This window comes from Xanthomonas nasturtii (assembly GCF_001660815.1).
Taxonomy (GTDB): Bacteria; Pseudomonadota; Gammaproteobacteria; order Xanthomonadales; family Xanthomonadaceae; genus Xanthomonas; species Xanthomonas nasturtii.
The window spans coordinates 57,672-110,416 of sequence record NZ_LYMI01000006.1 but is presented as its reverse complement, the minus strand read 5'-3'; the positions used below and the strand labels follow the sequence as shown (position 1 = coordinate 110,416).

At 62.6% G+C, this 52,745-nt stretch carries 66 protein-coding genes, 2 tRNA genes and 1 pseudogene (1 of these 69 only partly in view); 55 read left to right on the top strand and 14 right to left on the bottom strand.

All coding sequences use genetic code 11. From position 1 onward, the window contains the following. From A7D16_RS03350 to A7D16_RS03340, 3 genes and pseudogenes are all read left to right on the top strand, one after another. A pseudogene (locus A7D16_RS03350) lies at positions 1–194 on the top strand (IS4 family transposase); the annotation flags it as partial. A gap of 114 nt (positions 195–308) precedes the next feature. Further along, positions 309–524 carry a hypothetical protein gene (locus A7D16_RS03345; RefSeq protein ID WP_064629819.1) on the top strand — a complete coding sequence of 72 codons (216 nt, stop codon included), beginning with the start codon at positions 309–311 and terminating at the stop codon, positions 522–524. Beyond that, the gene (locus tag A7D16_RS03340) at positions 521–799 is read left to right on the top strand and encodes a hypothetical protein (RefSeq protein ID WP_064629817.1); all 279 of its coding nucleotides are present in this window, start codon (positions 521–523) and stop codon (positions 797–799) included. The genes A7D16_RS03345 and A7D16_RS03340 overlap by 4 nt, the downstream gene beginning before the upstream one ends. A gap of 153 nt (positions 800–952) precedes the next feature. On the opposite strand, the gene A7D16_RS03335 is transcribed toward A7D16_RS03340, so the two are convergent. Then, positions 953–1,047 (bottom strand) — tRNA-Met (locus tag A7D16_RS03335). Positions 1,048–1,307: 260 nt separating this feature from the next. Here A7D16_RS03335 and A7D16_RS03330 point away from each other — a divergent pair. The 4 genes from A7D16_RS03330 to A7D16_RS21145 all read left to right on the top strand — a co-directional run bounded on the left by A7D16_RS03330 (position 1,308) and on the right by A7D16_RS21145 (position 7,200). Continuing rightward, positions 1,308–2,279 (top strand): hypothetical protein, encoded by a 972-nt coding sequence (locus A7D16_RS03330; protein WP_064629815.1) that lies wholly within the window; start codon positions 1,308–1,310, stop codon positions 2,277–2,279. A gap of 134 nt (positions 2,280–2,413) precedes the next feature. Beyond that, a complete protein-coding gene (locus A7D16_RS03325; RefSeq protein ID WP_064629813.1) occupies positions 2,414–2,893 on the top strand; it encodes a LexA family protein in 480 nt (159 codons plus the stop codon). Next, complete coding sequence (locus A7D16_RS03320) at positions 2,893–4,179, top strand: Y-family DNA polymerase (RefSeq protein ID WP_064629811.1); 1,287 nt, start codon at positions 2,893–2,895, stop codon at positions 4,177–4,179. The genes A7D16_RS03325 and A7D16_RS03320 overlap by 1 nt, the downstream gene beginning before the upstream one ends. 711 nt (positions 4,180–4,890) lie before the next feature. Next, entirely contained in the window at positions 4,891–7,200 is a 2,310-nt protein-coding gene (locus tag A7D16_RS21145; RefSeq protein WP_082925710.1) for an AAA family ATPase, read from the top strand. Between the two features lie 70 nt (positions 7,201–7,270). Here the strand turns inward: A7D16_RS21145 and A7D16_RS03315 are convergent, their stop codons facing one another. The 4 genes from A7D16_RS03315 to A7D16_RS03305 are packed head-to-tail and all read right to left on the bottom strand — an operon-like array spanning position 7,271 to position 10,952. After that, a complete protein-coding gene (locus A7D16_RS03315; protein ID WP_064629809.1) occupies positions 7,271–7,978 on the bottom strand; it encodes a DNA-methyltransferase in 708 nt (235 codons plus the stop codon). Beyond that, entirely contained in the window at positions 7,896–8,141 is a 246-nt protein-coding gene (locus A7D16_RS21140) for a Com family DNA-binding transcriptional regulator (RefSeq protein WP_082925709.1), read from the bottom strand. Before A7D16_RS21140 ends, A7D16_RS03315 begins: the two co-directional genes overlap by 83 nt. Positions 8,142–8,160: 19 nt before the next feature. Next, entirely contained in the window at positions 8,161–9,189 is a 1,029-nt protein-coding gene (locus A7D16_RS03310; RefSeq protein ID WP_064629807.1) for a phage portal protein, read from the bottom strand. Continuing rightward, complete coding sequence (locus A7D16_RS03305; RefSeq protein ID WP_193395430.1) at positions 9,189–10,952, bottom strand: terminase ATPase subunit family protein; 1,764 nt, start codon at positions 10,950–10,952, stop codon at positions 9,189–9,191. Before A7D16_RS03305 ends, A7D16_RS03310 begins: the two co-directional genes overlap by 1 nt. A gap of 142 nt (positions 10,953–11,094) precedes the next feature. Between A7D16_RS03305 and A7D16_RS03300 the strand changes: the two genes are divergently transcribed. The 27 genes from A7D16_RS03300 to A7D16_RS21125 all read left to right on the top strand — a co-directional run bounded on the left by A7D16_RS03300 (position 11,095) and on the right by A7D16_RS21125 (position 30,977). Beyond that, positions 11,095–11,937 (top strand): GPO family capsid scaffolding protein, encoded by an 843-nt coding sequence (locus tag A7D16_RS03300; RefSeq protein ID WP_064629803.1) that lies wholly within the window; start codon positions 11,095–11,097, stop codon positions 11,935–11,937. 46 nt (positions 11,938–11,983) lie between these two features. Then, positions 11,984–12,997 carry a phage major capsid protein, P2 family gene (locus A7D16_RS03295; protein ID WP_064629801.1) on the top strand — a complete coding sequence of 338 codons (1,014 nt, stop codon included), beginning with the start codon at positions 11,984–11,986 and terminating at the stop codon, positions 12,995–12,997. 3 nt (positions 12,998–13,000) lie between these two features. Continuing rightward, complete coding sequence (gene gpM / locus A7D16_RS03290; protein WP_064629799.1) at positions 13,001–13,720, top strand: phage terminase small subunit; 720 nt, start codon at positions 13,001–13,003, stop codon at positions 13,718–13,720. Positions 13,721–13,818: 98 nt separating this feature from the next. Further along, positions 13,819–14,286 (top strand): head completion/stabilization protein, encoded by a 468-nt coding sequence (locus A7D16_RS03285; protein ID WP_064629798.1) that lies wholly within the window; start codon positions 13,819–13,821, stop codon positions 14,284–14,286. Then, positions 14,286–14,495 (top strand): tail protein X, encoded by a 210-nt coding sequence (locus A7D16_RS03280; protein WP_064629796.1) that lies wholly within the window; start codon positions 14,286–14,288, stop codon positions 14,493–14,495. Before A7D16_RS03285 ends, A7D16_RS03280 begins: the two co-directional genes overlap by 1 nt. Before the next feature lie 4 nt (positions 14,496–14,499). Then, entirely contained in the window at positions 14,500–14,856 is a 357-nt protein-coding gene (locus tag A7D16_RS03275) for a phage holin family protein (RefSeq protein WP_005929454.1), read from the top strand. Beyond that, entirely contained in the window at positions 14,849–15,124 is a 276-nt protein-coding gene (locus A7D16_RS03270) for a phage holin family protein (protein ID WP_064629794.1), read from the top strand. The genes A7D16_RS03275 and A7D16_RS03270 overlap by 8 nt, the downstream gene beginning before the upstream one ends. Beyond that, positions 15,124–15,762, top strand: a complete 639-nt coding sequence (locus A7D16_RS03265; RefSeq protein WP_064629792.1) for a glycoside hydrolase family 19 protein — start codon at positions 15,124–15,126, stop codon at positions 15,760–15,762. The genes A7D16_RS03270 and A7D16_RS03265 overlap by 1 nt, the downstream gene beginning before the upstream one ends. Beyond that, positions 15,762–16,250 (top strand): hypothetical protein, encoded by a 489-nt coding sequence (locus A7D16_RS03260; RefSeq protein ID WP_064629790.1) that lies wholly within the window; start codon positions 15,762–15,764, stop codon positions 16,248–16,250. The genes A7D16_RS03265 and A7D16_RS03260 overlap by 1 nt, the downstream gene beginning before the upstream one ends. After that, the gene (locus tag A7D16_RS03255; protein ID WP_064629788.1) at positions 16,247–16,663 is read left to right on the top strand and encodes a phage tail protein; all 417 of its coding nucleotides are present in this window, start codon (positions 16,247–16,249) and stop codon (positions 16,661–16,663) included. Before A7D16_RS03260 ends, A7D16_RS03255 begins: the two co-directional genes overlap by 4 nt. Continuing rightward, entirely contained in the window at positions 16,651–17,100 is a 450-nt protein-coding gene (locus A7D16_RS03250) for a phage virion morphogenesis protein (protein WP_064629786.1), read from the top strand. Before A7D16_RS03255 ends, A7D16_RS03250 begins: the two co-directional genes overlap by 13 nt. A 181-nt stretch (positions 17,101–17,281) precedes the next feature. Continuing rightward, on the top strand, positions 17,282–18,820 hold the full coding sequence (locus tag A7D16_RS21135) for an N-acetylmuramoyl-L-alanine amidase (protein WP_082925708.1): 1,539 nt from the start codon (positions 17,282–17,284) through the stop codon (positions 18,818–18,820). 85 nt (positions 18,821–18,905) lie between these two features. Then, positions 18,906–19,796, top strand: a complete 891-nt coding sequence (locus A7D16_RS03245) for a baseplate assembly protein (RefSeq protein WP_064629784.1) — start codon at positions 18,906–18,908, stop codon at positions 19,794–19,796. Further along, a complete protein-coding gene (locus A7D16_RS03240; protein WP_082925707.1) occupies positions 19,789–20,337 on the top strand; it encodes a phage tail protein I in 549 nt (182 codons plus the stop codon). Before A7D16_RS03245 ends, A7D16_RS03240 begins: the two co-directional genes overlap by 8 nt. Before the next feature lie 3 nt (positions 20,338–20,340). Then, the gene (locus tag A7D16_RS03235) at positions 20,341–21,546 is read left to right on the top strand and encodes a glycine-rich domain-containing protein (RefSeq protein ID WP_064629780.1); all 1,206 of its coding nucleotides are present in this window, start codon (positions 20,341–20,343) and stop codon (positions 21,544–21,546) included. Between the two features lies 1 nt (position 21,547). Then, positions 21,548–21,775 (top strand): hypothetical protein, encoded by a 228-nt coding sequence (locus A7D16_RS03230; RefSeq protein ID WP_064629777.1) that lies wholly within the window; start codon positions 21,548–21,550, stop codon positions 21,773–21,775. A 78-nt stretch (positions 21,776–21,853) separates the two neighbouring features. Beyond that, positions 21,854–22,417 (top strand): phage baseplate assembly protein V, encoded by a 564-nt coding sequence (locus A7D16_RS03225; RefSeq protein WP_064629775.1) that lies wholly within the window; start codon positions 21,854–21,856, stop codon positions 22,415–22,417. Then, entirely contained in the window at positions 22,414–22,773 is a 360-nt protein-coding gene (locus A7D16_RS03220; RefSeq protein ID WP_064629773.1) for a GPW/gp25 family protein, read from the top strand. Before A7D16_RS03225 ends, A7D16_RS03220 begins: the two co-directional genes overlap by 4 nt. An 11-nt stretch (positions 22,774–22,784) precedes the next feature. Next, positions 22,785–23,951 carry a phage tail sheath protein gene (locus A7D16_RS03215; protein ID WP_064629771.1) on the top strand — a complete coding sequence of 389 codons (1,167 nt, stop codon included), beginning with the start codon at positions 22,785–22,787 and terminating at the stop codon, positions 23,949–23,951. A 30-nt stretch (positions 23,952–23,981) separates the two neighbouring features. Continuing rightward, positions 23,982–24,491, top strand: coding sequence for a phage major tail tube protein (locus A7D16_RS03210; RefSeq protein WP_064629769.1), 510 nt, complete (start codon positions 23,982–23,984; stop codon positions 24,489–24,491). 45 nt (positions 24,492–24,536) lie between these two features. After that, a complete protein-coding gene (locus tag A7D16_RS03205) occupies positions 24,537–24,839 on the top strand; it encodes a phage tail assembly protein (protein WP_064629767.1) in 303 nt (100 codons plus the stop codon). Positions 24,840–24,847: 8 nt separating this feature from the next. Then, entirely contained in the window at positions 24,848–24,961 is a 114-nt protein-coding gene (locus A7D16_RS21130) for a GpE family phage tail protein (RefSeq protein ID WP_005922203.1), read from the top strand. A 29-nt stretch (positions 24,962–24,990) separates the two neighbouring features. Then, complete coding sequence (locus A7D16_RS03200) at positions 24,991–27,861, top strand: phage tail tape measure protein (protein WP_064629765.1); 2,871 nt, start codon at positions 24,991–24,993, stop codon at positions 27,859–27,861. A 12-nt stretch (positions 27,862–27,873) separates the two neighbouring features. Then, positions 27,874–28,275 (top strand): phage tail protein, encoded by a 402-nt coding sequence (locus A7D16_RS03195; RefSeq protein WP_016851190.1) that lies wholly within the window; start codon positions 27,874–27,876, stop codon positions 28,273–28,275. Then, complete coding sequence (locus A7D16_RS03190; RefSeq protein WP_064629763.1) at positions 28,272–29,261, top strand: phage late control D family protein; 990 nt, start codon at positions 28,272–28,274, stop codon at positions 29,259–29,261. Before A7D16_RS03195 ends, A7D16_RS03190 begins: the two co-directional genes overlap by 4 nt. 136 nt (positions 29,262–29,397) lie before the next feature. Beyond that, a complete protein-coding gene (locus A7D16_RS03185) occupies positions 29,398–29,847 on the top strand; it encodes a hypothetical protein (protein WP_064629761.1) in 450 nt (149 codons plus the stop codon). A gap of 26 nt (positions 29,848–29,873) precedes the next feature. Continuing rightward, positions 29,874–30,977 (top strand): N-acetylmuramoyl-L-alanine amidase, encoded by a 1,104-nt coding sequence (locus tag A7D16_RS21125; protein WP_082925706.1) that lies wholly within the window; start codon positions 29,874–29,876, stop codon positions 30,975–30,977. Between the two features lie 266 nt (positions 30,978–31,243). On the opposite strand, the gene A7D16_RS03180 is transcribed toward A7D16_RS21125, so the two are convergent. Further along, the gene (locus A7D16_RS03180; RefSeq protein WP_064629759.1) at positions 31,244–31,681 is read right to left on the bottom strand and encodes a helix-turn-helix domain-containing protein; all 438 of its coding nucleotides are present in this window, start codon (positions 31,679–31,681) and stop codon (positions 31,244–31,246) included. A gap of 70 nt (positions 31,682–31,751) precedes the next feature. Here A7D16_RS03180 and A7D16_RS03175 point away from each other — a divergent pair, with 70 nt between their 5' ends. From A7D16_RS03175 to A7D16_RS21115, 16 genes are all read left to right on the top strand, one after another. Continuing rightward, positions 31,752–32,009, top strand: a complete 258-nt coding sequence (locus tag A7D16_RS03175) for a DNA-binding protein (RefSeq protein WP_064629757.1) — start codon at positions 31,752–31,754, stop codon at positions 32,007–32,009. A 2-nt stretch (positions 32,010–32,011) separates the two neighbouring features. Beyond that, the gene (locus A7D16_RS03170; protein ID WP_064629755.1) at positions 32,012–32,332 is read left to right on the top strand and encodes an ogr/Delta-like zinc finger family protein; all 321 of its coding nucleotides are present in this window, start codon (positions 32,012–32,014) and stop codon (positions 32,330–32,332) included. Between the two features lie 10 nt (positions 32,333–32,342). After that, complete coding sequence (locus A7D16_RS03165) at positions 32,343–32,621, top strand: hypothetical protein (protein WP_064629752.1); 279 nt, start codon at positions 32,343–32,345, stop codon at positions 32,619–32,621. Then, a complete protein-coding gene (locus A7D16_RS24285) occupies positions 32,618–32,830 on the top strand; it encodes a hypothetical protein (RefSeq protein ID WP_082925705.1) in 213 nt (70 codons plus the stop codon). The genes A7D16_RS03165 and A7D16_RS24285 overlap by 4 nt, the downstream gene beginning before the upstream one ends. Positions 32,831–32,839: 9 nt before the next feature. Then, positions 32,840–35,536, top strand: coding sequence for a toprim domain-containing protein (locus A7D16_RS03160; protein WP_064629750.1), 2,697 nt, complete (start codon positions 32,840–32,842; stop codon positions 35,534–35,536). A 323-nt stretch (positions 35,537–35,859) separates the two neighbouring features. Next, entirely contained in the window at positions 35,860–36,078 is a 219-nt protein-coding gene (locus A7D16_RS03155; protein WP_064629748.1) for a hypothetical protein, read from the top strand. Then, complete coding sequence (locus A7D16_RS03150) at positions 36,075–36,365, top strand: hypothetical protein (protein ID WP_064629745.1); 291 nt, start codon at positions 36,075–36,077, stop codon at positions 36,363–36,365. Before A7D16_RS03155 ends, A7D16_RS03150 begins: the two co-directional genes overlap by 4 nt. Beyond that, on the top strand, positions 36,365–36,637 hold the full coding sequence (locus A7D16_RS03145; RefSeq protein ID WP_064629742.1) for a hypothetical protein: 273 nt from the start codon (positions 36,365–36,367) through the stop codon (positions 36,635–36,637). The genes A7D16_RS03150 and A7D16_RS03145 overlap by 1 nt, the downstream gene beginning before the upstream one ends. Positions 36,638–36,715: 78 nt before the next feature. Continuing rightward, a complete protein-coding gene (locus tag A7D16_RS03140; RefSeq protein ID WP_064629739.1) occupies positions 36,716–37,141 on the top strand; it encodes a hypothetical protein in 426 nt (141 codons plus the stop codon). After that, entirely contained in the window at positions 37,134–37,316 is a 183-nt protein-coding gene (locus A7D16_RS03135) for a hypothetical protein (protein ID WP_064629737.1), read from the top strand. Before A7D16_RS03140 ends, A7D16_RS03135 begins: the two co-directional genes overlap by 8 nt. Next, the gene (locus A7D16_RS03130; RefSeq protein WP_064629734.1) at positions 37,309–37,581 is read left to right on the top strand and encodes a hypothetical protein; all 273 of its coding nucleotides are present in this window, start codon (positions 37,309–37,311) and stop codon (positions 37,579–37,581) included. Before A7D16_RS03135 ends, A7D16_RS03130 begins: the two co-directional genes overlap by 8 nt. Further along, positions 37,578–37,802, top strand: coding sequence for a hypothetical protein (locus A7D16_RS03125; RefSeq protein ID WP_064629828.1), 225 nt, complete (start codon positions 37,578–37,580; stop codon positions 37,800–37,802). Before A7D16_RS03130 ends, A7D16_RS03125 begins: the two co-directional genes overlap by 4 nt. Continuing rightward, positions 37,799–38,071 carry a hypothetical protein gene (locus tag A7D16_RS03120; protein WP_064629732.1) on the top strand — a complete coding sequence of 91 codons (273 nt, stop codon included), beginning with the start codon at positions 37,799–37,801 and terminating at the stop codon, positions 38,069–38,071. The genes A7D16_RS03125 and A7D16_RS03120 overlap by 4 nt, the downstream gene beginning before the upstream one ends. After that, complete coding sequence (locus A7D16_RS23975) at positions 38,068–38,277, top strand: DUF7696 family protein (RefSeq protein WP_064629729.1); 210 nt, start codon at positions 38,068–38,070, stop codon at positions 38,275–38,277. The genes A7D16_RS03120 and A7D16_RS23975 overlap by 4 nt, the downstream gene beginning before the upstream one ends. Next, positions 38,274–38,498 carry a hypothetical protein gene (locus A7D16_RS03110; protein ID WP_064629727.1) on the top strand — a complete coding sequence of 75 codons (225 nt, stop codon included), beginning with the start codon at positions 38,274–38,276 and terminating at the stop codon, positions 38,496–38,498. The genes A7D16_RS23975 and A7D16_RS03110 overlap by 4 nt, the downstream gene beginning before the upstream one ends. Then, positions 38,498–39,685, top strand: coding sequence for a site-specific integrase (locus A7D16_RS21115; RefSeq protein WP_082925703.1), 1,188 nt, complete (start codon positions 38,498–38,500; stop codon positions 39,683–39,685). Before A7D16_RS03110 ends, A7D16_RS21115 begins: the two co-directional genes overlap by 1 nt. Positions 39,686–39,752: 67 nt before the next feature. On the opposite strand, the gene A7D16_RS03105 is transcribed toward A7D16_RS21115, so the two are convergent. The 4 genes from A7D16_RS03105 to dtd form a co-directional block, all read right to left on the bottom strand. After that, positions 39,753–39,828, bottom strand: a tRNA-Ile gene (locus tag A7D16_RS03105). A 271-nt stretch (positions 39,829–40,099) separates the two neighbouring features. Then, the gene (locus tag A7D16_RS03100; RefSeq protein WP_064629725.1) at positions 40,100–40,477 is read right to left on the bottom strand and encodes a DUF6566 family protein; all 378 of its coding nucleotides are present in this window, start codon (positions 40,475–40,477) and stop codon (positions 40,100–40,102) included. A gap of 138 nt (positions 40,478–40,615) precedes the next feature. Then, the gene (rpoD, locus tag A7D16_RS03095) at positions 40,616–42,493 is read right to left on the bottom strand and encodes an RNA polymerase sigma factor RpoD (protein WP_064629722.1); all 1,878 of its coding nucleotides are present in this window, start codon (positions 42,491–42,493) and stop codon (positions 40,616–40,618) included. A gap of 105 nt (positions 42,494–42,598) precedes the next feature. Continuing rightward, entirely contained in the window at positions 42,599–43,039 is a 441-nt protein-coding gene (dtd, locus tag A7D16_RS03090) for a D-aminoacyl-tRNA deacylase (RefSeq protein ID WP_064629720.1), read from the bottom strand. Here dtd and A7D16_RS03085 point away from each other — a divergent pair. After that, positions 43,038–44,054 carry a lauroyl acyltransferase gene (locus tag A7D16_RS03085; protein WP_193395429.1) on the top strand — a complete coding sequence of 339 codons (1,017 nt, stop codon included), beginning with the start codon at positions 43,038–43,040 and terminating at the stop codon, positions 44,052–44,054. The two genes, dtd and A7D16_RS03085, sit on opposite strands and share 2 nt — an antisense overlap. A 9-nt stretch (positions 44,055–44,063) precedes the next feature. On the opposite strand, the gene A7D16_RS03080 is transcribed toward A7D16_RS03085, so the two are convergent. Beyond that, positions 44,064–44,585, bottom strand: coding sequence for a GNAT family N-acetyltransferase (locus tag A7D16_RS03080; RefSeq protein ID WP_064629716.1), 522 nt, complete (start codon positions 44,583–44,585; stop codon positions 44,064–44,066). A 243-nt stretch (positions 44,586–44,828) separates the two neighbouring features. On the opposite strand from A7D16_RS03080, the gene ribA reads away from it, so the two are divergent. The 3 genes from ribA to A7D16_RS03065 all read left to right on the top strand — a co-directional run bounded on the left by ribA (position 44,829) and on the right by A7D16_RS03065 (position 48,079). Continuing rightward, a complete protein-coding gene (gene ribA / locus A7D16_RS03075; protein ID WP_064629714.1) occupies positions 44,829–45,962 on the top strand; it encodes a GTP cyclohydrolase II RibA in 1,134 nt (377 codons plus the stop codon). 138 nt (positions 45,963–46,100) lie between these two features. Next, positions 46,101–46,577: a PH domain-containing protein gene (locus tag A7D16_RS03070; protein ID WP_095522241.1), complete on the top strand. Its 477-nt coding sequence runs from the start codon at positions 46,101–46,103 to the stop codon at positions 46,575–46,577. Then, on the top strand, positions 46,574–48,079 hold the full coding sequence (locus tag A7D16_RS03065) for a PH domain-containing protein (protein WP_064629710.1): 1,506 nt from the start codon (positions 46,574–46,576) through the stop codon (positions 48,077–48,079). The genes A7D16_RS03070 and A7D16_RS03065 overlap by 4 nt, the downstream gene beginning before the upstream one ends. Positions 48,080–48,158: 79 nt before the next feature. Here the strand turns inward: A7D16_RS03065 and A7D16_RS03060 are convergent, their stop codons facing one another. Beyond that, a complete protein-coding gene (locus A7D16_RS03060) occupies positions 48,159–49,217 on the bottom strand; it encodes a CDP-glycerol glycerophosphotransferase family protein (RefSeq protein WP_095522236.1) in 1,059 nt (352 codons plus the stop codon). Between A7D16_RS03060 and A7D16_RS03055 the strand changes: the two genes are divergently transcribed. Then, positions 49,218–50,042: a glycosyltransferase family 2 protein gene (locus tag A7D16_RS03055; RefSeq protein WP_064629708.1), complete on the top strand. Its 825-nt coding sequence runs from the start codon at positions 49,218–49,220 to the stop codon at positions 50,040–50,042. A gap of 199 nt (positions 50,043–50,241) precedes the next feature. Here the strand turns inward: A7D16_RS03055 and A7D16_RS03050 are convergent, their stop codons facing one another. Together A7D16_RS03050 and A7D16_RS03045 are read right to left on the bottom strand one after the other, a co-directional pair. Beyond that, positions 50,242–51,510, bottom strand: coding sequence for an O-antigen ligase family protein (locus A7D16_RS03050; protein WP_064629706.1), 1,269 nt, complete (start codon positions 51,508–51,510; stop codon positions 50,242–50,244). Between the two features lie 165 nt (positions 51,511–51,675). Then, positions 51,676–52,745, bottom strand: partial view of an ArnT family glycosyltransferase gene (locus A7D16_RS03045; RefSeq protein ID WP_064629704.1) — the 3' portion only. The gene runs 652 nt beyond the window's last position; the window shows 1,070 of its 1,722 coding nt (coding positions 653–1,722); its start codon lies off the right edge, out of view; its stop codon occupies positions 51,676–51,678.

Below are 52,745 nucleotides of genomic sequence, written 5' to 3'. Positions count from 1 at the left end.
GACTGGGCTGCGAAGCCACCGGCATCGCGCAGTGGCTGTCGCCGCGCAACAGCACCCGCAAGCTCTATTCGACACTGCGTGTCGGCCGCGAGGCGTTGGTCAGGCGCTGGCCGATGGAACCGGTCTCACGCTGGCTAGAACGCTTACGCACACTGCCCGACGCAGTCCGCGAGCAGATGACGTTGGTGCTGTAAAACGTGGGGATACCTCAGCCACCGGTTCCTTTTGGCCGGCGCGCCAACCGCGCACCGGCCGTCACCCCGCTTGGCGTCTGGGTGACGGATTCCAAAATACAAAAGGAGTCCAGTATGTCTTACGACACCCATGAAGTATCTGCGTCTGCGTTGCGCCAAGTCGACCAGCATCTCGACCTGATCGCCAACACCCTCGCATGCAGCCATTCACCGTGGCTGCACTTGAAGGCACGTCTCGCACGTACAGGCAAGGCCATCCACGGCCTCACGTTTATCAACGGAGATGCAATCGCTGCTTTCAATGCATTGCCTGCGCAGGTGCGGCGATGAGCACGAGCAAACATTTCCGCGTCTGCACCGGCGTCACCCTCAGCTTCGAGATGATGCAAGGCTACGTGCTGGCCATGCTGCATTCCGATGCGCAGCCCGATCTACCGCCGGTCCTCATCGCCTGCGAAGCCGCCGGCTTTGAGGACATATTGCCGGGCAGCGATGCGCTAAGCGTCGTGCTGGGACGGCTGCATGCCTGCATGCGCGTGGACCCGGCAATCGAGGTCCTCACTTGGCTGCGCAAGCAAGCGCATCGCGCTGGAGAGGAACGATGAACCCGGCACACGCAGTCGCTCATCGAGAACACGCCGACACCGCGATCAGCAAAACAAGAGACCGTTTCCGACAGGTCTCCGACGGCTCCCGACAGTGTTCCGAAGACCACAAAAAAGGCACTTGGGCGCGCGTCCCAAGTGCCTGCCATCTATTGGTGGGCCCACCAGGATTCGAACCTGGAACCAAAGGATTATGAGTCCTCCAATTTGGTCAGTGTAATCAGCCACTTAGGGGAAATAATTTTCCCGCGACGTATGCGTGAAATCATTCTCGCTGTGCCGCCCCTACCTCCAATTTCCCGGTCGATTCCACTATTGAGTGCCACGTCCGTCTCCAGTGATCAGGCTTCATGCTGGCGCCATACGAGGCAAGCGGCCTTCCCTAAACTGCGAAGAATCTGCCTGTCGTTTCGAACCATCGCCAAGGGCCCGCTGAGGGGCCAACTAGCCAAGAAGAGGGGGACGCGCGACAATTGGTCAGCAAGTCGGTCAACAACAGGGGAAGTGCATGAAGACGAAGGAACAGCCACAGGATCGCGGGGTAAAGGGGACAGTCGAGATCGACATGAATATCGAGGAAGCGTCTGTTCCAACCTGTGGGATCATCCGACCAATTGCGGCTACCGATGGCTACTCTACGGGCCATTGGTCTGATGTGGGAGATATCTTGGCGGAGGCAATCGGCGCAGCCGGATACCACGCACGCCTCGTGAGTGACGCAGATTCTATTGCTGTCATCCATGGAACCATCGTCCAGAACATATTTGATGATCCCATAGTTGTGTGTGATGTGAGCTCTAGAAACCCAAACGTGATGTTTGAACTTGGAATGCGGTTAGCGTTCGATAAACCAGTGGTGATTGTGAAGGACGAGGAGACAAATTATTCCTTCGATACTGGGGTCATTGAGCATGTCCCATATCCGAAATCCCTTCATTACCGTGCCATCGGGGTATTCAAGGAAAAGCTGAGACAGAAGATTGTCAGTACCGCCGACAAAGCCAAAGACCCTGCATTCTCGCCCTTCTTGAAGCACTTCAGGCATATATCGCCCAGAAAGCTCCAGAACGAAGACGTTCCGTTCGGTGAGTTCATAGTCGAGAGACTTGACGCCATGGACGCAAGGCTGAATCGAATAGTCAGCCAGACGGCGTCGCCTTATAATTCCATTGATACCGAAAAGCGTAAGCTTTATACGTTCGACACTACCAAGGCCGACTTAGAGCATGCGGGTAGGCTAGCGACGTCATTAGATCCTATGGCTACCGTGTCGCATAGGAATGGTCAGCTATTGGTATTCACAAAGCCTTCCCCTGAATATAAAAGTCGCTTTCTTCACGGAATTAACCTATTGAAGAAAGGCGTGTCGTTGGAAGAGGCTGTGAAATCAATTCACACCCGCTTTGTGTCCTGGTCAAATGGCTTAGTGACAGATGACGGGTCTATTCTGGCTAGCGAGAGCCACCCACTGCCTAAGTAGTGCTCGTAACCAAGGATGCTTTGAGATAGGGGATTCATTGCAAGCAGGCGTTATGACAACGCCCCGCTTAGTAATTTTGCTAACTTCACAGGCCGTCTCGACATCTGAGACTTCTGCCCGCGAGAGTTCGCGTCATGTCGTCCCTCCCTCTACCCTATACCTATGCCCGCCCACTTGGGCCGGCCTGTATTGATCCTGCGCCTTTGCGGCTGCCGGTTAGCGCGCTTCGGATCCAGCTCGGCTTCCCCTCGCCTGCCGAGGACTTTCAGGATGACGAGCTCGATCTGAACCAGGTGCTGATCCGCAACCCGCCGGCCACATTCCTCTACCGCGCTGAGGGCTGGAGCATGCTTCTCGCCGGGGTCTGCGACGGCGACATCCTTGTGGTGGACCGCTCGGTGCGCCCGATCAACGGCGACATGGTGCTGGCCATCTGGGACGGCAATCAGCCAGTCTGCAAGATCCTGCAGGTCGCGTCTGACCACATCGAGCTGCACAGCAGCAGCCCGCACTGCGCGCCGATTGTCTTGGCGCCAGGGACGGAGGTGGAGGTGTTCGCCGTGGTTGGCGTCGTCCGACAGGTGACCCGCACCCACGCCCGCGCTGGCCGCTGATGTTTGCGCTGATCGACGGCAACAACTTCTACGCCAGCTGCGAGCGGGTGTTCCAGCCGGAGCTGCGTGGCAGGCCGCTGGTCGTGCTGAGCAACAACGATGGCTGCGCCATCGCGAGATCGGATGAGGCCAAAGCGCTCGGCGTGGCCATGGGGCAACCGATCCACAAGGTGCCCGCCCCGGTGCGCCGCCGGCTTGCGCTGCGCTCGGCGAACTTCGGGCTGTATGGCGACATTGCCTCGCGCATCGGCGTAATCCTGCGCCAGGCCGCGCCGCGCGTGGAGGTGTACTCGATCGACGAATCGTTCCTTGACCTCACCGGCATTCGCGATCGCCAGCAGCTGGCCACCGACCTACGCGAGCGCGTTCACCAATGGACGGGCATCCCCAACTGCATCGGCATCGCGCCGACAAAGACCCTGGCGAAGCTGGCCAACCGGGTCGCCAAGGACGCGGCACGTAAGCCCGGCAGCTATCCGGCCGGGCTGGCCGGCGTCTGTGACCTGGCGGCACTCAACCCAGGCGAGTTAGATGCGGTGCTCCGCGCGACCGCTGTCGGCGACCTGTGGGGCGTAGGGCGACGCTGGGGTGCTCGCCTGCAGGAACGCGGTGTAGCAACGGCAGCGGATCTGCGTGACGCGCCTGCAGACGACCTGCTGGCTGAGTTCGGGGTGGTGATGGCGCGCACTCAGCGCGAACTGCAGGGCCACGCCTGTTTGGAGCTCGAGGAGATCGAGCCCGATCGCCAGCAGATCATGGTCAGCCGATCGTTCGGGGTGTGGGTGACCGATCCGCAAGACATGGCCGATGCGCTGGCCACCTTCGCCATGCGCGCCACCGAGAAGCTGCGCATGCGTGGGCTAACCGCCTGCGCGATTGGGATCTTTGCCGAAACGGACTCATTCAAGCCGGGCACGCCGCAGCACAACCCATCGCGAACCGCCCCCCTTGCATCGGCGACATCTGACAGCCGGATCGTCCTGACGACAGTGCGACGCCTGTTTCAGGGCTTCATGCGCGAGGGCTTTTCCTACAAAAAGGCCGGCGTCTTCCTGGCCGACTTGGCTAAGCCGGAAGATTTGCAGGGCGACCTGTTCACGCCGGCGCGTGTCGGCGACGACAAGCTGATGAGCACCTTGGATGCGATCAATCGCCGCTTCGGGCGCGGCACTGCAGGCCTGGGCGCGAGCGGCTGGCAAGCCTCACCCGCCTGGGCATCGCGGCAGGATCTGCTGTCCGGCCGCTTCACCACCTCGCTGGCAGACCTGCCCCGCGCTACCTGCTAAAGCGATCGACAACAGGCCGGCCTCTCACCAAACGCGCTGGGATGGTCGTTTCATGAGAGGCGTGCCTGCATGCATCGGAGAGCGTGTGAGCGATGGCATGAGCAGTCTGGACAGTGGCAATGCGCGCATAAGCTGAATTTAGAAGTGACCATCGGGATTGGGTAATTCTGGTAACCACCTGCTTCCGGCCAGCCATTTAACTATAAATATCAATAACTTAAGAAGAATTATTGAAGGTAATAAAAGGGTAATTCGTAGGTAATCTGATTACCTTTCTATCGGGTAATCTTGCCCAGACAGAAAAGCCTTAAAAATCAATGACATTACTTTTTACAGAGCTGCGGATTACCTCAGATCACCTCAAAAGGTAATCATCTTTTCCCCATGCGAATCAGCCACATAGGACAGTTCCAAGCAGGCTAATTACCGATTACCTCTTCCCGCTGGTCACATCAAAAATTGCGGTCGGGGCAACCTGCGATGCCGAGCACCAGGGCCGTGCCAGCTGGGCACCTTTGGCGCAGGCTTTCGCAGGGAAAACAGTCCGCCGCAAACCGACGCCCGCACTAATGGAGCCGGGCCTCGAGTGCCCCCACAGGCATGCAGCGAAACAGCCCCATGAAGACCGCAGGCGTGGCGGGGCGACGATTGCGCGCGCTTTGACGAGCAACATGAACTGGGCGATATTCCGGATTCATCAGGGGGTGAAATATGCTTACGCAAATCTCAAAATTGAGCGGAACCGGACTCTTCCATAACGCCGGGCCTAGTCCTGAGTTAGCGAAAGTTACTTTTTTTTTTGGTGAGAATGGACGGGGGAAATCAACACTCTCAGCAATACTCAGAGCTTCAGCGGATAACGATGTAGCTGCCATTCGGAGACGCGCTACATTGGACAGCGCCGAGCCCCAAAGCGCTGTCTTGATTTTTACTGGAGTAGATGGAACGCCTCTCACCGTAAGTTTCGGGAACCAAGGCTGGGATAACCACGCAGCGGATATCTTAGTGTTCGACGCGGAGTTCGTGGCACGCAACGTCTATGCTGGCGCAGAAGTCACAGCCGAACACCGAGCCAAGCTACTCGATTTCGCAATCGGCGAAGGTTCTGTCGGTGCAAAAATTCGCCAGGAGAAAGCACAACGCGAACTGACGCAGAAGACTGCTGAGCAACGCCAGCAAACCAGCGTCATTTTGCTACAACATCAGGGGCTTAGCTTTTCCACCTACGTCGCATTAGCTGAAGTAGCCGATCCGGCAGCACAGCTAGCATCACTCAATGCAAAGCTCGATGCCGCTACGAATATTGAGGCAATTAGGAAAAAGCCAGCTGCCGTTGAGCCCGTGCTTCCAGCGTTCTCTATCGACGCGCTATTCGATATATTGGCCGAAAGCCTTCCATCACTCTCGGACACAGCAAATGCCCGCGTCAAAAAGCACATATCCGATCACGATGACATGGATTTTGCGAACTGGCTCAGCCATGGCCTTACGCATACGAGAAATGACACCTGTCCGTACTGCGAGACCTCGCTAAATGGCAATGCTCTCACGTCCGCATACGCCGCATACTTCAACGAGGCCTACCAAACACTTAGAGACAAATCCGCAAAATTAGAGAGCCAAGTCAATCACAAACTCAGAGATACGCTGTCAGCCGAATATTACCAACAAGTTGACACCGCAATAGCCGTACTTAATGGATGGAATGAGCAGGTAAAAGCTCGCCCTATCCAGTACGACGTTATGTCCGTTCAAAATAAAGTAGATGATTTAAAAAGCTTCATCCTGCCGCTCGTCAGATTCAAGGCTCAACGCCCCCTAGAGTCTATTGGAACAGCTGAACAGAGAGCCGAGGCGAAGAGACAATGGTCCTTTATTAATTTACAATTATCAGTGTCTGCTCAAATGGTGAAAGCGGCGAATTCTGATATAAAAAATTATAAAGACCAACTTAGTGCAGCCAGCGCGGATGGCTTTAAGCTACAGATTGCCAAGATCAAAGGGGCGGTGAATCGCCACTCGGCAAGCGGGATCGCAGCTTTAGCTATATACGATAATTTAACGGCAGAAATAAAAGCTCTTACCAAGGTGAGAGACGAAGCAAAAAATGAGTTAGCAACATCACTAACTACGACACTAGAAACCTATAAAAATTCGATAAACACATTACTGAATTTGTTCGGCACTAAGCTCAGCATTGAGCAACTAGGGATGAGTTTCCGCGGCGCGGGGGCGGCACCACGCAGCAACTACGTGTTAAAACTCAGAGAATCACCCATTCTTCTATCAGGCGACGAAGGAACAGCATTTGGGACAGCGTTGAGCGAAGGTGACAAGCGAGCACTCGCCTTCGCTTTTTTTATCGCAAAAGTCCAGAATGACCCCGGTTTGCCTTCAAAAATCGTCGTGATCGATGATCCAATGTGCAGTCTGGACAGAATGAGAAGAAGCCATACTATCCAAATTTTAAAAAAGCTAGCAGTCGAATGCAGGCAATTGATAATTTTGGCTCATGATGCCAGTTTTTTACAGTCGCTAGATGATTCCTTGGAACGGATACCTCAATTTAAGAAACCTAAAACAAGAACTTATGTGAAAATTACAACTGCACAAGGTGATTATTCCACATTCGGCTTATTAGACTTGGCCAAAGAATGTGCAAGCTTCTATCAGGATAACTTAAAAGCGATTGTGGGATTTCGCGATGCCAAGGAAGATTCGGACAAACAATTGGCAGCTCTCGCGCTTCGGGTTGCCGTAGAATCTTCTATTCACAGGCAATTTCCCAATGATGTAAAACGTGGCAAGATGCTAGGCGAATGCATTAATGAAATCGACAAGTCATCAGCCAATTCGCCATTGGCAGCTCTTAAAGCTTATGTTCCTAAGCTTCATGCCTTGAATGAATATGCAAAGCACTTCCATCACGCTGAGGGCGAACCGGCAATTGACCTGGCGTCGATCGACGAGGGCGAATTAAGAACAAACTGCAGACTAGCCCTTGAATTTATTTATCGATAAAATTCAGGAAACCTTACTGACCTGGTTTTTGCAAAATTCGGACTTGAAGAGCTGCATAAGCAGCTCTTTGCTATTGCGCAATGCGTTGTCGTGTCACAGCAGCGTAATTTTGATCCATCTCGATCCCGACCGCCTCGAATCCTTCCAGCTGCGCAGCCACCAACGTGGTTCCGCTGCCAGCAAACGGATCAAGCACGCGCCCACCCGCCTCGCAGATCCGCACCAGATGCCGCATCAATTCGGTGGGTTTACCAGTCAGGTGGTGCTTGTCGGCTTTGCGCACCGACGCACGGATCACACCCGGCAGCACAGGCGCACGGCGATCCAGCGGCATGTTGCCCTTGCTGCCCCAGACGATGTATTCGGCCTGGTTGCGGAAGCGGCCAAGTTGGGGCCGCACGCCTTCGGTTTTGTCCCAGACGGTGATGCCGCGCCAAGTGAAGCCGGCGATCTGTAGCGCGTCGGTGGTCAGCGGCAGCTGCCGCCAGTCGGTGAAGAGCAGCACCGGTGCGCCGTCCTTGAGCACACGCGCGCACTCGGACAACCACAGGTGCATCCACTTCAGGTGTGAGCGTTGGTCGCGCTCGTCGCCAACGAAGTCGGCGTGCAGTTGCGCGCCACCGCCCTGGACGTACTTCTGCGATGGCGGCTTGGCCCGTGCCGCAGCAGTGAGACCGCCGCTGGCATACGGCGGATCAGTGATCAGCGCGTCGAACGAGTTCGCGTCGAGCGTGGGCAGGATGGCCAGGGCGTCGCCCTGCAGGAGCTGATTTTTCATGGTGAGAGCCTTCTTGGATTCGCTCGCGGCGATCGGAGGTGAGGCTCTCGGCCTTCAGGTGATTGAGCGTGCCGCAACGCGGGCACTTAATCTGGATTTCATCGAATGCACCGGCCTTGCACAGCAGGCGGGCGCAGTCGCCACAACGGAGGTTCTTGAGCATTGAGCTGTCTTGCGTGGGGTTAAGGCTGTGGCGCCGCTGGCGGCGCGTAGGGGGTGAAGGCGATCACTTCATCGCCCACCCAGTCGTTGATCTTCAACATGCGCGCCTGCAGGGGTTCGAGCTCGTTGGCGGCCCAAACGGCAGCGGCCTCGCGGATCGAGCCGAAACCGCCGGCATTCTGCGGCACGATGCCCATGAGCTGCGGCGGGATCCGCAGCGCGGCCAGCATGTCGTCGCGGGTGATGCCTTTGATGCCGCTGAACTCGTCCTTGGCCGCCACTTCGCTGACCGGGATCAGCTTCAAGCCATCCTTGTTGCCGCCTGGCGAGTACAGGAACAGGTTGCGGAAGTTACCCGGCCCCTTGGCGCCCTTCATGGCGTTACGCAGCGCGTCCACATCTTCCTGGCTTTGCTGCGGGTCGGTCAGGTACAGGATGAAACCGGCGTGCGAGCCGTTGTTGTAGTACTTGCGGCGGAACAGCGTGGCCGACTCGTTGAGCAGCGCCGATTGCATCGCCGGCATCCACTCGGGCAGGCCGTAGAGTTCCTGATCGACATCGGCTTCGCGCAGCTGGAACACGCTACCCGGCTCGAACACGTGCTCATCGTGCCAGGTGCGCACTTGGAAGTACTCGCCCTCGGTGATGCCGCGCCGCACGTACTTGGACAGCGGCGCGGTCAGCGACAGCGCGCCGCCCAGCCGGTTGCGACGGCGCTCAAGGTAGCCATTGCCCAGCGTGATCCAGTCCAGCGACAGCTGCTCGAAGGCTTCGCGTGTCAGCAGCCGGTGCGGCTTGAAGGTCCGCGCCAGCATGTTGCGCTTGAAGATCAGACCGGACTGCAGGAACGGATTGCTGCGCGTAGTCTTGGACAGGCCGTCCAGCGCCACCGGCGGCTCGTACCAGCGCCCGTTCTGCCAGCACTCCAGATAGTCCAGCACGCCGCGCCCATCGAGCACCGGCGTCGGGTCGCCAAAAGTAAAGGCCTCGGCGCGTGCTGGCACGGCAGGCGCTGCAGGCGCGGTGGCGGGCAGCTGGTCGGTCAACATCAAGAGATCTCCATGAAGCCGGAGTTGCGCGCGGTGCGCCCTTCCAGCGGTTCGTTCTGCAGCGCGTGGAACAGTGCCCAAGCAAGGTCCGCGTGGCCGGTCTCTTCCGAGCGGCCAGCGGTGAAGGTGGATTGCCGGCCGCTGGCCGTCATGGTCTTGCGGATGGCCATCAACGACTGCGCCACGTCGGTCCAACCGGCGTCGAACTCCAGCCGGCCGTTGTGGATCACGTCGAACGCCTTGAGCACCAGGCGGGTCTTGACCTCGGGCGAGTAGCTGAAGGTGACCAGATTCGGGAAAAACTGCTTCACCAGCTGCGCCACGCCGCTGCCCATGCCGGTGGTGTCAATCCCGATGTAGGTCACCCAGTAGCGACGCGTGATGCGCTCGATCTCGGCGGCCTGCTTGGCAAAGTCCATGCCTCGGAACTGGATGCGCTCCAGCAGCCGGAACTTGCCGCCGGGCTGCTGCGGTGGCGCCAGCACGACCAGGCCAGCGGTGTCGCCCGTCTCGGCCGGGTCGTAGCCGATCCACACCGCGCGATCGCCGTAGGGACGCGCAGCGAACGGCTTGTAGTCCTGGCCCCACTCCACCCAGCTGTCGACCATGCACGGCTGCAGCATCGCCAGTGGGAAGATGCTGGCGCCGTCGTCGACGAACTCGCACATCAACAGGTTGGCGAAGGCGTCCGGGCTGTATTCCTCGCGCAGCTCGTCGATGTCGAACAGATCGCAACCACGGCGCTGTGCGTCGAGGATGTTGACGATCTGCCGCCAGGCGCGGTCCTGGCAGCGGCGACCACCGGCCAGCGCGTCATGCGAGACATCAATCTGAATCCGCTGCGCGGCCGGCTTGCCCTTGTTGCGGCGCTCGCCGGTCCAGAACGTGTAAGCCTCGTGGGCCATGCTCGATGGCGTGCTGAAGTAGGTCTTGCGCCACTTCTTGTGCATCGCCATGCCGCTAGCGACCTTGTTTAACTCGTTGAACCCATAGGTCCAGAAGAACTCGTCGAAGTAGAAATTGCCGTGGTAGCCCTGGGCGGTGCGCGCATTGGTGCCCAGAAAAAACAACTCGGCGCCGTTGGGGAACACGATGCTGTCGCCACCCGAAAGCGTCTCGTCGATCGTCTCGCGCACGAACTGCTGCATGTAGCCACGGAACAGGTGCGCCTGCGCCTTGGACGCGCTGAGGAAGATCTGATTGCGTCCGGTGGTGAGCGCATCGATCAGCGCCTCGCGGGCGAAGTAGAACGTGGCACCGATCTGGCGCGACTTGAGGATGACGCGGGTGCGCTCGTTGCTGGCCCGGTACCAATCGCGCTGATAGTCGAAGCAGCCGTCGATGAACGCCGTGGTCAGCTGCTCGACCTGCTCTTCGGTGAAGTCGTTGCGCTTGGGCTTCTTCTTCGGCGCGGCGTTGCGGTTGGCCACCGCTGGATTCAAGTCGGCTTCGTTGCCGCCGCCCTGGTAGCGCTGGATGCGCGCCTGGCGCTCCAGCTGCCGGTGCAGCAGATAAATTTCCTTGAAGTCGCCGCCGGATTTTTCTGGCTTCATGATCAGCACGACCAGGCGTGCTTCCAGTGCTCCGCCGATGCGCTCAACGTTATCTGCGCGATCCCACTCGTCACGCGACTTCCAGCTGTGTACAGTCTTCTCGTTCTCGCCGATGGCCTGCGCAATTTCGGTCACGCGCCATCCCATCCAGTACAGGAATTTCGCCTGTCTGCGGGTGTCCATCGGGAGCTGGGTGGCAACGCTTTGCATGCCGACCAGGGTGCGGCCCACCTCTTAATCCCGACAGTTGAACGACGCGTAATCGCCTGGTTTACAGGGTGATTGCGTTGCTGCGTTGTGCGTCGCGTTTGACCATAGGTCATCGCAAACGCATCCAGCGCAGAGGACACCCATGTCGGGCAAGGCCAAGAAATTCCGTTCCAACTGGTTCCGCGTGGCCGTCGAAGGCGCCACCACCGATGGCCGCACGATTCAGCGCAGCTGGATCGACGACATGGCCACCACCTACAACCGCGAGACCTACAACGCCCGCATCTGGATCGAGCACATGCGCAGCCTGCTGCCGGACTCGCCGTTCCGCGCGTATGGCGATGTCACTGCGGTCAAGGCGGAAGAGGTCGAGATCGACGGCACCAAGCGTCTGGCGCTGTTCGCACAGATCGAGCCGACCGCCGACCTGATCACCATCAACAAGTCCAAGCAGAAGCTCTACACCAGCATCGAGGTGCAAGAGAAGTTCGCCAACACCGGCAAGGCGTATCTGGTTGGCCTGGCGGTCACTGATTCGCCGGCCAGCCTGGGCACCTCCATGCTCAGCTTCGCCAGCCAGAACCCGGATGCCAACCCGCTGGCCGATCGCAAGCAATCGCCCGGCAACCTGTTCACCGTCGCCGAGGAGACCGCGCTGGAATTCAGCGAAGTCAGCGAAGGGCCGGTCGCCAGTCTGTTGAGCCGGATCCGCACCGCGCTCAAGAGCGAAGACGCCACCGCCATCACCGCCGAGCAGTTCGCAGACCTGGGCGAAGGCATCGAACAGATCGCCGAGCACGTGCGCGGCCAGGACGAACGCTTCAACCGCCTACAGTCCGAACACGCCGAGCAGAAGTCCCAGCACGAACAGCTGGCAAACGATCTGGCGCAGCTGCGCGCCTCGCTCTCACAGCAGCCCGATCCGGCTCAGCCCGCACGCCCGGTGGTCACCGGCGGCGGCGCGGCCGTGCTGACCGACTGCTGATCCCACACCACACACACGCCGCAGCGCCACACCTTTCGGAGCCACCATGCAAAACGCCACCCGCCTGCAGTTCAACCAGTTCGCCGATCAGATCGCTAAGCTCAACGGCATCGCCTCTGCCTTCCATTCCTTCGCTGTCGATCCGACCGTGCAGCAGAAGCTGGAAACGCGCATGCAGGAATCGAGCGAGTTCCTGTCCAAGATCAACATCATCCCGGTAGACGAATTGTCCGGCCAGAAGGTGGGCATCGGCGTCACCGGCAGCATCGCCAGCCGAACCGACACCGGCGCCGGCAAGACCCGCATCCCGCGCAATGTCGCCGCGCTCGACAAGAACGAATACGTCGCCAAGAAGACCGACTTCGACACCGCCATCCCGTATGCGCTGCTCGATACCTGGGCCAAGTTCCCCGACTTCCAGGCGCGCCTGCGCGATGCCATCGTCAAGCGTCAGGCACTGGACCGTCTGCAGATCGGCTTTAACGGCACGCATGCCGCTGCTGACACCGACCGCGCTGCGTTCCCGCTGCTGCAAGACGTCAACATCGGTTGGCTGCAGCAGTACCGCACCAACGCCGCTCAGCGCGTACTGGCGAGCGGCAAAGCGGCAGGCAAGGTCGTTATCGGCGGCGCCGGTGCCGATTACGGCAACCTCGATGCGTTGGTGTACGACGTGGTGAGCAACCTGCTGGACCCATGGCACCGCAAGGATCCGAGCCTGGTGGTGGTGCTCGGCCGCGACCTCATGCACGACAAGTATTTCCCGATGGTCAACAAGGACCAGCCGGCGAGCGAGAAGATCGCCACCGACTTGATCTTGAGCCAGCGCCGCGTCGGCGGCCTGCAGGTGGCCGAGGTGCCGTACCTGCCGGACGGCGCGTTGATGGTCACCTCGCTGGCGAACCTGTCGATCTACTACCAGACCGGCGGCCGTCGCCGTTACATCCAGGAAGTGCCCGCGCGCGATCGCATCGAGAACTACGAGTCCTCCAACGATGCGTACGTGGTCGAAGACTACGGCCTGGGCTGCGTGGTCGAGCACATCGAGATCGAGGCCTAAGCCATGGCCGACAGTCCCGCCAAACGTCACCACAGCCGCGTGCTCGCCGAGCTGGAAGCGGCCCAGCGCGCCCCGCACCAGCTGATGGCCGGTGCAACGGCCTACGAGCAGCATATGGCGCAGCTGCAAAGCGATCGCCTGCGGCTGAAGCAGATCCAGTCCACCCAAGGCAAGGCTGCGCTCAAGGTGCAGCTGCTGCCGACCTACGTGCCGTATCTGGCCGGCGTGCTTGCCGGTGGTCAGGGCGCGCAGGACGAGGTCGTCATGACGTGCATGGTGTGGCGCATTGATGCCGGCGACTATGCCGGCGCGCTGGACCTGGGCGCCTATGTGCTCAAGCACAACCTGCAGATGCCCGACCGCTTCTCCCGCACGGTGGGTTGCGTGCTGGCCGAAGAGATCGCCGAGGCGGCCTTGTCGGCGCAGAAGACCGGCCAGGCCTTCGATGCGGCCGTGCTGGCCGACACCGCCACGCTGACCGCTGAGCAGGACATGCCCGATGAGGTGCGCGCCAAGCTGCACCTGGCGCTGGCACGCGCATCGCTGGCTGGCATCACCGACGAGACGCCCGCCGACCAGGCGCGGCCCATCGTGGCCGCCGCAGTGGCCGACCTGCAGCGCGCCATCGCGCTGCACGGCAGCTGCGGCGGCAAGAAGGATCTGGAGCGCGCCGAGCGCCTCTTGAAAAAGTTCAGCGCTGAGCCTGCGGGCACCAGCGCATAACCGAGCGTCCCCGCAACCCTCGCCGGCTCGGGGCCAATCCACAGCACTTCTTCGCTGCGGTGACGCCCCGACCACCGGCGATCTCTTCCGAGCCATCCATGAGCGGATTCACTGCCACCGGCACCACCAGCGCCACGCCTGATGCGATCGCCAATGCGCCGTTTTGGCCGGCGATCGTACCGGCCGATGTGCGGGCGAGCATGCGCTTGGATGGCACCGTGACCGATGCGCGTCTGCGCCACGCCATCGTCGCCGCCATATTGGCGGTCAACGATGAGCTGCAGACCTGGTCGCAGACGCAACAGGCGGCTGGCTACGCGGCGCTGACTGACGTGCCCAGCACTACCGTCGATGGCGTCTCGCGGCGCGTGCAGCTGTATCTGCGTGCGGTGGCGTGCGCCACCGCCGTCGAGGTGGCAGAGCGCTACCGCAGCTTCGATGCCACCGACAGCGCCAACCAGCGCGCTGACGACTTGTCGCCCAGCATTACCGAGTTGCGCCGCGACCAGCGCTGGGCCGTGCGCGATCTACAGGACAAACCGCGCAGCACGGTGGAACTCATCTGATGCGCGTGCATACCATGCAAGGCGACACCGTCGACCTGCTGTGCTGGCGCCACCTGGGCAGCACGGCCGGCCTGGTCGAGCGCACCTATCTCCTCAATCCCGGCCTGGCCGAGCTGGGCGCCGTGCTGCCGCATGGCACGCCGGTGGAGTTGCCCGAGGTAACCACCACCACAGCGGCAATGACGCCGCTTGTGCAGCTATGGGACTGATCTGATGACCGAACCCACCTCCGTATCGAGCGGCTTTTTGATCGCCACCGGTGTGGGCCTTGCCTCCGTGCTGCCTGGCATCGATGGCGATGCCCTGATCGGCGCCTTCGCCGGCGGCGCGCTGTTCGTGGTGTCCGCCGCCAAGCAACCGCTGCTGGCGCGGCTGATCTATTTCCCGGTGAGCGTGATCGCCGGCTACCAGCTGGCGCCGGAAATCCTGCGCTGGTTGCCGATCAAGTCCAGTGGCGTGGCCGCCTTCGCCAGCGCGGCGTGCGCCATCACCGTCACGCTGGGCTTGATCGAAAAGAGCAAGTCCTTCGACTTTTCCTTCCTACGTCGTGGAGGTCCGCCCAGTGCATAGCCTGGTCACCGTCCTGACGTTGATGGCCTCGCTCGCCATCTGCGTCCGCCTGCTTACCTACCACCGGCCCGTCGATGCGCGACATCGACGCGGCGCGGGCTGGTGCGCGTGGCTGCTGATCGCCAGCACCGGCGGCCAGGCGCTGCACATCCTGCTGGCCGGCGCCGGCTCGCAAGTCAGTCTCTGGCACCTGGGCACGTTGCTCGTGCTGGCGGTGCTCACCTACCGCGCCCAGGGCAATGTGGCGCGCATCCTGAAGGTCGATTGATGTTCACCGATACCCAGCTCGCCTCAATCATGCAGTGCTCGGCCCAACGCGCACAGCGCTGGCACGGCCCACTGCTCGCCGCCGCCAACCGCTTCGGCATCACCACCAAGCGTCGCGCCGCGCATTGGCTCGGCCAGGTCGGCCACGAAAGCCTGAGCCTGTCGCGCATGGAAGAAGGGCTGACCTACACCACCAGCGCACGGCTGTTGGAAGTGTTCGGCGCACGCATCACGCCGGCACAGGCACCCAAGTTCCTGCGCAATCCGGTGGGCCTGGCCAACTTCGTCTACGCCGACCGCCTGGGCAACGGCAACGAAGCCAGCGGCGATGGCTATCGCCACCGGGGCCGTGGTCCGATGCAACACACCTTCCGGGGCAACTACCGCCGTATCGGTGTGCTGATCGGCTTGCCGGTCGAAGAGCAGCCCGACCTGCTGCTGCAGATCGAGCCAAGCGCACTGGGTGCGGCGGCTTACTGGCAAGACAACGGGCTGAATGTCCTGGCCGATGCCGGCGATGTGCTGGGCCTGGGCCGCAAGATCAACCTGGGCAACGTGCGCGCCAAGCGCTTGCCCGAAGGCCACAGCGATCGCGTCACGCGCACGCAGCGCGCCCTGCAGATGCTGGGCGTGAGCTGATGGTCACGCGCCTGATCATCTTGCTGGCGCTGATTGCGGTGCTCGTCGGTGGCTGCGTGTGGCAGGAGCGGCGCGTCAGCGCCGCGCAGGCAGACCGCGATGCCGCGCTGCAGGCCAAGCGCCGGGCCGAGGCGGAACGCGACAGCGCCAAAGGCTCCACCACCGTCGTGACGCAGTACGTCGACCGCGTGCAGATCGTGCGCGAAACCGGCGCCACCATCACCCGCGAGATCCCGATCTATGTCACCCAGAAAGCCGATGCTGCTTGCGCTATCCCTGCTGGCTTTGTGCGGCTGCATGACGCCGCCGCCACGGGCCACCCTGCCGGGCCGCCCGCCGGAGATCCTGATGCGCCGGCCGCCGGCATTACGCTCTCTGGCATTGCCGGTACCGTCTCCGACAACTACACCAGCTGCCATGCCACCGCCGCGCAGCTGAGCGCGCTGCAGGACTGGATTGACCTGCACGCACCGGAGCCGGCGCCGTGATCAAGCCTGCCAGCCTGCGCGCGCATCTCGTGGCCGTACTGCCGGACCTGGCACGTGATGCCGACCGGCTGCTGGTGTTCATCGACGCCGGCAGCCTGGTCAGCACGTTCCAGCCCGGGCTGTCGTTCGAGTACCAGTACACGCTCAACCTGATCCTGACCGACTACGCCGGCCACCCCGACAGCGTGATGCTGCCGCTGCTGGAATGGGTACAGGTCAATCAATCCGAGTTGCTGTCCAACCCGGCGCGCCGTGGCGAGATTGCCTTCGAAGCCGACATCCTCGCCAACGATGCCGTGGATCTATCGATCAAGTTGCCGCTGACCGAGCGTGTCGTGGTCACCGCGAAGGACGGCGGCGGCTACGACATAGTCCATGCGCCCGAACCCGTGATCGATCCATGGATGAGCTGACCGCGCTGGAGAGCTGGGCAGCGCCGCTGCTGGCGCGCCTTCAGCCGGGCGAACGCCGCACGTTGGCGAGCAAGATCGGCACCGAGCTTAGGCGCTCGCAGAGCCAGCGCATCGGCAAGCAGCAGGCGCCCGATGGCTCGCCTTACGCACCGCGCAAGCAGCAGTTGCGGCAGAAGTCTGGACGCGTCAAACGCGCGAAGATGTTTGCCAAGCTGCGGCAAGCAAAGTATTTCAAGGTCAGCGCCAGTCCTAACGCTGTGAGCGTAGGGTTTGTGGGTCGTGTGTCGCGCATTGCGCGCACGCATCAAGAGGGTCTGACCGAGCAAGTGAGGCCTGGTGGTCCAAGGGCACGTTATGAGAAACGCGTCCTGCTCGGCCTTTCCGCTGAAGATCGGCAAATCGTACGCGATCAACTCCTGAATCACTTAGGTGAGTGAAGCAGCCAAGTCAGAAGCATGACAGTCCGAGCGAGTTACGCGAGCAAAGATGACCATACGCACATTAGAAGCGTCGGGTTTTTGACGCGGGATTGGAATGCGGGTACGTTGACCTTGGGGAAGCAACGGAATGCTGCAGCGACCCGGGGCTTTCCCATCCCCCGAAATCATGGAGTGATTTATGAAGCGTTTCTTTCATGGCAAGTCAGTAAGGGTGCTCCCCGAACTTCGCTACGCGTGTGCAGCTGTCGCAATCTCAGCAGCACTGACTATTGGCTCACCGGTGCTGGCAAGCCCTGCCCCCCCTAGCATTGCAAGCCTGACCATTCAGCAGAAGGCAGACCTCAGTAAGATGCTGACGGCTGAACTTCAGCAAGTCGTCAACAAGCAAAAAAGGCTCCCAGGACAGAAAGTACAGCCGATTACTGTCCGGCTTGATAGCCAGACGTCAACCGTGATGATCGAGATGGGCCGCGACTTCATTCCGAAAGGCGACAAATACATCTCTGGAGACGTGGAAGAACAACTCCACCAACTCGAAGTGGTGGCGTACCAACTCTTGAGCGACTCGTTTGTTGTCGAAGGGACTACCTTCACATTCGGCGGAGTGCCAGGGGACAAATTATTCGCCCCCACCGAATGGAAACCTAAACACCTTAGAAACAAAACAACTGTGAATCCTTCTGCTGATGCGGACAGCCCAGTAGTTGTTTCTGCAGGACATGGGCGAACTAAGGTAACCGGTGGTTGGGGATGGCAGCGACCAGCAATGAACGGGTGGCATGAGGATGTCGACAATCCAACGCTAGCATCGAAACTCGCGGAATTTCTTCGTACAAGATCTGACGAAACGATAACATTTCCTCGATCCACATCCTCAACCATTGAGGGGCAGACAAAACTTCCATGGTGGCAGCTTGCTGCCAAATACCACTTGGCGCGAATTTTACCGACAGAAACAGACATCTGGAATAGTGCCTCTGTGACCACAGAAAAGGATAAAGATATTCTTTCTCGGCCAAAATATGCCCGCCATCTCAATGCAAAAGCAATTATAAGTTTGCACACTGATGCAGCAGATGACACAACAGTGAGAGGCACCAGAATTCTCTACCAAACAGGCAGCACACCGAGTCAAGAGCTGGCAGCAGCGATATCCTGCTCAATGAAAGAAATAATCAACGCTACCCCGGGGTACGAAACCTGGCGAGTAAACACTCCAACAGCAGGAAACTACGGAGAGAACAGAGAAGCTGTTGAGGTCCCAGCAAATATAATTGAAGTTGGCTTTCATTCAAACCCACAAGATGCCGCAGCCTTTAGAGACACTGCGTTCCAAGAAGCAGCAATGAAGGGAATTGAGAAGGGCTACAGAGTCAACAGAGACGGTAAAACTTGCGTCCCTCAGAAAATCACATCTGTCCCCAAAGCGGTCGCAAATTTGAATGGGCCGAAGATCAATGTTCCCATTACTTTTGTTGGAAACCCGCAGTTTCCTGTTAAGCGGACTCGAAAAGTCACCAACTGCCCTGCTGGGTGGGGTTGTCCGGACGATATTTTCGTCTATGAACAAGAGCAGACAACTCCATTCAACACCACATGGTGGTGCAATGGCCCCACAGATACCAAGACTCAGATCGTTGATATCTTGGTAACACTAGAAGATGCTGATGGCGTAAAAAGCGAATTCAAAACAAATTTCACCTGCAAGGCAGCTTGATTCTGTACCTACTTGGCCTACAAGGAAAAAGGCTAGGTAGCTCAGGTCCACGCGCGAAGAATGTAGCTTCGCACGTGGACCTCCTATGGCTTCTTTTACTGCTGTCGATCTTTCGAAACTCCAAGCTCCAGACCTCATAGAGGCGCTGGACTTCGAGGCGATCTTCGTAGAGGCACTCGCCCAGTTTCGCCGGCTGCTGCCGGAATTTTCGGCGCTCACCGAAGCCGATCCGGTCTACAAGATCCTGCAACTGTTCGCAGCCCGCGAGCTGCTGATCCGCCAGCGCGCCAATGACAAGGCGCAGCAGACGATGCTGGCCTTCGCCACCGGTACCAACCTCGATCACCTTGGCGCGCTGTTCGGCGTTGCGCGTCTGGTGCTAGATCCGGGCCAACCGGAGAACGGCGTTGCACCGACCTACGAGTCGGACGTGGACTTTCGCCGCCGGATCCAGCTGGCGCCGGAGGGCTTTAGTGTCGCCGGCCCCGAGGGCGCCTACATCTATCACGCGCTCAGCGCAGCGGCCGATGTCATGGATGCCAGCGCCACCAGCCCTGCGCCTGGCCAAGTCCTGGTCACGGTCCAATCGCGCACCGGCGATGGCACGGCTCCCCAGGCGTTGCTGGACGAGGTCGCGGCAATTCTTACCAACGACGACGTGCGCCCGCTGACGGACAACGTCACGGTCCAGAGCGCCCAGATCATCCCGTACGCCATCCGTGGGCGCGTCTACACATACGCGGGCCCAGACTCGGCGGTGGTCATGCGCGAGGCAATGCGCAGCCTGCAGGCGTATCTGGACGAAGCTCACCGCATCGGCCGTGACGTGCCCGAGTCAGCGATCAAGGCCAAGTTGTTCGCCGATGGCGTGCAGCGTATTGAACTAGACACACCTGCAGCCGACATCCGGATCAGCCGCACGCAGGCTGCCTACTGCACCTCGATCAACATCGTGCACGCCGGCATCGATGAGTAGCTCCCCGCTGCCACCCAACGCTACGCCGATGGAGCGCGCCCTAGCGGCCGTCACCGAGCGCCTGGAAACAATTCCATTGCCGTACCCGGACCTCTGGAACCCAGATACATGCCCCGCCGGCCATCTGCCATGGCTGGCCTGGACGCTATCGGTGGATGACTGGAAGGCCGACTGGAGCGATGCGGTCAAGCGCTCGCGCCTGCGTAGCGCCATGGCGATCCAGCGTCGCAAGGGCACCGCCAATAGCGTCCGCATGGTGGTGGCCTCGTTCGGGGGTGCGGTGACCATCCGCGAGTGGTGGCAGCAGCAGCCACGCGGCCAACCGCACACCTTCGAGCTGACGCTCACGCTCAACGGATCCGATGGGCGGGCTGCGAGTGCTCGGTTTGTCGATGAGGTCATCGCCGAGGTTGAGCGCACCAAGCCCGTTCGCTCGCACTTCGGCTTCGTACAGGGTCTGCAAGCAACCGGCAATGTCTCGCTGGTTACTGGTATTCGCATCATCAATTACCGCCGTTTGTCGATGACGGCGCAGGGATAAACCATGGCACTGCAATTGGTCCTCACCACCGCTGGTCGCGCGGCGCTGATCAACGCCGAGAAGAACGGCACCAACGCCGTCAAGGTGACCAGCATCGGCTTCACTGCGACAGCTTTCGCCGCAACAGAAGACCTGAAGAGCGTCCCAGGTCAGCAGTTGGCGCTCTCCAGCATCTCGGGCGGCACGACGTCGTCCACCACCATCCACGTCACCGTTAACGACACCAGCCGGGCGACCTATGAGGTACGCGGGTTTGGGTTGTACCTGGAAAACGGCACGCTGCTGGGCAGCTACTCCCAGCCGGATCTGATCATGGAGAAGGCCGCCGCGTCCGACCTGCTCATGTCTGCCGACATCCTGTTTTCCGGCGTTACCGTGTCTTCGGTGACGTTCGGCAATGCCAACTTCACCAACCCGGCCGCGACCACCGAGAAGGAAGGCATTGTCGAACTTGCCACGCGCATAGAAGCGATTGCAGGTGTAGACCCACAACGAGCCGTCACACCGGACGCATTGAAAGCCGCTATCGATAGCCGCAGTGGCCGTGCGAGGTTCGAAGCATCTGGCAACTTTGTTGTGCCGGCAGGCGTGACTGCGATCTACGTCAGCGCTTGCGCCGGAGGCGGTGGTGGTGGCGGCGGTGGAACCCGTGCCGAGAAGTCGAATGGGTCCGGGACGTACACAGCGACTGGCGGCGGTGGTGGCGGCGCTGGACAGTCGATTCAGCGAGTGCGCTTTGCAGTCACGCCAGGGAGCACGCTTCCGATTGTCATCGGTGCCGGCGGAGCAGTTGGCGCAGGCTCGCGCACAGACGGCGCCTCTGGCGCTGCCGGCGGCGCTGGCGGCGCCACGGTCATAGGCGGCCTGGTGTCATTGTCTGGAGGCCAGGGCGGCGGCGGTGGGTTCACCGGCGCCAACCAGGTGGGAGGCGCTGCCGGCGGAGATGGCTACCCGGCCGGCGGTGACTCGGCATCTATTGCTGCAGTTTCTCCCTACGGCCCAGCAGGAACCGGAGGCTCGTGCCCCTTCGGCGGCGGCGGGCCTGGCGGCCGCAGTGCAGGCGACACCACGTCAGCCAGCCGCAGGGGCTTCGGCTTTGGCGCTGGCGGCGGCGGTGGCGGTGGCGTCTCCAACGGTGCCGGTGTAAATACGTTCGGCAAGGATGGGGCCACCGGGTGCCCCGGCTTCGCTTTCATTGAGTGGTGTTGAGATGACGATTGGACGTTACGCGATGATCCAGACCGGGACCGACGTGGTAGTCAACATCATCGTTTCCGATAGCGCCTTCACCATTGACGGCTTCGAGTTCCGCGCACTCCAAGACAAGACCGTGTGCGAGCCTGGCATGTACTTCAACCGCGGCGACGGGCTGTACTACTTTGACGCGCAGTTCACCCAGCGCGAAGTCATAGCGCCTGAGCCGCCTGCGAATTTGTAGCACCGGTGCGCTGCGTAGATCACGCAGCTACAGCGCAACTGCGGTGTCATCCTGCTCGCGCGCGACGACCATGACTGCATGGGCAACGAATCCTCCGCACTCAGTAATGCCATTCGCCTCGGCACTGTCGCCGAGGTGAATCTCGCCACCGCGCGATGCCGCGTACAGGTCGGCGAGATGCTGACCGACTATCTGCCCTGGGTAGTCACTCTGGCCGGCACCACCATCATCTGGTCGGCGCCGGCGATCGGTGAACAAGTCGTGGTGCTGTCGCCGGCCGGCGACCTGGCCGATGGCCTGGTGCTACGCGGCCTCTACTCCGACCAATTTGCAGCGCCTGCCGCATCCGACACGCTGCATGTGCTGCGCTTTGCCGATGGCGCGCAAATCCACTACGACACCGAGGCACATGCGCTGCAGGCGACACTGCCCAGCGGCGGCACTGCAACCATCACCGCCGATGGCGGCATCACGCTCAACGGGCCGTTGACCGTCAACGGCGAGACAACGCTCAACGGCGACACCAAGATCGCCGGTACCGCGACTGCGACCACCGATGTCATCGGCGGCGGGATCAGCCTCAAGAACCACAAGACCACCGGCGTGACGGCCGGCAGCGCACTCAGCGGTGGTCCGCAGTGATCGGCGTCGATGCCGCCACCGGCCGTGTGATCGAGGGCGAGCAGCACCTGGCCCAATCGATCGTCTGCATCCTCACCACGCCCATCGGCACGCGCGAGCAGCGCCGCGACTTCGGCTCGTTGCTGCCCGAGCTGATCGACCAGCCATCCAACGGGGCCACCCGCACGCTGCTCTACGGCGCTACCGCCACCGCGTTGATGCGCTGGGAGCCGCGCCTGCGCCTGACCCGTATCGACCTGGTCATCGGCGATACGCCTGGCAGCTTCGTGCTGACCATCGAAGGCGAACGCACCGACGTTGCTCCCGCTAATGCGCGCTTGCGCATGACCATCCCGCTCCGCTTCCGCTCGTTCTGATCGAGGAACCTATGTCCACTGCCTACCACCACGGCGTCCGCGTCATCGAAATCAGCGCAGGTGCGCGCGTCCTCCGCACCGTTTCCACCGCTATTGTCGGCCTGGTCGCTACGGCGTCCGATGCGGACGAGAAGGTCTTTCCGCTCAACAAGGCCGTACTGCTCACCAATGTGCTCGGTGCCATCGCCAGTGCCGGCACCAAGGGCACCTTGCGCGACACCCTGCAGGGCATCGCCGACCAGACCAATCCGGTGACCGTGGTCGTGCGTGTGGCTGAGGACGAAGACGAGGCCAAGACATCGTCCAACGTCATCGGCAAGGCCGAGTCCAGCGGCTACACCGGCCTGTATGCACTGCTCGCAGCGCAAGCACAGCTGGGCGTGCGTCCGCGCATCCTGGGTGCGCCTGGGCTGGACACGCTGCCCGTCGCCAAGGCGCTGGCGACCATCGCCAAGAAGCTGCGCGCCATGGCCTATGTGCGGCCAGTTGCCGAGACCGTGGCCGATGCCATCACCTACCGAGGGCAGTTCGGCGATCGCGAACTGATGCTGATCTGGCCGGACTTCCTGGCCTTCGACACCGCCACCAGCACCACGACAGCGGCATATGCCACTGCACGTGCACTCGGCCTGCGCGCCAAGATCGACACCGAACAGGGCTGGCACAAGAGCCTGTCCAACGTGCCGGTGGCCGGCGTCACCGGCATTTCCAAGGACGTGCACTGGGATCTGCAGGATCCGGCCACCGATGCGGGTGTGCTCAACGAGGGCGACATCAGCACGTTGGTCAACTTCAACGGGCAACGCTTCTGGGGGTCGCGCACGTGCGCGGAGGACAACATGTTCGCTTTCGAGACGGCCACGCGTACCGGGCAGGTCCTGGCAGACACCATCGCCGAGGGCGTGGCGTTCTACGTCGACAAGCCGATGCATCCCTCGCTGGTCAAAGACATCGTCGAAGACATCAACGCCAAGTTCCGCGACCTGAAGGCGTCCGGCTACCTGATCGATGCCACCGCCTGGTTTGACGGCACCGTCAACAGCGCCACGACGCTGGCAGATGGCGCGCTGCGCATCGACTACGACTACACGCCTGTACCGCCGCTGGAGAACCTGCAGCTGTACCAGAAGATCACCACCAGCTACCTGGCCGACTTTGCCGAACGCGTCAACGCGTAACGCATCCGCCTTTGATTCCCGGAGAAACCCATGGCTTTGCCCAAGAAACTCAAAGCGCTCAACCTGTTCAACAACGGTGAGAGCTATCTCGGCCAGGTGGTCGAAGTGAAGCTACCAACGCTGTCCCGCAAGATGGAGGAATATCGCGGTGGCGGCATGAATGGCCCGGTCGACATCGACTTCGGCCAGGAGAAGATCGAGCTCGAATGGAAGTGCGGCGGCATGATGCGCAGCGTGCTGAATCAGTACGGCGCCACCACGCATAACGCCGTGCAGCTGCGCTTTGCCGGCGCATACCAGCGCGACGACAGCGGCGCGGTGGATTCCGTCGAGTTTGTGGTGCGCGGCCGCCACAAAGAGATTGATCCGGGTACCGGCAAGTCTGGCGGCGACACCGAGTTTTCCGTCAAGACCTCCGCCAGCTATTACAAGCTAATGATCAATGGCTCCACCGTGATCGAGATCGATCTGATGAACATGATCGAGATCGTCAACGGTGTGGATCTGCTTGCGCCTCACCGCCGCGCCATCGGCGCCTGACCCTTCCGGCCTGGCGCCGCCAGGCCTCAGCCTTGAGACCTTCCGATGACCCCGACCTTTTCCCCAGCCATTCCCCTCGACCAGCCGATCGTGCGTGGCGAGCAGACCATCACCGACATCAAGGTGCGCAAGCCTGGCGCCGGCGAACTGCGCGGCCTCAAGCTCACCGACGTGCTGCAGCTGGACGTCACTGCGCTGGCGACGCTGCTGCCGCGCATCTCTTCGCCCACGCTGACCACCGCCGACGTCAATGCGATGGATCCGGCCGACCTGCTGGCGGTAGGCCAGGACGTGCAGGTTTTTTTCTTGCCGAAGGCACAGAGGGAAGCGGATTTCCCGACTGCGTAGAGGATGCGATGGCCGACATCGCGGCCATCTTCCACTGGCCGCCGTCTGAAATGGACGGCTGGTCGCTGCACGAACTCACGGCGTGGCGCGAGCGTGCCCGCCTGCGAAGCGGAGCCGAGTGATGCCCTACCCCACGAACGAGGCCGCCTAAATGGCGGCCTCCGACAATCTGCGCCTGCAGGTCATCCTGGCCGCTGTCGATCGCGCCACCGGCCCGTTCCGCCGCGTGCTCAATGGCAGCCGTGGCGTTGCTACCGCACTACGCAACCAGCGCGACGCGCTGCGTCAACTCAACAGCCAGCACCGCGACATCGGCGCGTATCGCGAACAGGTCGCGCTGGCGCAGCGCGCCAAGGCTGCACTCGATGCGCAGCGGCAGTCGGTGCGCACGCTCGCCCAGCAGATCAAGGCCACCGGCACGCCCACCGCAGCCATGAATGCCGAGTTCGAGCGCGCCGTGCGTACCGCACGCGAACTCAAGACCGCTCACGGCACGCAGGAGGCCGGCCTGCAGCGCCTGCGTGGCCGCCTGGAAACGGCCGGAATCAGCACCCGCGAGCTGGTCACGCACGAGCGCCGCCTGCGCAGCGAGATCGACAGCACCAACACCGCCATGCGCGCCCAGCAGCAGCGCCTGGTGGCGATCGACACTGCCCAGCGTCGCACCGCCCGCATCCAGAGCGCCGGCCTGCACGCGAGTGCCTACGGCGCGGGCATGGCCTTCGCCGGCCAGCGTGCACTGGGCGCTTCGGTACTACCGATCAGCGATGCGATGGAGTTTGAGTCGGCCATGGCCGACGTGCGCAAGGTTGTGGACTTCAAGACGCCGCAGCAGTTCCTGCAGATGGGCCGCGATGTCGAAAACCTCTCCATGCGCCTGCCGATGCTGCCGGCCGAGATTGCCAAGATTGTGGCGGCCGCCGGTCAGGCCGCCATCCCACGCAAGGAGCTGGTTCTCTTCGCTGAGGACGCGGCCAAGATGGGCGTGGCATTCGACAGCAGCGCCGAGGAAGCCGGCCAGACCATGGCGACCTGGCGCACGGCGTTCCGCATGGGCCAGGCGGAAGTGGTCGTGCTGGCCGACAAGATCAACTACCTCGGCAACACCGGCCCTGCCAGCGTCAACAAGATCAGCGCGGTGGTGAATCGCATTGGTGCCTTGGGCGAAGTCGCCGGCCTGCAGAGCGGGCCACTGGCCGCGCTGGGCGCCACCGTCGCTGGCATGGGCATCGAGTCGGAAGTCTCGGCCACCGGCATCAAGAACATGCTGCTCACCCTGGCCTCGGGCGAGTCGGCCACCAAGAGCCAGCGCGAGGCCTTCGACAAGCTGGGCATCAAGGCCAAGACCATGGCCCTGCTCATGCAGAAGGACGCAGGCGGGGCGATCATGTCGGTGCTGCAGAAGCTGCGCGCACTGCCCAAGGCCGAGCAGGCCGCGACCATGACGCAGTTGTTCGGGCGCGAGTCGATCGGTGCAATCGCGCCGCTGCTGACCAATCTGGAGCTGCTACAGGGCAACTTCGCCAAGGTGGCCGACGCGCAGCGCTACGGCGGCTCAATGTCGGCCGAGTACGCATCGCGGGTGGCCACCTCGGCCAACTCGCTGCAGCTGCTGAAAAACACCGCCGTGGTGGTGTCGCAATCGATCGGCCAGGCGCTGCTGCCGCAGTTCAAGGAACTGACCGAGCGCACGGCTGCTGTGGTCGGCCAGGTCACGACGTGGATCCGCGCTAATCCGGTGCTGGTGGGAGCGATCGCCAAGACGGCGATCGCTGGGGCCGCGCTGATCACGATCTTGGGTGGCCTGCTGGTCGCCAGCGGCGTTGCCGCCATGGCGTTCTCGCAGATTCACGGCGCCGTGGCGCTGCTGTCGGGCGGTGGCGGCTTTGGTGCGCTACTGCGTCAGGGGCTGGCATTCGGTGGCCGCGTGCTGCCGATGCTCGCCAATGGCGCGCGCCTGCTGCTGCCGCTGCTCGGCGGGGTCAGCCTGCCCGTGCTGGCAATCGGCGCGGCCGTCGCGGCGGTGGCGCTGCTGGTGTGGAAGTACTGGGGGCCGATCAAGGCCTTCGCCATCGGCGTCTGGCAAGGCATTGTCGATGTTGCCGCGCCGGTGCTGGCCGAATTGAAGACCGCGCTCGCGCCGCTGGCGCCGGTGTGGGACACCGTGGCCGCTGCGATGGGCCAGGCCTGGGCGTGGGTCAAGCAGCTGCTGACGCCGTTCGAGGCCACCACCGCCCAGTTGCACGGTGCAACGCAGGCCGGTCGCGGCTTCGGACATATCATTGGCGCGGTGCTGGTCACCCAGCTGCAGCTGGCCGTCAAGGCGATCGGCTGGCTGGTGCAGGCGTTTGTGTTCGTGCTGCCAGTGATCAAGCAGATCCTTGGCGGTGTGTGGCAAACCGTCCAGGGCACCTGGTCGCTGATCGTGGGCGTGTTCACCGGCAACGGCGATCGCATCCGCCAGGGGCTGCTGCAGCTGTGGGCCGGCATCAACCTGCAGTTGGCTAACTGGCCGGCCCGCATGCTGCAGGCCGGCGCGGACATGATCAGCGGCCTTGTCCAGGGCATCCGCTCCAAGCTCGGCGCCGCCGGCGATGCCATCGCCAGTGTCGGCAGCGGCGTAGTCGATCGCTTCAAGGGCCTGTTGGGCATCCACAGTCCTTCGCGGGTGTTCGCCCAGCTGGGCGATTTCACCATACAGGGCCTCACCGTGGGGCTGCAGCGCGGCCAGGGCGCGCCTGTGCAGGCCGTCATGGCGCTCGGCAACCGGATGCGTGCGGTGGGCGCCGGCCTGGCTCTGGCGACGGCCACAGCGCCAGTGGCGGCGATCGACAGCCGGGCGCCGCTGTCGGCGCCTACGCGCGCCGCCAGCGCGCCTGCAGACGGTAACAGCTACGTCATCCACGTCCATGCCGCACCCGGTATGGATACGACCGCACTGGCGCGCGAAGTCGCCCGCCAACTTGAAGAGCGCGAACGGCGCACGGCGGCCACCCGTCGCTCCAGCCTGCGCGACGACTGAGGATCCACCCCGATGATGATGTCCTACGGAACGTTTGTATTTGCCCTCGATAGCGCCGCATATCTGCAGTTGCAGCGGCAGATGAGTTGGCGCCATGCCACCAGCGAGCGCGTCGGCGCGCGCGCGGCCAGCCAGTTCCTGGGCCCAGGTGATGAGACCATCGAGTTATCCGGCCTGATCGCGCCGGACCTCACCGGCACACGTGGATCGCTGACCACGCTGCGTAGACTCGCAGCCGCCGGCGAGCCGCTGCCGCTAGTCGATGGCACAGGCTGGGTGTATGGGCCGTACGTGTTGCTGGCGGTCAACGAGACGGCCTCGCTGTTCTTCCCGGATGGCACGCCACGCCGGGTCGAGTTCCAACTGAGCCTACGCCGTACCGACGATGTGGCGCCCGAGGCGACTGCCGCATGAGCTACCCGATTCCGCAGTGGCGCGTGGTGCTCGATGGCATCGACCTCACCGAGCGCATCGCACCGCGCCTGCTCGACCTCACCCTTACCGAATGCCGCGGCGGCGAGGCCGACCAACTTGATCTACGGATCCACGATCACGACGGCAGGATGGCGCTGCCCAAACGCGGCGTACGCCTGGCCGTTGCGCTGGGTTGGAAAGCCACGGGCCTGATCGACAAAGGCACCTTCATCGTGGACGAAGTGGAATACAGCGGCGCACCGGACATCATCACCGTGCGTGCGCGTAGCGCAGACCTGACCGCTAGCGTGCGCACGCGGCGCGAGCGCAGTTGGCACAACACCACGCTCGGTGCAGTGCTCAATACCCTCGCCGGCGAGCATGGGCTGACGCCCCGCGTGGCCGAGGCGCTGGCACGCACCAAGCTCCCCCATCTCGACCAGGCCAACGAGAGCGACATGAATCTGCTGACACGCCTCGGGCAGCGCTTCGATGCGGTGGCAACGGTGAAAGGAGGATCGCTGGTCTTTGCGCCCATCGGCGCCGGCATCACGACAACCGGCAAATCACTGCCGACTGTCACCCTGACGCGCCGCGATGGCGACCAGCATCGGTACTCCGTTGCCGACCGCGATGCCTATACCGGTGTGCGCGCGTACTGGGTGGACAAGGGCAAGGCACGCCGGCAGTCGGTGCTGGTGGGCACAGACGACAACGCCAAGCGCCTACGCGAGTCGTATGCCGATGAGGCAACGGCACGCCAGCATGCGGACGCGGAGCTCGAGAGGGTGAAACGGGGCTTGGCCAAGTTCGACTACACGTTGGCTTTAGGCAGAGCGGATGTGTCACCAGAGCAAAGCCTAAAGCTCATCGGCTTCAAACCAGAAATCGATTTGCAGCATTGGCTGATCGCTAGGGCAACTCACACAATGGGCAATAGCGGCTTCACTACTTCACTTGCCCTTGAGACAAACATTCAGCCCTAGCACCCTCTTTGATACTGCGATGGACAAGAAATATCACCTCGTATACGCTCGGCACGGGGTGGATCCGAGGCCCGGCTGGCGCAAAATATTAGGCACTAGCCGGGGTCTATCAGGGAATTTCTCACGGAGTAAGAGAATGAAGTTTTCATTGGAATTGAGCGCAACAGCACTTGCCATTGCAACCAGCCTGTTCGTGGTCTCCCACGCAAGTGCGGTCGAGCAGAAGAGCGACGGGGCCGCCACAGCTAGTTTGTCTGCAATTGATCGAAGTGCGATTGAAGGGTCTGTGACACAGCAGCTGCGGTCGCAGGCAAGCAGGACCACTAAGTTGCCTGGTCAGCGTAAGTTCGACGTTTCAGCTCACATATCTGCAACAGAGAGCAAACTCACAATTGAGCTTGGCAAGGATGCTGTTCCTGAAACAGCTGGCGCTGACTCTGAAGAACAGTGCAGCAGCTTCGCAACGACAGCCCGCTATTTGCTTCGCGGCGAGGTCAGCGTCACCGAATACGAGTGCACATACGGTGGGAAGGACATTTTCTTCTATCACCCTGAACCCAAGGCCGTAAAAAAAAAAGTGGGCTAGTTCGCCCGGCTGAAGATCCGCTCCCCCTGCTTCTGTTATCTGCCGGACATGGCTTGTACATTAAACACGATGGAGCCAAAGCCACGTGGAGCTATCAGCGCGACCCTAAGAATGGAATGCTTGAAGACACAACAACTCCGGCATATGCCACAGCAGTAAACAACGCTCTTACTGCAAATGGCTCCCAAATAAATACTGCATTGGTCCGCTCAGAGTCCACTGCGATACACACACCGTCGGGAAAGCCATGGTGGGAGGTTTCTGCAAAGTACTACTTGATGGATTTATTGCCGGATCAGCAGAAAATATGGGCGTCAATTCCTAATGACAAGACAAGTGTAGAGCGCGAAAAGAATGAGGATATTCGTTCACGCCCCTTATACGGAAACTACCTAGGAGCAAGCTACGGCCTTCATATCCATACCAATGCAGCCGAAAGCAACGCCATCAGAGGGACTACAGGATTTTATCAAAAAGATCACCCCCTCACCGAAAAGAGCAAAGATTTAACTTCAAAAATTCTTTGCTCCATGAAAGAAATAATAAACGCTGACGCAGCCTACGCGCAGTGGAGCGTCGATACTGCTCCACGCGCAGAGAATAAAGGAGAGAATCGAGTAGCCGAGTTCCCTTCTACCATTATCGAGGTCGGATTCCACACCAACGCGCTTGATGCCGCCGCATTACAGAACGAGAAATTTCGGCTACTAGCCAGCAAGGGCATGGCTAAGGGGCTTAAGTTGTACAAGGAAGGGACGGCATGTACCCCTTTTAAGATTGACTCCATTCCTGCCTCATCTGGCCCTCAAGGATCCCAGGTTCCTTACAAGGTTAATTACTCTGGAAATCCGACCTTTCCTGTGACTATGTATTTCGAACCTGTAAAGTGTGCTCCAGGCTGGACTTGTCAGACAGGCACCCGAGCAACTACCTCTACGTCATCGCCGCTCACCTTCAATTTCAGCTGCGGCAGCGGTAGCGCTACAGCAACGATGATTTTCAAGCGCTGGCTGGTGGATGCAGATGGCGTCAAGACCGAGCCGGTCGAGGTATCACACACATGCGTCAAGTCGGCTTCCAAATCAACGCTACCGGTCGTGAATAGCGCAGCCGAAGCGACACAGCTCTGATGGGTGGGGTTCTTACCTGTAAGTAGGATTTTTCCTATGGCAGCCTTTTCGCTTTAGGAAGAAAGTACACAAGGGATGTCTGGTCATCTCGCGCTGTCAGGACGACGGCAACTCGATCGCATGGAGCTACGCGCTGGCACCCACAAAGAAGCCGCCGGTCAAAAGCCGGCGGCTTTTTCTTTGCGATCTAGCAAGCTCTACAGTTCAGGCTGGTATAGCCGATAACGGCAAATTTCTCACGAGCAACTGTCCAATAGCGATGCTGATCATTTGCTCTTTTTTTTGCGTCCACCAACAACAATCCGCATGTTGCTTTGATCCACGATCGCTGTCGTCGAAACCGCTTGGCCCACATCGCTGTTGTCGAACGTCAGGACCGAGCCGGCTCCTGCATTGGAAGACGAGGCATCGCCTACCAAGCCCAATGCCGCAAGCACAGTCTTGCGTGTCGCCGGTGCTGCATCTTTGAACGTAGACAGCAGGAGCCTATCAGCGGGGTCCAACTGCGCTCGGTGTCCAGACAGCACGTACATGACATCGACGCCACGACTCAGCGCGGCTAGTAGATACGCTCCACCGGGCAGGTTGATGTCTTTCTCGAAGTTCAGTTGCGCGTAGCGCGTGAGGCCGAGTTGTACGGCCATCTCGTCCTGCGTTAGGCCAAGCCGCTTGCGCTCTTCCTTCAGGCGTTTCCCTACGGTCATACAGGCATTTCCTTACTTGACAATGTTGAGTTAAGTCCACAAAATTCCCAAAAGTAGACGGAACCGCCACATGCCCCCGAAGAGTCAGATGCAGCAGTTCACGCCCCGCAGCCCGGAACAGGCGCGGCAGTGGCTTGAAGCAAATGGCATCACGGTCTCGGCATTCGCTCGGCAGAACGGCGTGGATCGGTCGGTCGTACATGACCTGCTCCGTGGCCGCTCTCAAGGCAAATACGGCGAGTCGCATAAAGCGGCAATCGCATTGGGTCTCAAGGCACCACCCAATAGTGCCACACAAATCCCAACCGCCAAGAGCTCAAGGGGGTGAGCATGTTCGGTCGAAAAAAAATCGTTTTCCGCTGCGAGGCTTGCAGCGCAAGACTCATCAAACGCACCAGCTTCCTCGCTCACAAGTTCCTGCGACACGACTCCTATGTGTGCGAAAACCCAATGTGCGGTGCGACCTATACAGGCCATTCGGAGTTGACCGGTATTGCCAGCCCAAGCGGCGTGCCCACCTCACACAGCGAGCTCCCGCCGACACCCGCCTATGAGCGCGCCCAGGCGCTGCAGGCATACCGCGAGTCGCTCGGCGACCGACAGCTAGATCTCATCCCCGTCGGCGGCGAGCCGTTCTTCCCTCACCTCTGAGGCACCTCTAATGCGAAAGACCCTTGATTGGGCGGCATTGCCGCCCACGGCGAAGCTTTGCCTGGAAGTCGCGCTCAACCATGGCGGCCTAATGAAGACCGAACACGGTTACATCGGCCGCAATGCCGCGCCGGAGACCACGCAGCGCTTCGGTGCGGTTGTGGTGGCAACACTCATGCGCGAGGGCCTTGCAACGTCTGACAGCGTAAATGAGCGCCTCGTGGTGCTGACCGAATCGGCCATCGCCCTGTCCACTCTCCAACACCCAAATACTGAGGTCGGCTCGTGACGCACGCCAGCAGCTGGTTCACTGCGCAAGAGCCGCGATTCGTAGATGCGGCAAGCAATGCGCCGCAGCGCATAGCGCCACACGCAAAGCACGAAGAGGCACGCCTGCTCGCTGCCGCCGTTGACGCGCACCGTCGTGCCGGCGGCGCTTATGTCGTGATCGACAACGCCACAACACCGTCCGCGCCTTGGCGCGTGCTCGGCGTTTAAGGAAGCTCGATGCAAGAGGATCTGCGACAACAGGTGCTGTCCCGGCTCGAACGGGATTACGGACTCAAGCACCGTAGTGGTACCGAGTACATGCGCGGCGGCAAGTGCCCGTCCTGCAGCAAGAAAGAGCTTTACACCAACCATCTCAAGCCCTGGGTGGTGAAGTGCGGCCGCCAATCCAAGTGCGGGCGCGAGCTGCACGTCAAGGATCTGTACGACGACCTGTTCGACGACTGGTCCAAGCGCTTCCAGCCAACGGCTGCGGCTCCCAACGCAGCGGCCGATGCATACCTGCAGTTCTCGCGTGGCTTTGACCTGGCGCCGCTGAAAGGCCTCTACACCCAGGACAGCCACTACGATCGCAAGATCAGCGCCGGCACCGCGACCGTGCGCTTCGCGCTGGTCAAGGGTGGCTGGTGGGAGCGCCTAATCGATCGCCCGCATCGCTTCGGCAAGCAGAAGGCGCGCTTTGCGCCAGGTCAGAGCTATGCAGGGGCGTGGTGGGCGGCGCCTGCCGCGCTGACAGCCATGCAGACGGCACGCGAGGTGTGGATCGTCGAAGGCATCTTTGATGCGATCGCGCTCATGCAGCACGGCATGTGCGCGGTATCGGCTATGTCCTCCAACGCATTTCCGGAAGAATCGCTACGCGAGCTGGCGAAGGCACGCTTGGCCGATCTGCCGACGCTCGTATGGGCACTGGACAACGAGCCAGGTGCCCGTGCCTACACGCACAAGCACATCAAGCGCGCAGCGGCGCTGGGCTTCGACTCACGTGCGGCGCAGATCGTCCAGCGCGATGGCAAGAAGACCGACTGGAACGACCTACATCTGCGCGCGATCGCGTCTGATGATCCCAAGCAGTGGGACAACGACGTCAAGGAAGCTCGCTACCAGGGCGACCTGCTCGTGGCCCGCTCGGCGGTGGACAAAGGCCTGCTGATGTTCGAGCACGACGGCCGCAACGACTTCTGGCTGGAGTATCGCTCCCGTCTGTATTGGTTCGATTTCGACACCCAGCGCTTCGACAAGCTTCGCAAGGAGAAGCTGGGCGACATCGATGCCGACGACGGCGACGAGGTTGCGGCCGAGGATCTGAAGAAGATCAAGCGCGCTGCCTGTTCCGTACAGAAAATCGCCAACTGTTACCCCGAAGCGCTGTACTTCCAACGCCAGGAAGTCACGGACGAAAGCTGGTACTACTTCCGCGTCGATTTCCCGCACGATGGCCCCAGCGTAAAGGGCACCTTTACCGGTGGCCATGTCTCCAGCGCGTCCGAATTCAAAAAGCGCCTGATCTCCCTGGCCGCGGGCGCCATGTTCACCGGTACCGGCCACCAGCTAGACCGCCTGATCGAGGAGCAGACCGAGGCGATCAAGACGGTCGATGCCATCGACTTCGTGGGCTACAGCAAGGAACACCGCGCCTACCTGCTCGGCGACATGGCTGTGCGCGACGGCGAGTTGGTGACGGCGAACGAGGAGGACTACTTCGAGTTCGACAAGCTGCGCTTGAAGACCACGCAGAAGTCCATCCGCTTGGAGATTCAGCGCGACGCCGAGGCGTTCCGCGTGGATTGGCTGCCGTGGCTGTGGCAGTGCTTCGGCACGCACGGCATGGTTGCCATGACGTTCTGGTTTGGCTCGTTGTTCGCCGAGCAGATCCGCGCCGGGCACAAGAGCTTCCCGTTCCTTGAAGCCACCGGTGAGGCCGGCGCCGGCAAGACCACGCTACTGACGTTCCTGTGGAAGCTGCTGGGCCGCTCGGACTACGAGGGCTTCGACCCGGCCAAGTCGTCCAAGGCAGGCCGTGCACGCGCCATGGGCCAAGTGTCCGGCATGCCCGTCGTCCTGCTGGAAGCCGATCGCAGCGAGCCAGACAAAGCGCACTCCAAGACGTTCGAGTGGGATGAGCTGAAAGACTTCTTCGGCGGCGGCACGCTGGCAACGCGCGGCGTGCGCAATGGCGGCAACGAGACATACGAGCCTCCGTTTCGCGGCACGATCGTGATCACCCAGAACGCCGCAGTGGACGCCAGCGAGGCGATCCTCACACGCATCGTGAAGCTGCACTTCAAACGCCCGCAGGTCACCACCGAAAGCCGCATCGCGGCCGATAACCTCAATGCGCTGCAGGTCGAAGAGGTCAGCCATTTCCTTGTGCGCGCCATCCGCCAGGAGCGCGCCATCCTCGATCTGTTCGCCGAGCGTGTGAAGGTCTTCGAGGCCAAGCTGCGCGCGCAGCAGGATCTGCGCCTTGAGCGCGTCATCAAGAACCATGCGCAGATGCTCGCGCTGTTCGACTGTCTGCGCCTGGTTGTCGCTCTACCTGACGACATGGTCGAGCAGACGCGGCTCGCGTTGTTGGACATGGCCCTGGAACGACAGAAGGCGATCAGCGCGGACCACGCGATGGTCAACGAGTTCTGGGAAGCCTACGAATACCTCGAAGCCACCGGCCACGGCAAAGCCGTCGTCAACCACAGCCGCGACGCGCAGCGCATTGCGATCAACCTTAATCACTTCGCTGCGCGTGCTTCGCAGTTCAGCCAGTCCGTGCCCGATCTCAAGGTCCTGCGTGCACTGCTCGGGGACTCGCGCCGGCACAAGTTCATCGGCGCCAACGTGGCGGTCAACAGTGCAGTCCTCAAGGACGATCTGACCGGCGTCGGCACCACCGTGAAGTGCTGGGTGTTTGCCAAATGAGCGCGCTTGCACATGTGGGAAATTTTGAGAAATTTTCATTGACAGCGCCCCAAGGACGGAGCAACTATTACAGCGTCGCCGCAAAATCGGCGACCGGGATTGGCGTCCCGAATTTACACGGCGCAACAGCGCCCATCGATCGATGTCCGGCGCTTTTTTCTCGCCCGGCGTTCGCTCGGGCGCGTGCCTGCCAGTTCTATGGCGGGCGGTGCGTGGGGGCCGCAAGGCCCGCCGGTTCCGTGTATCCGGTACGCCAACCCGCATCGTCCGCCACCCCGATTGGCGTCGGGGCGGCGGATTTCTGTCAAAGCACGGAGTTCCGCATGTCCTACGACGCTCAAGAAGCGCCGGCTAATGCCGCGCGTCAGATTGCCCATTACTTCGGCCTGATCGCCGACACCCTCGACTGGAACCACACCGCTTGGCTCGCCCTGCAGGTGAAGCTGCAGGCCATGGGCAAAGCGCCCGAGGCGCTGACACTGGCCGACGTCGAGTCCGCCATTTCCAGCATCAATGCCGACTTGGCCGAGGTGCGCCAGTGAGCCGCCGCGACCTGCACAAGGCGCTGCGCGTCGCTCCCGGTGTCTACCTGCTCCTGCAGATCCGAGCGACCGACGTGCTGGCTGAACTGTACGCCGACAGCCTGCATGACCGCCCGCCGGTCATGTTCGCCTGCAGCGCGATCGAAGAGGCTTGCGAGTTGTTCCCCGTCGATGACGGTACCGGCCTGGTCATCGGCTCATTGCACGTAGTGATGCCTGAAGCCGAAGCCGCCGCACTGCTGGAATGGGTGATCGGGCGCATGCCTGCCGCACTGGAGGTGGCTTGATGGACACCGCCCACACGAACACGCAGCTGCCAGAGGACGCTGATTTCTCGATCAGCGAAGAAGAGCAATACCGCCTCTGGCGCGCGTACCACGCGGCCGCATTGCTCGCCGCGCTGACCAACGACGTCGCGATCGAGGCAGGCATCAATCACGACGGACCGGCGGCAGTGGCCGAGTACATCCGCCACGAACTGCTCGATGTCCTCAATGGCGCACAGCGTCTACACGAGCCTGATCCGCACAACCCGCCATCTGGCGCCGACCTGATCTAACCCCGCAACAGCAGGCCGGCGGGCGGTGCTGTAACACCGCCCCAAGGCCCTCCACCAACGCAACTCAGGAGAGTCGATATGCAACAGCACACTGGAACACGTCCAGCCGCGGCAGCACGTCCGCTGGCTTCGAGCACCGGACCTGGCGCGGAGGCTAGCACGCCGGCCGTTGTCGCCTACGATCGCGGTGTGGGCGACTGCTCGGCGACTATCACCATGCACGTCACGCATGCTGCGGTCGTGGTCACTGCCACGCTGAACATGGGACCGCTTCGCGAGGCTCGCCAGTCGTGGGAGCGGCGTCGCGGCACCGGCACGGGCTGGAAACTGATTGACGGCCCCCGCCTGTGGACCACGGCGGAAGACCGCATCAGTACGGAACTGGCCGAATTCATGGACGGCCTGGATTTTCCCTTCGACCTGGCCAACATGCTGCCCCGCCGGCCGACTGCGGCTGCGGCGGCTGCGATGGCGCAGGCCGAACGGGAGGTGGCCCATGGTTGAGTTGCTGGCCTTTGCAATGATCCTGGTGCCGGCGGCCGGCGGCGCCCTGGTCTACAAGCTGTGGACGTCGCGCCGTCCGCGCCTCACCCAGACCGGCCTGGCCGTTGGTCAGGTGCCACAGCGCCTACGTCGCCGCACCCGCATGGCTGTGCGGCGGGAAGTTGCTCATGGCTGAGTCCGTCGTTCTTTTCGGACCGCAGGCCAGCGGAAAGTCACTTAACGCCGAGGCTCTGTGTCAGAAGCTCGGCCTGCAGGAGGTCATCGAGCTGGACGAAGTGCTGTTCACGTTCCGCGCTGATCGCGTGGAGTCTTCCGGGCAACTGATCCTGACCTGCGACGAGCAGCAGGCCCGCACCTGGTCGGTGCGTTGGGGCTTGCGCCTCATGCGTATCGAGGAAGCACGCGCCCAACTCGGCGCCGCATGGAGGACGCAACCATGAACCTGCAGCGCACGATCGAGGTTGCGCGCGCCGCCGCGCGTATGGGAGAGCCAGGCCCCTTGTCCACTGGGGAAGCGCTCACCGCTGCTCTGGTACTGAATCGTGCCGATTGGCTGACTGAGATGGACTACACCATTGCCCAGGCGTTGGACCGAATCGACTCCGACACCGTGCAGCATCTGCGGGACGCCGAGCGCGTGCTACGCCGGGAGGTACCGTGACGCAACGTCAGGTCGACCACGACAGTCCTCTGCCGCCCTGCACGAACGGCCACCTAGCTCGCCACATGCTCGATGCCCGCCGCCCTGAGGCGGGCGGCGGGCACTTCATCGAATGCGTGTGTGGGCGCACGCAGAAGCATCCCAGCTACGAGCTCGCCATGATCGAATGGCGGCGTGCTCATCGCATCCGCACGCCTCGTCAGCCACAGCCCTGTGCCCAGAACGTCGTGCAACTCGGCCTGCGCTTCACCGGTGCGCGCCAGCGATGATCGATGGCGCAAATATGGAAGGGTTTCGCAGGGCTTGCGAGGCGCGCCACTGGCTACGGCAGGGCTACACGGATGCAGCCAAGGTGCGAGAGCTACGGCTCCGCATCGCCGCTCAGCGTGGCTACGCCGCAGCTGACATGCTCGTGGAGGAAATGCGCGAGCAATGGCGGCACAGGCGGGAGTGGATCGGGGGACAAGATGCATGAGCGGAGGTGTACTGACATTCGAGGATCTGCGGCGCCTATGCGCGCCAATTGGCCCCTCCCCTCGTGCAGCGACCGTGGTGCGTTGGGCCAACGATCAGGGCATCCGTTACAAGTACGACGGTCGAGGTGGAATCTGGACAACGCTAGATGCCCTCAATGCCGCCCTTGGGCTGCAGCAAGACAACGAGATCGAGATGGATACAGAACAGGAGTTGATGTAATGGCAAGAGGCCGTAAGCGAAAATTCAATCCACTCATACCAGCCCACATTGACCAGGTCGCGCTTCCGCGCGGCCTGTATTGGGAAGATGGCCGGTGGTACATCGTCGAGCCGCATCCAGAAGGCGGGGCCACAAGAAAGCAAACCGTGGCCTATGCCGGTGCTCGTCTATCGGAGTTGCATGGAATAGTTGAAGAGCGTGCAGGCAAGGGCACGCGTGGCACGTTGCGTTATCTTTTTGATCGCTTCCATGAGTCACTGGAGTTCAAAGAACTGGCGACCGACACGCAAGATGACTATCGACGTTACGCCGACTCAATTGCGGACTATCTTCGCAAAGACGGGTCCAAACTGGGTGCGGTGCAGGTTGATCGCATCACCACGCCCGTAGTCCAGCGACTCGTAGAAGTCTTCGCGATGGGGCGGACTGCCAACCGTTACCAGCCCGCACTCCCGGCGACGCCTAGCAAAGCAAACCACCTTCATCGTTACTTACGGCGCACGCTTGCATGGGGCATGCGTGTCGGCTTATGCAGGTCGAATCCAGCCATTGGCGTAAGGCAAGCACGCGAAGCAAAGAAGCACCGGATGCCAACGCCGACTGCGTTCGAAAAGGTTCTGGCTTTTGCCCGTGAACGCGGCTCCCGGCCACCACACACCAAGGGCAGTTGCCCGAGCTATCTCGCACCCGTCATGGTGCTGGCATATTGCGCGCGACTACGCGGAGTCGAGGTGTGCACACTCAACGACACTCATAAGCAACCAATGGGCATACATGCTCAACGGCGCAAAGGATCACGCGACACACTCACCGAGTGGGATCCAGAAATGATCGAAGCGTGGGATCACCTGGTCGCGCGACGCACCGCCATCTGGACTAAGAACGGTCGAAACTTTCCAGTTCCTATCAAGCCTGAGGATCGACGACTACTCGTTGAACAAAGCGGTAGCCCAATGGCTAAATCATCGTTAGATAGCGCCTGGCAAAGATTCATAAGACTCGCAATGGCAGAGGGAATCATCGCGGAACAGGAGCGTTTTTCTTTGCATGGTCTCAAGCATCGCGGCATCACCGACACAGTGGGCAACCGTGGGGACAAGCAAGACGCTGCAGGTCATGTAACACCGGCAATGACAGGCCGCTATGACCACGCGCTACCGGTGGTAAAGCCGCCAAAGCGCAGCTAATTTTCCCGGCAATTTTCCCGGCAACTCTGAATCAAGGCGCTTGGCCGGGGCTAAGCCTTTGATTTTATGGTGGGCCCACCAGGATTCGAACCTGGAACCAAAGGATTATGAGTCCTCTGCTCTAACCGTTGAGCTATAGGCCCGGCTGCACAGCGCTCGCTGGTGCCGCATGCAATGCGTCGGGCCCGCAGGAGTGGGGCAAGTTTACCTGTCTGCCAACAAGCTTGTCTGCTGGATGCCTGCTGCTACCTGCTTACTTGCTGCATCCTTCGTCCGCTTTCCGAGAGCCCTACCTGACTGCGCTGCACGCGAACCGCGCTGCACACGGCCGCGGAGATAGCCGGGCCGTTCAAGCTGTACGTGCTGTTCGATCGGCACACTTCGGTCGGCACACATACCCTGGCGGAGCAGCCATCACGCATCCGCCATCTGCTGCTGCCTGTCGATCAGCTGGCGACCTTCGCGGAAGCCTTGCGCGATGGCGTCTTGGAACGTGTCCCAGGTCTTGGTCCGGTCGTTGATACGCGGCAGGCGCGTGCTGCCTCCGTCGGCGTAGACGTCTACCCATAGCGTCCACTTGGCCGTCGGCGAGGCCTGTTCGGCACGTACGCGGATCTCGTGATCGCGGTACGTGGTGGTTTCGAAGCGGCTTTGCCTACTCATAAGACGATCCCGTTTCCATTCGTTGGCCAACTTAGAAGTCGCGGTCACAACGCCATGTGAGCTTTGTAGAAAGCTCGGTTTAATGTTGCGGGGCCGTGTGGCTTCGTCGCCGGTGCGTGAACGCGGCAACGCGTCATTTCCGCAACGCGCCGTGTCTCGCAAGACGCCGCCTGATAGCCGAGCGTAGCGAGCTGCCTAGCCCACAAACGCAACAGCCCCGCATAAGCAGGGCTGTTGTGTGATCACTGCACGGTGCCGGCTACGGTGTCAGTCGATATCCAGGAACGAGCGCAGCTGTTCCGAACGGCTCGGGTGACGCAGCTTGCGCAACGCCTTGGCCTCTATCTGACGAATCCGCTCGCGGGTGACGTCGAACTGCTTACCGACCTCTTCCAGCGTGTGATCGGTATTCATGTCGATACCGAAGCGCATCCGCAACACCTTGGCTTCGCGCGGGGTCAGCCCTGCCAACACGTCCCGCACCGTCTCGGAGAGATTGATGTTGGTGGTGTTGTCGATCGGGGACTCCACATTGGTGTCCTCGATGAAGTCGCCCAGATGCGAATCCTCGTCGTCGCCGATCGGGGTTTCCATCGAGATCGGCTCCTTGGCGATTTTCATCACCTTGCGGATCTTGTCTTCCGGCATGTCCATTTCCTTGGCCAGTTCTTCCGGCGTGGCCTCGCGGCCGAACTGCTGGAGCATCTGGCGGGAAATGCGGTTCAACTTGTTGATCGTTTCGATCATGTGCACCGGAATACGGATGGTGCGCGCCTGATCGGCGATCGAACGGGTGATGGCCTGACGGATCCACCACGTTGCATACGTGGAGAACTTGTAACCGCGACGGTATTCGAACTTGTCCACGGCCTTCATCAGGCCGATGTTGCCTTCCTGGATCAGGTCGAGGAACTGCAGGCCGCGGTTGGTGTACTTCTTGGCGATGGAGATGACCAGACGCAGGTTGGCCTCCACCATTTCCTTCTTGGCCTTGCGCGCCTTGGCTTCGCCATAGGCCATCGCACGGCTGATCTCCTTGATCTCGCCCAGGGTCAGGTAGCTGGCCTTTTCCATCTCGATCGAGCCCTGTTGCTCGGAGACGATCTGGTCCTTGACGTCGCGCAGCGCCGACGACCACTTCTGCTTGCGCTTGAGTGCGTCTTCCACCCATTCCAGGTTGGTCTGATTGCCTTCCCAGGAGCGGATGAAGTCCTTGCGCGGCATGCGTGCCACGGTGGTAGCCAGGTGCAGCACCTTGCGCTCGTGGTCCTTGATGCCGTTGACCACGCCACGCAGCTGGGTGACCAGCGCGTCGGTCAGCGGCAGCGGCAGCTTGAGCGTGGTGAAGATGGCGGCCATGTCTTCGCGCGCCTTGACCACCAGCTTGTGCTCGGCGCCGTTCTTGGCATAAATCTTCTTGAACTTGGCGTATTCGTTGGCCAGGTTCTCCATGCGCGTGGCGACTTCCACCGGGTCAGGACCGGTCGGGCCGGCCTCTTCTTCGGCAGCATCGTCGTCGCCGTCGTCGTCGTCGTCGTCTTCGGCAGCGTCGTCTTCGGAAACGGCAACCGGGCCGGCGGCCGCAAGCGCGGCGGCGGCGGCATCGGCTTCTTCGATCAGGTCGTTGAAGCCGACCACGATCTCGGCCAGACGCTTCTTGCCTTCCTTGTGCGCTTCGTAATCGGCCAGCAGCATTTCGGTCGACAGCGGGAACACGCCCAGGGCCGCCTGAACCTGGCTCAGGCCTTCTTCAATACGCTTGGCGATGGCGATTTCGCCTTCGCGGGTCAGCAGCTCGACCGTGCCCATTTCGCGCATGTACATGCGCACCGGGTCGGTGGTGCGGCCACCTTCGGTATCGAGCGCGGTCAGCGCTGCCGCCGCTTCTTCGGCGGCAGTGTCGTCAACCTCGCGGTTGCCGGTGTTGCCATCGTTGAGCAACAGGGTTTCGGCATCGGGTGCAACTTCATGGACATCGATGCCCATGCCGTTGATCATGCTGATGATGTCTTCAATCTGCTCCGGGTCGACGAGGTCGTCGGGCAGATGGTCATTGACTTCGGCGTAGGTCAGATAGCCCTGTTCCAGGCCCTTGCTGATCAGTAGCTTGATGTCGGATTGCTGGGCAGGACGTTCGTTGGCCATGAGTGCTCGCGCCACCGGCTTTGAGATTGGAAAGAAGACCTAGCATTATACCAGCGTGAAGCCGCATCTGCCGGATTCAAGACGAGACCGCTGGTGCAGCGCTGGCTAGGGCCTGAGAAGGAAGGTCACCGGGCCATCGTTGACCAGGTCGACAACCATATGGGCACCGAAGCGCCCGGTTTCCACCCCGCCGCGATGTTTTTCGCGGCAGATCGCTACCAATCGATTGAACGCCGGTTCAGCCTCCAGCGGCGGTGCGGCGGTGCTGAAGCCCGGCCGATTGCCGGAGCTGGTGTCGGCGGCGAGGGTGAACTGGCTCACCAGAAGCAGCCCGCCGGCGGTATCGGTGAGCGAGCGGTTCATCTTGCCGGCGTCGTCGCCGAACACGCGGTAGCTGAGCAGGCGCTCGGCCAGGCGACGGACCTGCGCCTCGCCATCTCCCGGTTCGACCCCGATCAGCGCCAGCAAGCCGGGGCCGATCTGCCCGACGGTCTGCGCATCCACCGTAACGCTGGCCCGGGTGACGCGCTGGATCAGTGCAAGCATGGGCATTCTCGGGCAGCAAACTGTGGCGGGCAGCATGCCCAGCGCTGCCCGCAGTGTCACGCGCGGGCCTTCGCCGGCCGCGCTGTTTAGAATTGCGCGAATGAAACCTGATGTTCGCGCTCGCCTGTTGTACGCCACCGCCGCCACCGTGGGCCGCTTGCCGTGGCCGCTGCTCAAACGCGTGGCCGATGCGCTGGCCTGGAGCTGGCGCAAGCTCAATGCACGCGAAGCCCGCGTGGTGCGGCGGAATCTGGAGTTGGCGTACCCGGAGTTGGGCGCGGCGCAGCGCGCGCAGCTGCATGCACAGGTCCTGCAATCGACCGCGCGCCAGACCCTGGAAGTGCTGCGCACCTGGACCCGCCCGCCGGCAGACAACCTGGCGCGCCTGCAACGCAACGGCCAGGAGCTGTACGACGCGGCGCTGGCCTCCGGCCGCGGGGTGATCGTGGCCGCGCCGCACTTCGGCAATTGGGAGCTGCTCAACCAGTGGCTGTCCGAGCGCGGCCCCATCGCCATTGTTTACCGCCCGCCGGAATCCGAGGCGGTGGATGGTTTCCTGCAGCTGGCACGCGGCGGCGACAACGTGCGTCAGGTGCGTGCCGAAGGCCCGGCGGTGCGGCAGTTGTTCAAGGTGCTCAAGGATGGTGGCGCGGTCGGCATCCTGCCCGACCAGCAGCCGAAGATGGGCGACGGCGTGTTTGCGCCGTTCTTCGGCATCCCGGCCTTGACCATGACCCTGGTCAACCGGCTGGCCGAGCGCACCGGCGCCACCGTGCTGTACGGCTGGTGCGAACGCGCCGGGGACGACCTGCAATTTGCGCTGCACGTGCAACCGGCCGACCCCGCCGTGGCCGACCCGGACCCGGTGCGCGCAGCCAGTGCGCTCAACGCCGGCATCGAACGGATCGCCCGGCGCGACCCGGCGCAATACCAGTGGACCTACAAGCGCTACACCCTGCGCCCGCCGGGCAGTGGCGAGGCCAACCCGTATGCGACCGAGCGGCATCCGCACTAGCGACGCAGATCAATCGTCGTACGGGTCGGCAGGCGTAGCGAGGATGCGCTGATAAAACGCCAGATCCAGCCAACGCCCGAACTTGAACCCGGCCTCGCGCACGGTGCCGGCATGGGTGAAACCGAACTGTTCGTGCAAGGCGATGCTGGCCTGGTTGCTGGCATCGATGCCGCCAACCAGCACGTGCACGCCGCGTTCCTCGGCTGCGGCGATCAGCGCCTGCAGCAAGCTGCGTCCCAGTCCCTTGCCGCGATGGTCGCGGTGCACATAGATCGAATGCTCGACGCTGTACTTGAATGCCGGCCAGGCGCGAAAGGTGCCGTAGCTGGCAAAGCCCATCAGGGTGCCGTTGGCGTCCTCCACGCCGATGACCGGGAAGCCGCCCGCCTGCTTGGTGGCGAACCAGCCGACCATGCTCTCCGGCGGCCGTGGCCGGTAGTCGTACAGCGCGGTGGAATGGGCGATGGCATCGTTGAAGATGTCCAGAATGGCGGCGGCGTGGCGCGCCTGGCTGCAATCGACAATGTGCATGGGACCCGACGAACGTAGAGGTCGTCGGATTAGAAAGCATTGCCGGGCGCTGAACAACGCAGGCCGCACGCAACCAATCGGCGCAGGCCGCATCACTCAGTCGGCAGCGGCTGGATGCAGCGTTCCACCCGGCCGTGGCGACTGGCGCTTGCGAACCACGCGACAATGGCCGCACGCGGCAGGCAACGGCCGCGGCGGCGTCCGCCTTGAAGCGGCCGTGGCAATCCCCATCTGGAGTCGTGCATGAGCAGCCCCGTCCCCTTCCCCAGCGCACAGGCCTTCGGTGATCCGGCGGCGATCCGCTGCGAGCGCGCCGCCTCCGAGGTGCGTGCCGGGCGACCGGTGCTGCTGACGGCGGCGGATGGGCAAGCGCGGGCCGTGCTGGCATTGGACAGCAGCACCGCGCAGTCGTACGCCGCCTTCGCCCGCGCCGCGCTGGGCCGCCACTATCTCTTCGTCACGCCCACCCGCGCCCAGGTGCTGGGGTTGAGCGCGCCGCAGGGCGCACGCGTGGCCTTGGCTGAGCATAGCTACGACCAGCTGGCTGCGCTGGCCTACCTGCGCGATACGCCGGTGCCGACCCAATGGACTGCCGGCGATGCGCTGGATGCCGGCGGTGTGGAAATCGCGCGACTGGGCTTGCTGCTGCCGGCAATGCTGGCGGTGGAACTGCGCGATGCGCATGAGCATGCCGCCTTCGCAGGCTGCCAGTCGCTGGCGCTGGACGACCTGCGCGGCGGCTGCGCCACCTCTGCGGCCGCCGGCTATGAGTTGGTGACCCGCACCCCGGTGCCATTGCGCGGCTTGGGCATGAGCGAATTTGTGGTGTTCCGTGGCGGCGTGGCGCAACGCGACCAGGTGGCGATTGTGGTCGGCCAGCCGGACCTGACGGGCGCAGTGCCGGTGCGCGTGCATTCCTCGTGCCTGACCGGCGACCTGTTCGGCTCGCTCAAATGCGATTGCGGCGATCAGTTGCGACACGGCCTGGCCAAGCTGAAGGAGCTCGGCGGCGGCGTGCTGCTGTATCTGGATCAGGAAGGCCGCGGTACCGGCATCGCCGCCAAGATGCGCGCCTATGGGTATCAGCATGCCGGGCTGGACACCATCGACGCCGATGCGCAGCTGGGCTTCGGCCCGGACGAGCGCCGTTACGGCAGCGCGGTGGCGATGTTGCGCGGGCTGGGCATCGGCCGCATCCGCTTGTTGACCAACAACCCGGCCAAGGCCGAGCGCCTGCGCGCGGCCGGTATCGCGGTCGAAGACCGCATCCCGATCACCGGCGACATCACCGCCGAAAACGAGCAGTACCTGCGCACCAAGGCCGCACGCGCCGGGCATGCGCTGGATGTGGATGCGCTGATCCTGGCCGCGCAATAGCGCGCCCGGCGCCGGGTGCGCCTGCACTCGGCGGCCGGCTATGCTTGCGCACCGCTTCTGCAGGCCAGCCTCGTGCACGACGCTCCACCGCCGCACCCCGACGTCATCGTCAGCCCTGCTCCGGCAGAAGCGCCGGCCATCCACCCTAGCCAGTGGCAGTCGCTGCCGCGCCGCGGTGCGTATGTGGCGGCGGTCAATGGCGCGCTCGGCGGTGGATGCGCGGGCCTGATCGCCGCCGGGGTCACGGTGACCGGGCTGCATGCCTGGCATTACTGGCCAGCGGTGCTCGGCGTGACCGTGGTCATCGCGCTGCTGGGCGCCTGGTTGGCGGTCAAACGGCACCGGCTGACCCACTGGAAACTCGATCAGCACGGCCTGGCGCTGCAACGCGGCCATCTGTGGCAGAGCGACACGCGCGTGCCGATCTCGCGCGTGCAGCATGTGGACCTGCGTCGCGGCCCGATCGAACGCGCCACCCGCCTGACAACGCTGGTGGTGCACACCGCCGGCAGCCGGCTCAACGCGGTGGCGGTGTCGGGGCTGGATCAGGACGATGCCGAACGCCTGCGCGACCGCCTGGCGCGTCAGCTCGATCACGACGACGACGCGCTATGAGCGCCATCGAGCCTCCCGGCGGCGACGAGCAGCGCCTGCATCCGTTGTCGTGGGTGTTCGTGTTGCTGCAGCAGATCCGTCAGTTCCTGATTCCGCTGGCCGCGCTGGTCCTGTTCGGCAGCCGCGATGGCCATCGCGACTTCGCCGACCAGGTGGCCACCGGCGTGGTGGTCGCGGTGCTGGTGGCGATTTCGGTGTTGCGCTACTTCACCTACCGCTACCGCATCGGCACCGATGGCGTGGCGATTCGCAGCGGCCTGCTGGAGCGCAGCCGGCGCGATATTCCGTTCGCGCGCATCCATAACGTGGTGGTGCATCAATCGCTGCTGCACCGCCTGGCCGGCGTGGCCGAGGTGCGCCTGGAATCGGCCGGCGGCCACAAGCCGGAAGCGGAAATGCGTGTGTTGCGGCTGGATCAGGCACTGGCGCTGGAAGATCTGATCCGTCGCCGGGCAACCGACACAGACGCCACGGCGCCGCAGATCGACGACAACAGCGGCAGCTTGCTGCGCCTGCCGCTGGCGGAGGTGATCCGGCTGGGTCTGATCTCCAATCGCGGCATGGTGGTGGTGGCCGCCAGCTTCGGCGTGATCTACCAGATGATTCCGCGCCGCACGGTGTCCAACTTCGTCGAGCACAACGGCGAGCTGGCGTATCGCTATGTCAGCCAGATCCATCCCGGCGTGGCGGTCACTGCCACGCTGGCAGTGGTCGCCACGCTCGCGGTGTTGATGGCAATGCGCGCGCTGTCGGTGGCCCTGGCGGTGACGCAGTACCACGGCTTTCATCTGAGCGAGGCAGAGCGCCGCCTCACCGTGGAGCGCGGGCTGCTGACGCGGATCCGCAGCAGCGTGGCGTTGCGGCGGATCCAGTCGTGGACCCTGTACGAAGGCCTGCTGCACCGCCTGTTCGGGCGCCGCCAGTTGCGCGTGGACACAGCAGTGGCCGGCACCGGCGATAACGAAGGCAGCGCCTTGAGAGAGCTCGCGCCGGTTGCCGACCCGCAGCGCTGCGACGCCTTGCTGCAACGCCTGCTGCCCGGTATCGCATGGCCGCCGGCGCAGTGGCAGTCGATCGCCACGCATTGCTGGTGGCGATTGAGCTTGCCCACCGTGTTGATGCTGCTGCCGCTGGTGGCCGGCCTGGCGTGGCAGTTCGGCAGCCAGGCCTTGTGGTTGCTGGTGTGGCTGCCGTGGAGCGCATTCAAGGCGCATCGCCAGGTGCAGCGCATGGCCTACGCGGTGGATGCGCGTTTTATTGCAGTGCGCGGCGGCTGGTGGAAGCGCTGGTGGCGGCTGGCCGAGCTGGACAAACTGCAGGCGCTGCAATTGCAACGCTCGCCGCTGGATCGGCTTTCGGGCACTGCAACGCTGTGGCTGGATACTGCAGGCGCCAGTGCGACCGGCCCGGCCTTGCGGCTGCGTTTTGTGCCGTTCGCGCAGGCGCAGGCGCTGCAGGCGCAACTCGGCGCGGCGTTGGCACGGCGCAAGCTGCGCTGGTGATTGGGGAATCGGGAACCGGGAACCGGGATTGGGTCAACCGCCCAGCAGCAGCCTCTCGTCAACGCTCAACTGGCAGCGATCAACGCTGCGACGGACCCCAATACCCGAGCTCGCGACGGATCTGCAGCCCGCGCCACAACGCACCCACCGGCTTACGCCGCAGTACGCCGAGCTTGCCGGCGATAAAGTCCTCGGTGGCGGCAATCACCCGCTCCGAAGAGTGCCCGTCGCGATACGGATGGATTGCATCGGCGTAACTGGCGAGTGCGCTGCGTAACGCCGCGTCCGGGTCCAGTGCGCGTGCCAGCTGCTGCGGCAACTGCTCGGCCTGCTGGAAGTCGAGCATGTGCGGCTGCGGCACGCGGTTGCGAAAGGTCACCACCGGTTTATGCTGCACCACGAACTCGGACACGATCGATGAGGTATCCGAGACCAGCACATCGGCCGCGCGCTGCGCAGCCATGACCTCTTCGGGTTCGACGAAACGCGCGTTGGCGCCGGCCAGTGCGCGATAACGATCGAACAGCTCCGGTGCGCACTTCGGGTGCAAGGTCAGCAGCCAATAGTGTGCGCCGCGCGCGATATCGGCGGCAATCTCGTCGTAGAGCGCAGGCGCCGCACTCAGCCGCTCGGTAAAGGTGGAGCCGAACAGGATCACCGGGCGGCCAGCGGCCGGCGCGCGCAATGCGGCGCTACGGCCGCCATCGTCGCGAAAGACCGGGTCGAGCTTGGGCCAGCCGGTTTCCACCACCGCAAAGTGGCCCTCGCGCTGCGCCAGTGCACGAAATGGCGCAGTGGTCGCCGGGCCTTGCGTGCAATACAGATCGAACAGGCCGCGCACCCGGAAATGGCCGCGATTGTCCTCGCGCTTTTGCACATTGAAACCGTGAAAAAGCTGCACTTTGGCGCCTGAAATAAACGGCGGCACCCAGTTGGCCGCGCTGAACACCGCACGCGGACGCAACGCCAGCGCCTCGCGCAGGCCAACTTCGCGCACGCCCGGCAGCGCCAGCCCGCGTGCGCCGCCTTCGAACCAGGCCGACACTGCATGCCCGCAGGCCTGTAATGCCTGCGCCAATGGCGCCAGAATAGGCAACGCGTAACGCTCCGTTGCGAACAGCAGGTAATCGGCCATCACATGTCCTCTTCGACCGCACCCAACGAACGGCCTCGCATTTGCGCTTGCATTATCACGTTCAACGAGGCCGATCGCCTACGCGACTGTCTGACCTCGCTGGCATTCTGCGACGAGATCGTGGTGGTGGACTCCGGCTCCACCGATGCCACCGCAGCCATCGCCAGCGAACACGGCGCGCGCGTGCTGCAACGCGCCTTCGATGGCTACCGCAGCCAGAAGGCATTTTGCGTTGCACAGGCCAGCCATGACTGGGTGCTGTGCCTGGACGCCGACGAACGTATCAGCGATGAACTGCGTGCGGCGATCATTGCTGCGCGCGATGGCGGTTTCGCCACTGCGGCCGGCTATCGCTTCGCACGGCTATCGGATTACTTCGGGCGCTTCCTGCGCCACGGCAACGCCTATCCGGACCGCGTGCTGCGCCTGTTCGATCGGCGCCGTGGCGGCTGGCGCGGCAAGCGCGAAATCCATGAGGCCGCCAGCGTGGATGGCGCCGTGGCGACACTGGCGGGCGATCTGATCCATTACCCGTACCGCTCGCTGATGCAGCAGCTGGCCAAAACCCAGCGCTACGCGCAGATGATGGCCGAACACGAACACGCACGCGGCAAGCGCGCCACCTGGAGCAAGCTGGTGCTGGCGCCGGCATGGCGCTTCTGGCGCGGCTATCTGCTGCGTGGCGGCTTTCGCGATGGCTGGCATGGGCTGATCTACGCCTACGTGCGCGCCAACTACGTGCGCCAGAAGACCATCATGCTGTGGCTGTTGCAGCACAACCAACCGGTGCAGGACCCGCCGCGTGTGCCGGAGCAGCGTGGCGAGTAGGTGCGGTTAAAAAGATGGCGAGTGGCCGTCACGCCGCTGCGGGCGGCGCGAACGGTGCGTCGACGTCGGCGTGCATACGTAAGACATGCCGATTTCCGCAGCAACTGCGCCTATTCGGCGTCTGCGCGGTGGTTTATCAGTCGCTCAACGCGCGCACTGCTTGCGCATCCACCACCTGCAGCCGGCTGATCAACCGCTGCTAGCGAGTACTCGCCACACCGTGCGCGGCCTGCCGCGCCGCCAGACCCACCAGCACGCCGACCATGGCGGTGTAAAAGCTAGCTGACACCTGGTGCGCGAACATCGACTGGGTCAGCCCGCACAACGCGTAACTGATCACGATCATGACCCCGGCCGCGGCCGGGCCACGGAACTGCTTCTGCCCGCTGCGCCGGTGCAGCCGCACGAACACCCACAGCGGCACGCCGTAGACGGCAATCAGCAGCAACAGGCCGGGTACGCCCTGGGTGGCGCCCCATTCGGCCAGATCGTTGTGCGCGTGCCCCAGATGGCAACGGAACAAGGCCGGGTCGGCGGCACAGGCCGGCAGGTCATGCATGGCATCGTCGAAACGGCCAACGCCCACGCCGGTCAGCGGATGCGCCTTCAAGGTGTCCCAGGCCACGTGCAGGCGTTCGATGCGCGCGCCTGCCGAGGAATCGCTGTCACCGACTTCGTAACGCTGCAGGTCGCTCTGTAGTTCGCCCAGGCGCATCTGGTCGGTCAGTGCCGGCACGCTGAGTACAACGCCCACCGCCAGCACCGCGCTGCCGATGAAGGTCAGCAAGCGCATGCGCGCGCTCTGCCACGGCGCGCCCCAGATCAGCACGCCCAGCGTGGCCAGCAGCGACAACCACACCCCACGGCTGCCGCTGAGCACGATCACCGCCACCGTGGCGAATGCAGCGCCCACCAACCACCGCACATTGCCGGCCGGGCGGCAGAACACCGCCACCACCAGCAACATCAGCGCGATGTCGGCGAACACAATCGCGTTGGTGAAGCCTTCGGCGCGGGCGGCGCCGTTCATTACCTGCAACAACGCGATCAACATCGCCGCGAACACGCCCGCCAATGCGCCGCGCCACAGCCATACCTGGCGCGGCTGCAACGCGTATGCCCATAGCGCCGCCCATGGCAGCACCAGGAAGCGCGAGCGGTTGTCCACATCGCGCAGCCCGTGTTCGAACAAGGCGATCGACAGCAGCGACATCGCAATCACCGCCACCGTCAGCCACCCCACCACGCGTAACGACCGATCGCCCGCAGCAATGCCGTCACGCAGGCTGCGCCAGCCGACCAGCGAACCAAGCAGCAGGCACAGGCCGAACGGCAGCAGCCCGCTCGGCATGCTGACCACCAGCGCGGTCAACACGAACACGCCCAGCTCGGCGATGCGTCCGCCTGCCCGCGACGTGATCGGGGCAGACGGCGAGAGCGATGCGGGCTGGGTACGCAAGGAATTCATCGAAAGATCGGTGGCGGAAGGGAGGCAACACAGGGGCCAGGCAGCGGCAACGCCGGCCAAGCTAACGATGCGCCGCATGAATCCCTGCTAGACAGCCGCCATTGGTCGCATTGACGCCGTACAAATGACACCTCGTACATGCCTGTGCCGGTGGGTTCTGCTGACTCATTCGGTATCCAGGTTGCCCTGCTCTTTTTCTTCCACCGCGCGCTCGCTGGAGCTGGCCACGCAGTGGCTGCGCACCGCATCGCCCGGCACCAGCCACCAGCGCCGGCGGTTGGCCACGCCCACCAGCTGGCTGCGGCTGCGATCCACGCAGGCCAGCAAGGCCGTCTCCTGCGCCATCAGCCAGCGTTGGCCGGGGTGCGCTGCCTGCCAGGCCACGCCGCGCTGCAATTGCGTTTCCCACGGCACCTTGAAGCCGAAGGTCTGCGCCGGGCGGTCGGCCATCAGCAGGTTCTGCTCCTTCCATGCCACCAGCCCAAGCTGCGCATCCGGGCCGATGCGGCGCCCGGCCTCGCGCATCACCGCGCCCGACGAGCTGGAATCGTTGAAGATCGGGTAGCAGACCAGCCCGAACGCCACCCACCACGCGCCAAGCAATGAGATCACCGCCAACGCGGAGCGGCGCACACGCAGCAACAGCAGGCTGGCGATGCCCCAGGTACCCACCGCCAGCAGCAGCCAGCCCAGCGGGTCGGTGGTTTCGCTGCCCACTCCGCGGCTGTCCATGATTTTCTGCTCGAAGCCCGGATGCCCGATCAGCATCGCCGCACCGCTGGCAACGAAGGCCACCGTCAACAGCACTCCGAACCCGAACAGCAGCCGCTGCACGCCAGCCCGGCGCAACAGGCCTGGCACCAGCGGCGCCAGCGCCAGGCAGAACATCGGCAGCGCCGGCAGGATGTAGACATCGCGCTTGCCGCTGGGGATGGTGAAGAACACCAGCACCAGCAGCCACCAGGCCAGTGGCAGCAAGTAGCGCGGGTCGCGCCGCGTGAGCCGGCGCCGCCACGCCGGGATTGCCCACGGCAGCAGCAGGATGGTCGGCAGCCACATCGTGGCCATGCTTTGCAGGTGGTACCAGACCGGCTGGGCGTGGTCCCAGGAGCTGGCGTAGCGCTTGGCGGTCTGGCGCAGCAGGATGTCGTTGAGATAGACGCGATATTCGGGCTGACCGGCAGTCAGCGCGGTCACCATCATCGGCACGAACCACAGCAGGATCGCCACGAAGA

Excerpts from the sequence above, each read along its gene's own strand:
- A7D16_RS03190 (WP_064629763.1), top strand. The coding sequence starts at position 28,272 with ATGAGCTACCCGATTCCGCAGTGGCGCGTGGTGCTCGATGGCATCGAC.
- A7D16_RS03345 (WP_064629819.1), top strand. The coding sequence starts at position 309 with ATGTCTTACGACACCCATGAAGTATCTGCGTCTGCGTTGCGCCAAGTC.
- A7D16_RS03155 (WP_064629748.1), top strand. The coding sequence starts at position 35,860 with ATGTCCTACGACGCTCAAGAAGCGCCGGCTAATGCCGCGCGTCAGATT.
- A7D16_RS03140 (WP_064629739.1), top strand. The coding sequence starts at position 36,716 with ATGCAACAGCACACTGGAACACGTCCAGCCGCGGCAGCACGTCCGCTG.
- A7D16_RS03320 (WP_064629811.1), top strand. The coding sequence starts at position 2,893 with ATGTTTGCGCTGATCGACGGCAACAACTTCTACGCCAGCTGCGAGCGG.
- A7D16_RS03275 (WP_005929454.1), top strand. The coding sequence starts at position 14,500 with ATGACCGAACCCACCTCCGTATCGAGCGGCTTTTTGATCGCCACCGGT.
- A7D16_RS21115 (WP_082925703.1), top strand. The coding sequence starts at position 38,498 with ATGGCAAGAGGCCGTAAGCGAAAATTCAATCCACTCATACCAGCCCAC.
- A7D16_RS03240 (WP_082925707.1), top strand. The coding sequence starts at position 19,789 with ATGAGTAGCTCCCCGCTGCCACCCAACGCTACGCCGATGGAGCGCGCC.
- A7D16_RS03175 (WP_064629757.1), top strand. The coding sequence starts at position 31,752 with ATGCCCCCGAAGAGTCAGATGCAGCAGTTCACGCCCCGCAGCCCGGAA.
- ribA (WP_064629714.1), top strand. The coding sequence starts at position 44,829 with ATGAGCAGCCCCGTCCCCTTCCCCAGCGCACAGGCCTTCGGTGATCCG.
- A7D16_RS03315 (WP_064629809.1), bottom strand. The coding sequence starts at position 7,978 with ATGAAAAATCAGCTCCTGCAGGGCGACGCCCTGGCCATCCTGCCCACG.
- rpoD (WP_064629722.1), bottom strand. The coding sequence starts at position 42,493 with ATGGCCAACGAACGTCCTGCCCAGCAATCCGACATCAAGCTACTGATC.
- A7D16_RS03265 (WP_064629792.1), top strand. The coding sequence starts at position 15,124 with ATGTTCACCGATACCCAGCTCGCCTCAATCATGCAGTGCTCGGCCCAA.
- A7D16_RS03065 (WP_064629710.1), top strand. The coding sequence starts at position 46,574 with ATGAGCGCCATCGAGCCTCCCGGCGGCGACGAGCAGCGCCTGCATCCG.
- A7D16_RS03305 (WP_193395430.1), bottom strand. The coding sequence starts at position 10,952 with ATGCAAAGCGTTGCCACCCAGCTCCCGATGGACACCCGCAGACAGGCG.
- A7D16_RS03200 (WP_064629765.1), top strand. The coding sequence starts at position 24,991 with ATGGCGGCCTCCGACAATCTGCGCCTGCAGGTCATCCTGGCCGCTGTC.
- A7D16_RS23975 (WP_064629729.1), top strand. The coding sequence starts at position 38,068 with ATGATCGATGGCGCAAATATGGAAGGGTTTCGCAGGGCTTGCGAGGCG.
- A7D16_RS21135 (WP_082925708.1), top strand. The coding sequence starts at position 17,282 with ATGAAGCGTTTCTTTCATGGCAAGTCAGTAAGGGTGCTCCCCGAACTT.
- A7D16_RS03125 (WP_064629828.1), top strand. The coding sequence starts at position 37,578 with ATGAACCTGCAGCGCACGATCGAGGTTGCGCGCGCCGCCGCGCGTATG.
- A7D16_RS03325 (WP_064629813.1), top strand. The coding sequence starts at position 2,414 with ATGTCGTCCCTCCCTCTACCCTATACCTATGCCCGCCCACTTGGGCCG.
- A7D16_RS03195 (WP_016851190.1), top strand. The coding sequence starts at position 27,874 with ATGATGATGTCCTACGGAACGTTTGTATTTGCCCTCGATAGCGCCGCA.
- A7D16_RS03185 (WP_064629761.1), top strand. The coding sequence starts at position 29,398 with ATGAAGTTTTCATTGGAATTGAGCGCAACAGCACTTGCCATTGCAACC.
- A7D16_RS03110 (WP_064629727.1), top strand. The coding sequence starts at position 38,274 with ATGAGCGGAGGTGTACTGACATTCGAGGATCTGCGGCGCCTATGCGCG.
- A7D16_RS03300 (WP_064629803.1), top strand. The coding sequence starts at position 11,095 with ATGTCGGGCAAGGCCAAGAAATTCCGTTCCAACTGGTTCCGCGTGGCC.
- A7D16_RS03130 (WP_064629734.1), top strand. The coding sequence starts at position 37,309 with ATGGCTGAGTCCGTCGTTCTTTTCGGACCGCAGGCCAGCGGAAAGTCA.
- A7D16_RS03245 (WP_064629784.1), top strand. The coding sequence starts at position 18,906 with ATGGCTTCTTTTACTGCTGTCGATCTTTCGAAACTCCAAGCTCCAGAC.
- A7D16_RS03145 (WP_064629742.1), top strand. The coding sequence starts at position 36,365 with ATGGACACCGCCCACACGAACACGCAGCTGCCAGAGGACGCTGATTTC.
- A7D16_RS03260 (WP_064629790.1), top strand. The coding sequence starts at position 15,762 with ATGGTCACGCGCCTGATCATCTTGCTGGCGCTGATTGCGGTGCTCGTC.
- A7D16_RS03135 (WP_064629737.1), top strand. The coding sequence starts at position 37,134 with ATGGTTGAGTTGCTGGCCTTTGCAATGATCCTGGTGCCGGCGGCCGGC.
- A7D16_RS03160 (WP_064629750.1), top strand. The coding sequence starts at position 32,840 with ATGCAAGAGGATCTGCGACAACAGGTGCTGTCCCGGCTCGAACGGGAT.
- A7D16_RS03170 (WP_064629755.1), top strand. The coding sequence starts at position 32,012 with ATGTTCGGTCGAAAAAAAATCGTTTTCCGCTGCGAGGCTTGCAGCGCA.
- A7D16_RS03340 (WP_064629817.1), top strand. The coding sequence starts at position 521 with ATGAGCACGAGCAAACATTTCCGCGTCTGCACCGGCGTCACCCTCAGC.
- A7D16_RS03085 (WP_193395429.1), top strand. The coding sequence starts at position 43,038 with ATGGGCATTCTCGGGCAGCAAACTGTGGCGGGCAGCATGCCCAGCGCT.
- A7D16_RS03230 (WP_064629777.1), top strand. The coding sequence starts at position 21,548 with ATGACGATTGGACGTTACGCGATGATCCAGACCGGGACCGACGTGGTA.
- A7D16_RS03225 (WP_064629775.1), top strand. The coding sequence starts at position 21,854 with ATGGGCAACGAATCCTCCGCACTCAGTAATGCCATTCGCCTCGGCACT.
- A7D16_RS21140 (WP_082925709.1), bottom strand. The coding sequence starts at position 8,141 with ATGCTCAAGAACCTCCGTTGTGGCGACTGCGCCCGCCTGCTGTGCAAG.
- A7D16_RS03080 (WP_064629716.1), bottom strand. The coding sequence starts at position 44,585 with ATGCACATTGTCGATTGCAGCCAGGCGCGCCACGCCGCCGCCATTCTG.
- A7D16_RS03250 (WP_064629786.1), top strand. The coding sequence starts at position 16,651 with ATGGATGAGCTGACCGCGCTGGAGAGCTGGGCAGCGCCGCTGCTGGCG.
- A7D16_RS03215 (WP_064629771.1), top strand. The coding sequence starts at position 22,785 with ATGTCCACTGCCTACCACCACGGCGTCCGCGTCATCGAAATCAGCGCA.
- A7D16_RS03180 (WP_064629759.1), bottom strand. The coding sequence starts at position 31,681 with ATGACCGTAGGGAAACGCCTGAAGGAAGAGCGCAAGCGGCTTGGCCTA.
- A7D16_RS03050 (WP_064629706.1), bottom strand. The coding sequence starts at position 51,510 with ATGAATTCCTTGCGTACCCAGCCCGCATCGCTCTCGCCGTCTGCCCCG.
- gpM (WP_064629799.1), top strand. The coding sequence starts at position 13,001 with ATGGCCGACAGTCCCGCCAAACGTCACCACAGCCGCGTGCTCGCCGAG.
- A7D16_RS03280 (WP_064629796.1), top strand. The coding sequence starts at position 14,286 with ATGCGCGTGCATACCATGCAAGGCGACACCGTCGACCTGCTGTGCTGG.
- A7D16_RS21145 (WP_082925710.1), top strand. The coding sequence starts at position 4,891 with ATGCTTACGCAAATCTCAAAATTGAGCGGAACCGGACTCTTCCATAAC.
- A7D16_RS03330 (WP_064629815.1), top strand. The coding sequence starts at position 1,308 with ATGAAGACGAAGGAACAGCCACAGGATCGCGGGGTAAAGGGGACAGTC.
- A7D16_RS03210 (WP_064629769.1), top strand. The coding sequence starts at position 23,982 with ATGGCTTTGCCCAAGAAACTCAAAGCGCTCAACCTGTTCAACAACGGT.
- A7D16_RS03165 (WP_064629752.1), top strand. The coding sequence starts at position 32,343 with ATGCGAAAGACCCTTGATTGGGCGGCATTGCCGCCCACGGCGAAGCTT.
- A7D16_RS21130 (WP_005922203.1), top strand. The coding sequence starts at position 24,848 with ATGGCCGACATCGCGGCCATCTTCCACTGGCCGCCGTCTGAAATGGAC.
- A7D16_RS03235 (WP_064629780.1), top strand. The coding sequence starts at position 20,341 with ATGGCACTGCAATTGGTCCTCACCACCGCTGGTCGCGCGGCGCTGATC.
- A7D16_RS03055 (WP_064629708.1), top strand. The coding sequence starts at position 49,218 with ATGTCCTCTTCGACCGCACCCAACGAACGGCCTCGCATTTGCGCTTGC.
- A7D16_RS03285 (WP_064629798.1), top strand. The coding sequence starts at position 13,819 with ATGAGCGGATTCACTGCCACCGGCACCACCAGCGCCACGCCTGATGCG.
- A7D16_RS03205 (WP_064629767.1), top strand. The coding sequence starts at position 24,537 with ATGACCCCGACCTTTTCCCCAGCCATTCCCCTCGACCAGCCGATCGTG.
- dtd (WP_064629720.1), bottom strand. The coding sequence starts at position 43,039 with ATGCTTGCACTGATCCAGCGCGTCACCCGGGCCAGCGTTACGGTGGAT.
- A7D16_RS03310 (WP_064629807.1), bottom strand. The coding sequence starts at position 9,189 with ATGTTGACCGACCAGCTGCCCGCCACCGCGCCTGCAGCGCCTGCCGTG.
- A7D16_RS03295 (WP_064629801.1), top strand. The coding sequence starts at position 11,984 with ATGCAAAACGCCACCCGCCTGCAGTTCAACCAGTTCGCCGATCAGATC.